The organism is Saccharothrix sp. ALI-22-I (genome assembly GCF_001984175.1).
Lineage (GTDB): Bacteria > Actinomycetota > Actinomycetes > Mycobacteriales > Pseudonocardiaceae > Actinosynnema.
In genome coordinates, this window is sequence record NZ_MTQP01000037.1 from 1 (window position 1) to 57,671 (window position 57,671).

The 57,671-nt window shown below is 69.2% G+C and carries 42 protein-coding genes (1 of these 42 running past the window's edge); 22 read left to right on the forward strand and 20 right to left on the reverse strand.

Going from position 1 to position 57,671, the window contains the following annotated elements; genetic code table 11:
- Positions 1-341: 341 nt before the first annotated feature.
- The 7 genes from ALI22I_RS04195 to ALI22I_RS04225 all read left to right on the forward strand — a co-directional run bounded on the left by ALI22I_RS04195 (position 342) and on the right by ALI22I_RS04225 (position 15,884).
- Complete coding sequence (locus tag ALI22I_RS04195; RefSeq protein ID WP_077004268.1) at positions 342-1,139, forward strand: DUF692 domain-containing protein; 798 nt, start codon at positions 342-344, stop codon at positions 1,137-1,139.
- Positions 1,136-1,480: a hypothetical protein gene (locus tag ALI22I_RS04200; protein ID WP_077004229.1), complete on the forward strand. Its 345-nt coding sequence runs from the start codon at positions 1,136-1,138 to the stop codon at positions 1,478-1,480. Before ALI22I_RS04195 ends, ALI22I_RS04200 begins: the two co-directional genes overlap by 4 nt.
- A 26-nt stretch (positions 1,481-1,506) precedes the next feature.
- Positions 1,507-1,998 (forward strand): hypothetical protein, encoded by a 492-nt coding sequence (locus tag ALI22I_RS04205; RefSeq protein ID WP_077004269.1) that lies wholly within the window; start codon positions 1,507-1,509, stop codon positions 1,996-1,998.
- Between the two features lie 193 nt (positions 1,999-2,191).
- The gene (locus ALI22I_RS04210) at positions 2,192-5,413 is read left to right on the forward strand and encodes a S8 family serine peptidase (RefSeq protein ID WP_238598075.1); all 3,222 of its coding nucleotides are present in this window, start codon (positions 2,192-2,194) and stop codon (positions 5,411-5,413) included.
- A gap of 311 nt (positions 5,414-5,724) precedes the next feature.
- Positions 5,725-8,895 carry a S8 family serine peptidase gene (locus ALI22I_RS04215; RefSeq protein WP_077004231.1) on the forward strand — a complete coding sequence of 1,057 codons (3,171 nt, stop codon included), beginning with the start codon at positions 5,725-5,727 and terminating at the stop codon, positions 8,893-8,895.
- A gap of 250 nt (positions 8,896-9,145) precedes the next feature.
- Entirely contained in the window at positions 9,146-12,379 is a 3,234-nt protein-coding gene (locus tag ALI22I_RS04220; protein ID WP_443216889.1) for a S8 family serine peptidase, read from the forward strand.
- 295 nt (positions 12,380-12,674) lie between these two features.
- The gene (locus ALI22I_RS04225) at positions 12,675-15,884 is read left to right on the forward strand and encodes a S8 family serine peptidase (RefSeq protein WP_238598077.1); all 3,210 of its coding nucleotides are present in this window, start codon (positions 12,675-12,677) and stop codon (positions 15,882-15,884) included.
- 77 nt (positions 15,885-15,961) lie between these two features.
- Here ALI22I_RS04225 and hemQ read toward each other — a convergent pair whose 3' ends face one another.
- The 3 genes from hemQ to hemE are packed head-to-tail and all read right to left on the reverse strand — an operon-like array spanning position 15,962 to position 19,163.
- Positions 15,962-16,654: a hydrogen peroxide-dependent heme synthase gene (gene hemQ, locus ALI22I_RS04230; protein WP_077004232.1), complete on the reverse strand. Its 693-nt coding sequence runs from the start codon at positions 16,652-16,654 to the stop codon at positions 15,962-15,964.
- Between the two features lie 35 nt (positions 16,655-16,689).
- Positions 16,690-18,114: a protoporphyrinogen oxidase gene (gene hemG, locus ALI22I_RS04235; RefSeq protein ID WP_083751408.1), complete on the reverse strand. Its 1,425-nt coding sequence runs from the start codon at positions 18,112-18,114 to the stop codon at positions 16,690-16,692.
- On the reverse strand, positions 18,111-19,163 hold the full coding sequence (hemE, locus tag ALI22I_RS04240) for a uroporphyrinogen decarboxylase (RefSeq protein WP_077004233.1): 1,053 nt from the start codon (positions 19,161-19,163) through the stop codon (positions 18,111-18,113). The genes hemG and hemE overlap by 4 nt, the downstream gene beginning before the upstream one ends.
- 84 nt (positions 19,164-19,247) lie before the next feature.
- Here hemE and ALI22I_RS04245 point away from each other — a divergent pair, with 84 nt between their 5' ends.
- Positions 19,248-19,784, forward strand: coding sequence for a DUF3000 domain-containing protein (locus ALI22I_RS04245; protein ID WP_077004234.1), 537 nt, complete (start codon positions 19,248-19,250; stop codon positions 19,782-19,784).
- 440 nt (positions 19,785-20,224) lie between these two features.
- Here the strand turns inward: ALI22I_RS04245 and ALI22I_RS04250 are convergent, their stop codons facing one another.
- Positions 20,225-21,388: a dipeptidase gene (locus ALI22I_RS04250; RefSeq protein ID WP_077004235.1), complete on the reverse strand. Its 1,164-nt coding sequence runs from the start codon at positions 21,386-21,388 to the stop codon at positions 20,225-20,227.
- 254 nt (positions 21,389-21,642) lie between these two features.
- On the opposite strand from ALI22I_RS04250, the gene ALI22I_RS04255 reads away from it, so the two are divergent.
- Both ALI22I_RS04255 and ALI22I_RS04260 read left to right on the forward strand, forming a co-directional pair.
- Positions 21,643-22,359, forward strand: a complete 717-nt coding sequence (locus tag ALI22I_RS04255) for a response regulator (RefSeq protein WP_015099292.1) — start codon at positions 21,643-21,645, stop codon at positions 22,357-22,359.
- Between the two features lie 67 nt (positions 22,360-22,426).
- On the forward strand, positions 22,427-23,671 hold the full coding sequence (locus ALI22I_RS04260) for a ribonuclease D (protein WP_077004236.1): 1,245 nt from the start codon (positions 22,427-22,429) through the stop codon (positions 23,669-23,671).
- Between the two features lie 190 nt (positions 23,672-23,861).
- On the opposite strand, the gene ALI22I_RS04265 is transcribed toward ALI22I_RS04260, so the two are convergent.
- The gene (locus tag ALI22I_RS04265; protein ID WP_077004237.1) at positions 23,862-24,527 is read right to left on the reverse strand and encodes a MerR family transcriptional regulator; all 666 of its coding nucleotides are present in this window, start codon (positions 24,525-24,527) and stop codon (positions 23,862-23,864) included.
- Between the two features lie 90 nt (positions 24,528-24,617).
- On the opposite strand from ALI22I_RS04265, the gene ALI22I_RS04270 reads away from it, so the two are divergent.
- The 5 genes from ALI22I_RS04270 (at position 24,618) to ALI22I_RS04290 (ending at position 29,985) form a co-directional block, all read left to right on the forward strand.
- Positions 24,618-25,511 (forward strand): hypothetical protein, encoded by an 894-nt coding sequence (locus tag ALI22I_RS04270; protein ID WP_077004238.1) that lies wholly within the window; start codon positions 24,618-24,620, stop codon positions 25,509-25,511.
- Complete coding sequence (locus ALI22I_RS04275) at positions 25,508-25,957, forward strand: ABA4-like family protein (RefSeq protein ID WP_077004239.1); 450 nt, start codon at positions 25,508-25,510, stop codon at positions 25,955-25,957. The genes ALI22I_RS04270 and ALI22I_RS04275 overlap by 4 nt, the downstream gene beginning before the upstream one ends.
- 83 nt (positions 25,958-26,040) lie before the next feature.
- Positions 26,041-27,276, forward strand: coding sequence for a thiolase family protein (locus ALI22I_RS04280; protein WP_077004240.1), 1,236 nt, complete (start codon positions 26,041-26,043; stop codon positions 27,274-27,276).
- Entirely contained in the window at positions 27,240-29,384 is a 2,145-nt protein-coding gene (locus ALI22I_RS04285; protein ID WP_077004241.1) for a 3-hydroxyacyl-CoA dehydrogenase NAD-binding domain-containing protein, read from the forward strand. The genes ALI22I_RS04280 and ALI22I_RS04285 overlap by 37 nt, the downstream gene beginning before the upstream one ends.
- A 148-nt stretch (positions 29,385-29,532) precedes the next feature.
- The gene (locus ALI22I_RS04290) at positions 29,533-29,985 is read left to right on the forward strand and encodes a hypothetical protein (protein WP_077004242.1); all 453 of its coding nucleotides are present in this window, start codon (positions 29,533-29,535) and stop codon (positions 29,983-29,985) included.
- Positions 29,986-30,071: 86 nt separating this feature from the next.
- On the opposite strand, the gene ALI22I_RS04295 is transcribed toward ALI22I_RS04290, so the two are convergent.
- The 6 genes from ALI22I_RS04295 to ALI22I_RS04320 are packed head-to-tail and all read right to left on the reverse strand — an operon-like array spanning position 30,072 to position 33,114.
- Entirely contained in the window at positions 30,072-30,302 is a 231-nt protein-coding gene (locus tag ALI22I_RS04295; RefSeq protein ID WP_077004243.1) for a hypothetical protein, read from the reverse strand.
- A 3-nt stretch (positions 30,303-30,305) separates the two neighbouring features.
- The gene (locus tag ALI22I_RS04300) at positions 30,306-31,583 is read right to left on the reverse strand and encodes a WXG100 family type VII secretion target (RefSeq protein ID WP_077004244.1); all 1,278 of its coding nucleotides are present in this window, start codon (positions 31,581-31,583) and stop codon (positions 30,306-30,308) included.
- Positions 31,580-31,885 (reverse strand): type VII secretion target, encoded by a 306-nt coding sequence (locus ALI22I_RS04305; protein WP_077004245.1) that lies wholly within the window; start codon positions 31,883-31,885, stop codon positions 31,580-31,582. Before ALI22I_RS04305 ends, ALI22I_RS04300 begins: the two co-directional genes overlap by 4 nt.
- Before the next feature lie 10 nt (positions 31,886-31,895).
- Positions 31,896-32,360 carry a YbaB/EbfC family nucleoid-associated protein gene (locus ALI22I_RS04310; protein WP_077004246.1) on the reverse strand — a complete coding sequence of 155 codons (465 nt, stop codon included), beginning with the start codon at positions 32,358-32,360 and terminating at the stop codon, positions 31,896-31,898.
- Positions 32,361-32,413: 53 nt separating this feature from the next.
- A complete protein-coding gene (locus tag ALI22I_RS04315) occupies positions 32,414-32,824 on the reverse strand; it encodes a type II toxin-antitoxin system VapC family toxin (protein ID WP_077004273.1) in 411 nt (136 codons plus the stop codon).
- Complete coding sequence (locus tag ALI22I_RS04320) at positions 32,821-33,114, reverse strand: type II toxin-antitoxin system Phd/YefM family antitoxin (protein WP_077004247.1); 294 nt, start codon at positions 33,112-33,114, stop codon at positions 32,821-32,823. Before ALI22I_RS04320 ends, ALI22I_RS04315 begins: the two co-directional genes overlap by 4 nt.
- Positions 33,115-33,168: 54 nt before the next feature.
- Here ALI22I_RS04320 and ALI22I_RS04325 point away from each other — a divergent pair, with 54 nt between their 5' ends.
- The 3 genes from ALI22I_RS04325 (at position 33,169) to ALI22I_RS04335 (ending at position 35,276) form a co-directional block, all read left to right on the forward strand.
- Positions 33,169-33,915: a DUF72 domain-containing protein gene (locus tag ALI22I_RS04325; RefSeq protein WP_077004248.1), complete on the forward strand. Its 747-nt coding sequence runs from the start codon at positions 33,169-33,171 to the stop codon at positions 33,913-33,915.
- Between the two features lie 54 nt (positions 33,916-33,969).
- On the forward strand, positions 33,970-34,824 hold the full coding sequence (locus tag ALI22I_RS04330) for a DUF72 domain-containing protein (protein ID WP_077004249.1): 855 nt from the start codon (positions 33,970-33,972) through the stop codon (positions 34,822-34,824).
- Between the two features lie 71 nt (positions 34,825-34,895).
- Positions 34,896-35,276, forward strand: coding sequence for a peptidase inhibitor family I36 protein (locus tag ALI22I_RS04335; RefSeq protein ID WP_077004250.1), 381 nt, complete (start codon positions 34,896-34,898; stop codon positions 35,274-35,276).
- Between the two features lie 186 nt (positions 35,277-35,462).
- Here ALI22I_RS04335 and ALI22I_RS04340 read toward each other — a convergent pair whose 3' ends face one another.
- Positions 35,463-36,638 (reverse strand): McrC family protein, encoded by a 1,176-nt coding sequence (locus tag ALI22I_RS04340; protein ID WP_077004251.1) that lies wholly within the window; start codon positions 36,636-36,638, stop codon positions 35,463-35,465.
- The gene (locus ALI22I_RS04345) at positions 36,635-38,395 is read right to left on the reverse strand and encodes an AAA family ATPase (protein WP_077004252.1); all 1,761 of its coding nucleotides are present in this window, start codon (positions 38,393-38,395) and stop codon (positions 36,635-36,637) included. The genes ALI22I_RS04340 and ALI22I_RS04345 overlap by 4 nt, the downstream gene beginning before the upstream one ends.
- Positions 38,396-38,566: 171 nt before the next feature.
- Between ALI22I_RS04345 and ALI22I_RS04350 the strand changes: the two genes are divergently transcribed.
- Both ALI22I_RS04350 and ALI22I_RS04355 read left to right on the forward strand, forming a co-directional pair.
- Positions 38,567-40,624 (forward strand): GmrSD restriction endonuclease domain-containing protein, encoded by a 2,058-nt coding sequence (locus tag ALI22I_RS04350; RefSeq protein WP_077004253.1) that lies wholly within the window; start codon positions 38,567-38,569, stop codon positions 40,622-40,624.
- Entirely contained in the window at positions 40,621-41,646 is a 1,026-nt protein-coding gene (locus ALI22I_RS04355; protein WP_077004254.1) for a hypothetical protein, read from the forward strand. Before ALI22I_RS04350 ends, ALI22I_RS04355 begins: the two co-directional genes overlap by 4 nt.
- Before the next feature lie 30 nt (positions 41,647-41,676).
- Here ALI22I_RS04355 and ALI22I_RS04360 read toward each other — a convergent pair whose 3' ends face one another.
- Together ALI22I_RS04360 and ALI22I_RS04365 are read right to left on the reverse strand one after the other, a co-directional pair.
- Positions 41,677-42,126 (reverse strand): hypothetical protein, encoded by a 450-nt coding sequence (locus tag ALI22I_RS04360; RefSeq protein WP_077004255.1) that lies wholly within the window; start codon positions 42,124-42,126, stop codon positions 41,677-41,679.
- A gap of 102 nt (positions 42,127-42,228) precedes the next feature.
- Complete coding sequence (locus ALI22I_RS04365; RefSeq protein WP_143531954.1) at positions 42,229-42,507, reverse strand: hypothetical protein; 279 nt, start codon at positions 42,505-42,507, stop codon at positions 42,229-42,231.
- Positions 42,508-42,660: 153 nt separating this feature from the next.
- Here ALI22I_RS04365 and ALI22I_RS04370 point away from each other — a divergent pair, with 153 nt between their 5' ends.
- Positions 42,661-43,509, forward strand: coding sequence for a helix-turn-helix domain-containing protein (locus tag ALI22I_RS04370; RefSeq protein ID WP_077004274.1), 849 nt, complete (start codon positions 42,661-42,663; stop codon positions 43,507-43,509).
- Positions 43,510-43,521: 12 nt separating this feature from the next.
- Positions 43,522-43,701, forward strand: coding sequence for a DUF397 domain-containing protein (locus ALI22I_RS04375; protein ID WP_077004257.1), 180 nt, complete (start codon positions 43,522-43,524; stop codon positions 43,699-43,701).
- A gap of 29 nt (positions 43,702-43,730) precedes the next feature.
- On the opposite strand, the gene ALI22I_RS04380 is transcribed toward ALI22I_RS04375, so the two are convergent.
- From ALI22I_RS04380 to ALI22I_RS04400, 5 genes are all read right to left on the reverse strand, one after another.
- Positions 43,731-47,783 (reverse strand): Eco57I restriction-modification methylase domain-containing protein, encoded by a 4,053-nt coding sequence (locus ALI22I_RS04380; protein WP_077004258.1) that lies wholly within the window; start codon positions 47,781-47,783, stop codon positions 43,731-43,733.
- Positions 47,780-50,641: a helicase-related protein gene (locus ALI22I_RS04385; protein ID WP_077004275.1), complete on the reverse strand. Its 2,862-nt coding sequence runs from the start codon at positions 50,639-50,641 to the stop codon at positions 47,780-47,782. The genes ALI22I_RS04380 and ALI22I_RS04385 overlap by 4 nt, the downstream gene beginning before the upstream one ends.
- Before the next feature lie 13 nt (positions 50,642-50,654).
- On the reverse strand, positions 50,655-55,862 hold the full coding sequence (locus ALI22I_RS04390; RefSeq protein WP_077004259.1) for a DEAD/DEAH box helicase: 5,208 nt from the start codon (positions 55,860-55,862) through the stop codon (positions 50,655-50,657).
- 507 nt (positions 55,863-56,369) lie between these two features.
- On the reverse strand, positions 56,370-57,578 hold the full coding sequence (locus ALI22I_RS04395; RefSeq protein ID WP_077004260.1) for a PP2C family protein-serine/threonine phosphatase: 1,209 nt from the start codon (positions 57,576-57,578) through the stop codon (positions 56,370-56,372).
- Positions 57,575-57,671, reverse strand: partial view of an alpha/beta fold hydrolase gene (locus ALI22I_RS04400; protein WP_077004261.1) — the end only. The gene runs 707 nt beyond the window's last position; 97 of the gene's 804 nt are visible here — the last part of the coding sequence; its start codon lies beyond the right edge, outside the window; it ends in the stop codon at positions 57,575-57,577. The genes ALI22I_RS04395 and ALI22I_RS04400 overlap by 4 nt, the downstream gene beginning before the upstream one ends.

A 57,671-nucleotide genomic window follows, 5' to 3' on the forward strand; every position in this document is an offset into this window, starting at 1 on the left:
GGGGGGGGGGGGGGGGGGGGGGGGGGGGGGGGGGGGGGGGGGGGGGGGGGGGGGGGGGGTGGGGGGGGGGGGGGGGTGGCGGGTGCGGGGGGCGGGGCGGGGGCAGCTGGGGGGGGGGCGGCGGGGGGTGGTTGGGGGGTGGTGGCTCGGGGGGGGTGGGGGTCGTGGTGGATCGGTGGGGTTGGCGGGGGCTCCTCTTCGTTTCAACCGACGTTTCGGCTAAAAAATAACGGCGTTTCTGTAGGTTGTCGGGTCATGATCACCCGATCGTGTTGCGAGGTGCTGTGATCGGTAGATCAACGTGAAGATCAACGATAGCAGCGGGGAAGGTGGGTGACTCGGTGGAGAAGTTGGGTGTTGGTATCGGCTGGCGGCCGGAGATTGATCTCACTGTCGAGCGGCTGACTGGTGTGGATTTCGTGGAGGTCGTCGCGGAGAACCTGCACGTCGCGCACTTGCCGGAGTCCATCCTGCTGCTGCGTGAACGCGGCGTTCCGGTGCTTCCGCACGCGGTCTCGCTTTCGTTGGGTGGGGCGGAGCGGGTGGACGCCGAGAAGGTTGCGCACCTTGGCGCGCTCGCTGAAGCGCTCGATGCCCCGCTGGTCAGCGATCACGTCTGCTTCGTGCACGCGGGCGGGCTCGATTCCGGGCATCTCATGCCGCTCCCCCGCACCCGCGACGCGCTGGACGTCCTCGTCGCCAACGTCAAGGCCGCACAACGGGATCTACCGGTCCCGCTCGCGCTGGAGAACGTGGCGGCACTGCTGGAGTGGCCGGACGGTGAGCTGACCGAAGGCCAGTTCCTCGCCGAACTGGTCGACCGCACCGACTGCCACCTCCTCATCGACGTCGCCAACCTCTACGCCAACGCCCGCAACCTCGGCACCGACGTGGCCCGCTTCCTCGACGAAATCCCGCTGGAACGCCTCGCCTACGTCCACGTCGCGGGCGGCGAAGAGCACCAAGGCGTCTACCACGACACGCACGCCCACGCCGTGATCCCCGAAGTGCTGGACGTCCTCGCACAGCTGCGCGCCCGCGTCGACCCGCCGGGCGTGCTGCTGGAGCGCGACGACGACTACCCGGCCGACGCCGAACTGGCCGGCGAGTTGGCCGCGATCCGGGCGGTGTTGGGATGACCCAGCCCCAGCGCGACCGGCTGGGTGCGGCTCAGGCGGAGCTGTTGCGGGCGCTGCTGGCCGATGGCGCGACACCCAAGGGGTTCGACGAGGACCGGGTGCGTATTGAGAAACGCGCCCTGCTCAACAAACGGCGCGGAATCGTGGAGATGTTGCGCCCCGATGTGGCCGCCGAGCTGGGCGAGCGGTTCCGGTCATTGTTCGACGCCTACGCGAGGACCCACCCCAAAGAGGTCGGCACGCGCTTCCGCGAGGACGCCGCCCGGTTCGCCGAGTGGGCCGTCGCCAACAACCACCTGACCCCGCCGAAGAAGAAGCGTTGGTGGCAGCGGGCAACCTGATCGGGCCCTCGTTCCGTCCCGGGAGCATGTGGAGACGAACGTGGCCGTTGGGCGTGCTGTTGCTGGCCACGGCGTGCGGCGCGATGAACGCGGGTGACGGCGTGCAGTGCACGACGATCGGCACCCCCGTCGGTGTGAGCGTGGACGTGGCACACCCCGATGTGACTTCCGGGACGATCGAGGTTTGCTGGGACACCACCTGTGCAACCCCCACGCTGAAGCTGTACCCGTCGAGCGAGGTCGCCGCGACCACCTGCACCGGCACCGCCCCGGACGACTCGTGCAGCGCGAGCGTCGAGCCGACCGAAGGGACCAACGGGTTCGCAAGCCTCCCGGAGCTGCCCGCCAAGCCCGTCACGGCGACTCTGCGACTACTGGACCAATCCGGATCTGTGCTGGTGGACCGCAAGATTCCACTGAGCCCCGAGATGGTCTACCCGAACGGTCCGAACTGCCCAGCGGGTGGGCCGCAGGCAGGTATCTCAGTTGGTGCCGACGGCGCAGTCACCGAACGGTAGGTAACCGTTTACTCGGCTGAATTGGTCAAGAACGGACCGACCAATCAGCGGCTGTCCGCCTCCCCCGGACCCTCTAGCGTCGGTGGAGTCCAGGGCAACGTCGCTCCCGGTACATCCGCCGCAACCGCGGGTAGCCACGCCCTTCCGGCCGCGTCCCGCCATGCGCGGCACCTCACCGGGAGGTTCGACAGAGTTGAAGCGCAAACGCATGACGTGGGGGGCCGTGCTGGTCGCGGCCGGTCTCACCGCGAGCAGTCCGGGGGTGTCGGGAGCGGAGGACGTCCCGGCGACGCCAGGCGGTGAGCAGCACCACGAGGTCACCCTGATCACCGGCGACAAGGTGGTGCTGCTCGGCGACGAGGTGAACACCCTGATCGCCGCGCCGGGACGAGAACGCACGGTGTTCCACAGCTACCGGCGTGACGGGCACCTGCACGTCGTGCCGCGCGACGCGGCGAAAGCCGTCTCCCAGGGCCGGCTCGACCCCAGGTTGTTCGACGTCACCGGCCTGATCGAAGCCGGCTACGACGACGCCCGCCGCGACACCCTGCCGCTGATCGTGACCGGTGACGGGGAACCGGCGACAGCCGGTCTGCGCGTCGGCCAACCGTTACCCGCGGTCGGTTCGTACGCCGCTCAAGTGGTCAAGTCCGAGGCGACGGACACCTGGCGCACGCTCGTGTCGAGGGCGAGCGTGCGCAAGGTGTGGCTGGACGGGTTGCGCCAGCCGAGCTTGGACAGGTCCACCGCCCAGATCGGCGCGCCGACCGCGTGGCAGGCCGGGCACACCGGCAAGGGTGTGAAGGTGGCCGTGCTGGACACCGGCATCGACCAGGCCCACCCGGATCTGGCGGGCCACGAGGTCGCGGAGAAGAACTTCACCGACGACCCGGACAACACCGACGGCGTCGGCCACGGCACGCACGTCGCCGCGACCATCGCCGGTTCCGGCGCCAAGTACAAGGGCGTCGCGCCGGACGCGGATCTGTTGGACGCCAAGGTGTGCGTGTCCGCGGGCTGCCAGGAGTCGGCGATCGTGGCGGGTATGCAGTGGGCCGCCGAGCAGGGCGCGGACGTCATCAACCTGAGCCTGGGCGGCGGTGACACGGCCGAGATCGACCCGCTGGAGGAGGCGGTCAACACGCTGTCCGCGCAGACCGGCGTGCTGTTCGTGATCGCCGCGGGCAACAACTCCCGGCCGGAGACGATCAGCTCCCCCGGCAGCGCCGACGCCGCGCTGACCGTGGGCGCGGTGGACCGGCAGGACGGCATCGCGCCGTTCTCCAGCCGCGGGCCACGCGTGGGCGACGGCGCGGTCAAGCCGGACATCACCGCGCCGGGCGTGGACATCGTGGCCGCGAAGTCGAGCAGCGGCACCGTCGGCACGCCGGTCGGCGACGGTCACGTGGCCATGTCCGGCACGTCGATGGCCACCCCGCACGTGGCGGGCGCGGCGGCCGTGATCGCGCAGCAGCACCCGGACTGGTCGGGCGCGCAGATCAAGGCGGCGCTGGTGGCGTCGGCGAAGAACAACCCGGCGCTGACCGCGTTCGACCAGGGCGCGGGTCGGGTGGACCTGGCCGAGGCGATCACCACCACGGTCACCGCGGAGCCGGCCAGCCTGGCGATGGGCCTGCAGAAGTGGCCGCACAACGACGACACCCCGATCGCGAAGACGGTCACCTACCGCAACGACGGCACCGCGCCGATCACGCTGACGCTGAGCACCGACGTGAAGGGTCCCGACGGCGGCGGCACGCCCACCGGCCTGATCGGCGTGTCCCCGGCGAAGGTGACCGTCCCGGCCGGCGGTGAGGCGGCGGCCACGGTCACCGCGGACACCCGGCTCGGCTCGGCGGACGGTCTGTACGTCGGATCGGTGGTCGCCACCGGCGGGCCGACGCCGTTGCGCACCGCGCTCAGCGTGAACCGGGAGGTGGAGAGCTACGACGTGAAGTTCGACTTCCTGGACGGCTCGGGCGCGCCCGCGGCCGACTACTACACGTCGATCATCGGGCTGAGCAACAGCACGTTCGTCTTCCCCTACGACGCCGACGGCTCGTTCACCCTGCGGCTGCCCAAGGGCGACTACTTCACCAGCTCCGACGTGCAGACCGACAACACGGCGCTGGCGCTGCTGCCCCGGCCCGGTCTGACTGTCAACGCGGACACCACGGTGACGCTCGACGCCCGCACGGCCAAGCCGTTGAAGATCACCGCGCCGGACCCCGCTGCCGAGGAGGCGTTGGGCGATGTCACGGTGGTGCGCAACCACGGTGACCGGCAGGCCAGCGTGAGCACCGCGTTCCTCGGCGGGTTCGGCCCGGACGTGTCCATCGCGCACGTCGGCCCCGAACTGGCCGCCGGTGACGTGACCGCGTTGCTCGGCGCTCAGTTCCGCGCCGCGCCGGACGGCGACAAGCCGGTCACCTACCGGTTCGCCTGGTCGCAGCAGGGCAAGCTGCCGACCGGGTTCGTGCGCGAGCCGGCCGCGGCCGATCTGGCCGAGGTGCGCACGAAGTTCGGCCCAGGACCGACGGGTCGGAAGTTCGGCCACGGCGGCAACCCGATCACCGCGAGCGGCGTCGGCGGCTGGGCGTGGCTGCCGGACGTGACGTCGCCGGGTGAGGCGATCAGCCGGGTCACCACGGATCTGGCCTGGTCGTGGGGTTTCCTCCAGTTCGGCGCGGACGGCGCCGTCGAGACGACGCTGACCTCACCGGAGCGCACCTACCAGCGGGGCGGGTCGCACGACGAGCGGTTCAACGACCCGGTGTTCTCGCCCGCGCTGCCCGAGTCGAGGTCGCCGTACCTGGCGCGCAACGGTGACGACATCAGCTTCGCGTTGCCGCTGTTCACCGACCGGGCGGGCAACGGCGGCAACTCGGCGGTCTCCTCGGCCCGGACCGCGTTGCTGCGCAACGGAACCGTGGTCGGCGAGACGATGTACGCGGGCAACGGGCTGTTCGAGGTGCCTGCGGGCGCGGCGGCCTATCGGGTGGAGACCGACGCGGTGCGGGCGGCGGGCGCGTCGGAGTTCGCCACGAAGGTGAGCGCCGCGTGGACGTTCCGCTCCGACACGGCGACCGGCGACGAGTACGTGCCGCTGCCGTTGTCGGTGGTCCGGTTCACGCCGGAGCTGGACGCGGCGGGTTCGGCGCCGAAGGGCCGGGTGCTGCGCGTGCCGCTGACCGTGCAGCAGCAGGAGGGCGCGTCCAACGGGCGGGTGGACCGGATCGACGTCGAGGTGTCGTTCGACGATGGCACCACGTGGACGCCGGTGCCCGTGGCCGCCGGCGTGGCCACGATCGCCAACCCCGACGCGGCCGGGTACGGCTCGGTGCGGGTGAAGGCGACGGACAGCAACGGCAACGCCTTGGAGCACACCGTGATCCGGGCGTACAAGATCACCTGACCTGATGCCTGGCCGAGAGGGGCACCCGCGCGAAGCGGGTGTCCCTCTCCCGTTTCGCAAGATCACTTGAAGTGTCGGCGAGCAACGTCGGTTGCGCTACCCGGCCGTGCATAAGCACCACGTTGGGCCGCTGAATCCGCGCCCGGAGGTGGATAGCGTCCAGGTGTCGGGGGGCCGTCACTTCATGCTCACGCCGCTACTCCACCGTGCCTCCCGGCAGCGCGTTCCGCAGCGCGCACAACCAGATTCGGGAGGTATCTGCGTTGAATGCCAGAGCACGGAGGCGTGGAGTCGCGTGGGGGGCCGCGTTATTGGCGGCCGGACTCGCCACCGGCACCGCCACTGCCACGGCTACTGCGTCACCCGCACCACCGAGCCGCTCGGACGGCGACCGCCACACCGTCACCCTGATCACCGGTGACAAGGTCGTCGTCAGGGGCGACTCGCTCGTCTCCGTCACGCCGGGCCGGGACCGCAAGAACGTCTCGTTCCACCGCTTCCTGCGCAACGGCCACCTGCACGTCATCCCGCGCGACGCGGCCGGGCCGCTCGCCGACGGCAAGCTGGACCTGCGCCTGTTCGACGTCACCGGGCTCGTGGACGCGGGCTACGACGACGCCGGGCGCGACAACGTTCCGCTGATCATCACCGGCCAACCACAGGGCGTCCGGATCACCCGCGCGCTACCCACCATCGGAGCCGTCGCGGCACAAGCCGCCAAGTCCGACACGGCCTACGAATCCCTGCTCAACGACCCGAACGTGGACAAGATCTGGCTGGACGGCATCCGCCGCCCGAGCCTGGACCGCAGCACCGCCCAGATCGGCGCACCCACCGCCTGGCAGGCCGGGTACACCGGCCAGGGCGTGAAGGTGGCCGTGCTGGACACCGGTGTGGACCAGGGCCACCCGGACCTGGCGGGCCGGGAGGTCGCGGAGAAGAACTTCACCGACGACCCGGACAACACCGACGGCGTCGGCCACGGCACGCACGTCGCCGCCACAGTCGCCAGCTCCGGCGCGCAGTACCGGGGTGTCGCGCCGGACGCGCAGATCCTCGACGGCAAGGTCTGCGTCACCTACGGCTGCGCGGAATCGTGGATTCTCGACGGTATGCAGTGGGCCGCCGACCAGGGCGCCGACGTGGTGAACATGAGTCTCGGCGGCGCGGACACCCCGGAGGTCGACCCGCTGGAACAGGCCGTCGAGACGCTGTCCGCGCAGACCGGCACGCTGTTCGTCATCGCGGCGGGCAACTCCGGCTCGCCCGAGACGTTGAGCTCGCCGGCCAGTGCGGACGCCGCGCTCGCCGTGGGCGCGGTCGAACGGGACGAGAGCATCGCGTCCTTCTCCAGCCGTGGCCCGCGCGTCGGCGACGGCGCGCCCAGGCCGGACGTCACCGCGCCGGGTGTGGACATCGTCGCGGCCAAGTCCAGCACCGGCCAGATCGGCACGCCCGTCGGCGAGAACCACGTGGCGATCTCCGGCACGTCCATGGCCACGCCCCACACCGCAGGTGCGGCGGCGCTCATCGTGCAGCAGCACCCGGAGTGGACCGGCGCGCAGATCAAGGCCGCGCTCATGGCGTCGGCGAAGAACAACCCCGCGCTGACCGCGTTCGACCAGGGCACCGGCCGCGTCGACCTGGCGCGGGCCATCACCACCACGGTCACCGCCGACCCGCCGAGCCTGGCGTTGGGCTTCCAGCAGTGGCCGCACGACGACGACACCCCGGTCAGCAAGGAGTTCGCCGTCCGCAACGCCGGCGCGCAGCCGGTCACGCTCAACCTCACCATCGACGCCAAGGGCCCCGGTGGCGCGCCGGTGCCGGCCGGCGTGTTCACCGTCAGCCCCACCACGGTCACCGTGCCGGCGGGTGGTGAAGCCAAGGCCACCGTCACCGCCGACACCGGGGCGGCGGCGGTCGACGGCGCGTACAGCGGCACGGTCGTCGCCTCCGGTGGTGGCGTCGAGCTGCGCGTGCCGGTGGGCGTCAACCGCGAGGTCGAGAGCTACGACGTCACGTTCGACTTCGTGGACGCGGCCGGTCGGCCGTCGACCACGAACTTCGGGCTCATCATCGGCCTGGACAACGACAAGGTCGTGTTCCCGCGCAGTGCGGACGGCAAAGCCGTCGCCCGGCTGCCCAAGGGCCGGTACTTCGTCCACTCCGAGATCTTGACCGACGACGCCACCGCGGTGCTGCCGTACCCGAACCTGCACGTCACCGGCGACGCCACGGTCACCGTCGACGCCCGGGCGGCCAAGCCTGTGTCGATCAAGTTCCCGGACCCGGAGGCGGAGCCGGTGGTCGGCGACATCCTCATCAGCCGCAGCCTCGGGGGCGAGCTCGTGACCGCTGTCGGCTCGGCGTACGTCGGTGGTCTGGCCACCGTGTCGACCGCGCACCTCGGTCCCGAACTGCCCGCGGCCGACATGTCCGCCATGCTGGGAGAGCAGGCGTTCGGCACGCCGGTCGGCACGACCCCGGTGACGTACCGGTTCACGTGGGTGGGACGCGGCAAGGTGCCCACCGGGCTGGTCCGCGCGCCCACCAAGCGCGAGTTGGCCGAGGTGCGGTCGGACTTCGGTGCGGGCCCGGCGGGCAAGCGGTACGGCTACGCCGGCTACCCGATCACGCCCGAGGGCATCGGCGGACTCGGCGTGGACACCCCCGTGACCGCGCCGGGCAAGTCGATCGACTACGCCACCGCCGGGCCGAACCTGCGGTGGTTGTGGTCGCCCTCGCAGTTCCAGGGCGACGTGCTCGAAACCGAGTTCGGCTCACCACAGCGCACGCTCCAGGCGGGCCGCACGTACCGGGAGCGGTTCAACTACCCGGTGTTCGGGCCGAGCCTGCCCGCCACCGAGTTCCCGTACCTGGCCAGGCGGGGTGACGTGGTCGACTTCCGGCTACCGCTGTTCGGCGACCGGGAAGGCAACCGGGGCGCGTCGGCGACCGTGTCAGCCCGGACCACGTTGCTGCGCAACGGGGTCGAGGTGGCCGCGGCCGGCCAACCGGGTCGCGTGCAGGCCACCGTGCCGCCCGGCCCGGCCGACTTCCGACTGGAAACGGAAGCCGTACGCGCGCCGGGAGTCTCGGAGTTCACCACCAGGATCAGCGGTGCGTGGACGTTCCGCTCCGACACCGTGCCGGGTGACCGGTTCGCGCCGCTGCCGTTGACCGTGGTCCGGTTCACGCCGACCCTCGACGCCAACGGCGCCGCACCCGCCGGACGGGTGCTGCGCGTACCGCTCGTGGTCGAGCAGCAGGAGGGCGCGGACAACGGCCGGGTCGACCGGGTCCAGGTGGAAGTGTCCTTCGACGACGGCAAGACGTGGTCGAAGACGCCGATGGTCGGCCGCACCGCGTTCGTCCGCAACCCCACCACCGCCGGGCACGCCTCGCTGCGCGTCACAGGCTCCGACCGCAAGGGCAACACCTTCGAGCAGACCGTGATCCACGCCTACAAGATCGCCTGACCGGATGGGGTGCCCGCGTGCCGACGCGGGCACCCCATCCGCACCAACAACGCACCGACAGTAGCCGTCGCTTAACCCGTTCAGGTGAAGGAACTGCGCTCAAAGAGACGCTGACCTCACCCTGATGGCTGGATAGCGTCGAAGTCGTTGGGGGGCTTCGTCACTTCTGGTTCATCGCCGCCGCCGTGGGTCAGCGGTGCCTTCCGACTGCGCGTTTTCCACCGCGCACAACCAGATTCGGGAGGTATCCGTGTTGACCGCGAGTTCGAGTAGAGCCGCTTTAGCCGCCGTAGTCACGTTGGCCGCCGCCGTACTGACCGCCGCCACCGCCACGGGGGTGGCCGGCGCGGCGCCGAACGCACCGAACGCGGCGGGATCGACCGTCACCCTGATCACCGGTGACCAGGTCGTGCTCAACGGCGCCAGGTTCGGCTCGATCAAGGCCGGCCCCGGACGCGCGGACATCGGCTTCCACACGTTCCACCGCGACGGTCGGCTGCACGTCATCCCGCGTGACGCCGTCAAGGCGGTCGCGAACGGCAAACTGGACCTGCGGCTGTTCGACGTGACCGGGCTGGTCGAGGCCGGCTACGACGACGCCAAGCGCGACACCCTGCCGCTCGTCGTCACGCAGCACGGTCACGCGTCACTCCGGTCATCCGGGACCCAGGTCACGCGCGCGTTACCCGCCGTGAACGCGGTAGCCGCGCGGACCGCGAAAACCGAAGCCGCCACGGCGTTCCAGACCCTGCTGAACGACCCCGGCGTGAAGAAGGTCTGGCTCGACGGCGTGCGCCGCCCCAGTCTCGACCGCTCCACCGCCCAGATCGGTGCCCCCACCGCCTGGCAGGCCGGTTACACCGGCCAGGGCGTGAAGGTGGCCGTGCTGGACACCGGTGTGGACGACAAGCACCCCGACCTGGTCGGCAAGGAAATCGCCCAGCAGAACTTCACCACCGACCCGGACAGCGCCGACGTGGTCGGTCATGGCACCCACGTCGCCGCGACCATCGCCGGCTCCGACGCCAAGTACAAGGGCGTCGCGCCGGACGCGCAGATCCTCGACGGCAAGGTGTGCATCGACCAGGGCTGCGCGGAGTCCTCGATTCTCGGCGGCATGCAGTGGGCCGTCGACCAGGGCGCCGACGTGGTCAACCTCAGCCTCGGTGGCACCGACTCACCGGAGATCGACCCGCTGGAAGAAGCCGTCAACACCCTGTCCGCCCAGAGCGGCACCCTGTTCGTCATCGCGGCGGGCAACTCCGGCGGACCCGGCACGGTCGGTTCACCGGGCAGCGCGGACGCCGCGCTCACCGTCGGCGCGGTGAACCGGGACGACAGCATCGCGTCCTTCTCCAGCCGCGGTCCGCGCGTCGGCGACGGCGCCGTCAAGCCGGACATCACCGCACCCGGCGTGGACATCGTCGCGGCCAAGTCGAGCACCGGCCAGGTCGGCACCCCGGTCGACGACAACCACGTGGCGCTGTCCGGCACCTCGATGGCCACGCCGCACGTCGCGGGTGCGGCGGCACTGATCGCACAGCAGCACCCCGACTGGACCGGCGCGCAGATCAAGGCCGCGCTCATGGCGTCGGCGAAGAACAACCCCGCGCTAACCGCGTTCGACCAGGGCACCGGCCGCGTCGACCTGGCGAAGGCCATCACCACCACGGTCACCACCGAGCCCGCCAGCCTGGTCCTGGGCTTCCAGCAGTGGCCGCACGACGACGACACCCCGGTCACCAAGGAACTCACCTACCACAACAGCGGCACCGAGCCGGTCACGCTTCCGGTGTCCCTCGACGCCAAGGGCCCGGACGGCAAGCCCGCACCCGCAGGCATGTTCACCGTCAGCCCAGCGACCGTCACCATCCCCGCCGGCGGCGAAGCCAAGGTGACCGTCACCGCGAACACCAAGGCCGGCACGGTCGACGGCCTGTTCGCCGGAGCCGTGGTCGCCGGTGACGTCGTGCGCACGCCCGTGAGCGTCGACCGCGAGGTCGAGAGCTACGACATCACCGCGACCTTCCTCGACGCCAACGGCCAGGCGCCCACTCGGTACAGCGGCATGGTGATGGGCGTGGACAACAACACGTTCACGTTCCTCGAAGACACCGACAACAGCGCCACCACCCGGCTGCCCAAGGGCGAGTACATGGTCTACGCCGACATCGTGACCGGCGACCCGCAGGAAGGCCGGAACGCCGTGCTGGTGCAGCCCAGCCTCACCGTGACCGGCACGGCCGCGCTCACCTTCGACGCCCGCACCGCCCAATCGTTCAAGATCACCGCACCGGGTCCCGGCGCGGTGCCGGTGATCGCCGAGTTCAGCATCGTCCGCACCTACCAGGGCGCGAGCACCATGTTCGGGATGCCGTTCTTCGGCGGGTTCCCCGAGGGCATGACGCTCGGCCACGTCGGCCCGACCCTGCCGGAAGACGAGCTCGCCGTCCTGATCGCGTCCCAAGCGCAGGGCACGCCGATCGGCACGACCCCCGTCAACTACCGGTTCGCGTGGCTGGAGCACGGCCGGGTGCCCACCGGTTTCACCCGCACGCCCACCACGCGCGACCTGGCCGAGGTGCGGACGAAGATCGGTCCCGCTCCGGCCGGCCACGAGTTCATGCTCGGCGCCGCCCCGATCACCCCCGACGAGCGCTTCACCTGGGGTGCGCTGCTCCCCGTGCCGGGCGGCGACGAGGCGGTCGACTACGTCACCGCCGACGACGTCCGGTGGCACTGGTTGATGTCGCAGAGCGAGGGCATGTCCGGCAAGGCCGACTACTCGATCGACGAACGGTCCTACCTCAAGGGCCGCACCTACGAGGAGCGGTTCAACTTCCCGGTGTTCGGCCCCGGCCTGCCGGCGTCCCGGTACGAGTACCTGGGCCGGCTCGGCGACGTGATCCAGGTGTTCGTGCCGCTGGTGAACGACGGCGCGAACAACCTCGGCGGGTCCGCCTACTCCTCCGCCCGCACCACGCTCTACCGGGACGGGCAGAAGATCGGCGAGACCACGAACCCCGGCGGGCGGTTCACCGTGCCCGCCGGCGCGGCCGGCTACCGGGCCGAACTGGACTTCGTCCGCGCGCCGGGCGTCTCCGAGTTCACCTCACGCGTCACCGGCGCGTGGACGTTCCGCTCGGACACCGTTCCCGGTGAGCAGAGCCGCAAGCTGCCGATCTCGGTGGTCCGGTTCACGCCCGAGCTCGACGCCAACGGCGGCACCCGCGCCGGCCGCGTGCTGCGCATCCCGCTCACCGTGGCACAGCAGCAGGGCGCCGACAACGGACGCGTCCGCAAGGTCGAGATCGACGTGTCCTTCGACGACGGCAAGACGTGGTCCAAGGTGCCCGTCGTCGGCGGCGCGGCGTTCGTGCGCAACACCGCGCAGCCCGGTTACGCCTCACTGCGCGCGAAGGGCTCGGACAGCAAGGGCAACACGTTCGAGCACTCGGTGATCCGCGCTTACAAGATCGTGTGACGAGATGGGGCATTCGCTCACACGGATGCCCCATCTCGCCGATCAACGACGGTCAGTAACCGACGGATCGGCTATTCGGGTGGTCAACTCCCCACAAAGGGACGCTGACCTCACCCTGGCGGGTGGATAGCGTCGAAGTCGTTGGGGGGCCTCCGTTATTCCGGTTCACCGCCGCGACCGTGAGTCCGCGGTGCCTTCCGACTGCGCGTTTCCACAGCGCGACAACCAGATTCGGGAGGTATCTGTGTTGACGGCAAGATCAAGAAAACGCGGGATCACCTGGGGAGCCGCCGCCGTGGCGGCAGTACTCGCCGCCGGCGCGGCATCGGGGGTTTCCACCGCCGCGCCGGACGCACCGCAGCGGCAGGACGGCACCGGTGTCGGACCGACCGTCACCCTGATCACCGGTGACCGGGTGGTGCTCACCGGCGCCACGTCCGGCTCGATCAAGGCCGGCCCCGGACGCGAAGGCGTCCGCTTCCACAAGTTCCACCGGGACGGCGACCTGTACGTCATCCCGAGCGACGCGGTGAGCGCCGTCGCCAAGGGCAAACTCGACCTGCGCCTGTTCGACGTCACCGGGCTGGTGGAATCCGGCTACGACGACGCCAAGCGCGACACCCTGCCGCTCATCGTGACCCAGCAGGGCAACGCGCAGGTGAGGGCCGCCGGCACGCACGTCACGCGCGAGTTGCCCGCCGTGAACGCGGTGGCCGCGCGGACCGCGAAAACCGAAGCCGCCACGGCGTTCCATGCCCTGGTGAACGACCCCGGCGTGAAGAAGGTCTGGCTCGACGGCCTGCGCCAGCCGAGCCTCGACCGCTCCACCGCGCAGATCGGCGCACCCACCGCCTGGCAGGCCGGCTACACCGGTCAGGGCGTCAAGGTCGCCGTGCTCGACGGCGGCGTGGACGGCGCGCACCCCGACCTCGCGGGCAAGGAGGTCGCCGAGCAGAACTTCACCGAGGACCCCGACGCCACCGACGTGGACGGCCACGGCACGCACGTCGCCTCCACCATCGCCAGCGCCGGGGCCAAGTACAAGGGCGTCGCGCCGGACGCGCAGATCCTCGACGGCAAGGTGTGCATCCTCTACGGCTGCGCGGAGTCCTGGATCCTCGGCGGCATGCAGTGGGCCGTCGAACAAGGCGCCGACGTGGTCAACCTCAGCCTCGGTGGCAGCGACTCCCCCGAGATCGACCCGCTGGAAGAAGCCGTCAACACCCTGTCCGCCCAGAGCGGCACCCTGTTCGTGATCGCGGCGGGCAACTCCGGCCGTCCCGGCACGGTCGGCTCGCCCGGTAGCGCGGACGCCGCGCTCACCGTCGGCGCGGTGAACCGGGACGACAGCATCGCGTTCTTCTCCAGCCGCGGCCCGAGGATCGGCGACGGCGCGGTCAAGCCCGACGTCACCGCACCCGGCGTGGACATCGTCGCGGCGAAGGCCGCCACCGGCAGCATCGGCACGCCCGTGGACGAGAACCACGTGGCGCTGTCCGGCACGTCCATGGCGACCCCGCACGTCGCGGGCGCGGCGGCGCTCATCGCGCAGCAGCACCCCGACTGGACCGGCACGCAGATCAAGGCCGCGCTCATGGCCTCCGCCAAGTCGAACCCGGCGCTGACCGCGTTCGACCAGGGCACCGGCCGCGTCGACCTGGGCAAGGCCATCACCACCACGGTCACCACCGAGCCCGCCAGCCTGGCGATGGGCCTCCAGAAGTGGCCGCACACCGACGACACCCCGGTCACCAAGGAGTTGACCTACCACAACAGCGGCACCGAGCCGGTCACGCTTCCGGTGTCCCTCGACGCCAAGGGCCCGGACGGCAAGCCCGCACCCGCGGGCATGTTCACCGTCAGCCCAGCGACCGTCACCATCCCCGCCGGCGGCGAAGCCAAGGTGGCCATCACCGCGGACACCAAGGCCGGCACGACGGACGGCGTGTTCTCCGGCGTCGTCGTCGCCGGCGACACCCTGCGCACGCCGGTGAGCGTCGACCGCGAGGTCGAGAGCTACGACATCACCGCGAACTTCCTCGACGCCAACGGCCAGGCGCCCTTCTTCTACAGCGGTGTCGTGATGGGCGTGGACAACAACACGTTCACGTTCCTCGAAGACACCGACAACAGCGCCACCACCCGGCTGCCCAAGGGCGAGTACATGGTCTACGCCGATGTCCTGACCGGCGACGAGACCGACTTCCAGATCACCGTGCTGGCGCAGCCGAAGCTGACCGTCACCCAGGACGCCACCCTGACGTTCGACGCCCGCACCGCCGCACCGGTCAAGATCACCGCACCTGACCCGGACGCGGTGGCGGTGATCGGCGACATCGGCCTCAACCGCACGTCCGGGGACCGGCCGATCGGCTTCGGCGTGGCGTTCCTCGACGGGTTCCCCGACAGCCTGACGGTCGGCCACCTCGGCCCGACGCTGCCCGCGGACCAGTTCAACGTCGTGATCGGGACCCAGCTCGAAGGCAAGCCGATCGGCGAGACCCCGGTGAACTACCGGTTCGCGTGGATCGAGTACGGCAAGGTGCCCACCGGCTTCACCCGTGCGCCCGCCAAGGGCGACCTGGCCGAGGTGCGGACGAAGTTCGGCCCCGGCCCGGCCGCGGACGAGTTCGTCCACGGCGGCAACCCCGTCGGACCGGACGGCTCCGGCGGCTGGGCCGTGCTGTTCCCGGTGCGGCCGGGCGGTGAGGCGGTCGACCGCGTGACCGTCGCCGACGGCGTCAAGTGGAGCTGGTCACTGCTCCAGATCCAGGGCGAGTTCGACATCGTCTCGAACCTGACGACGCCGGACCGGGCTTACCGGGCCGGTGGCCGGGCCGAGGAGCGGATCAACTTCCCGGTGTTCGGCCCCGGCCTGCCGCCGTCCCGGTTCGAGTACCTGAGCCGGACCGGTGACCTGATCCAGGTGAACGTGCCGTTGCTCACCGACGCCGCGAACAACCTCGGCGGGTCCGCCTACTCCTCCGCCCGCACCACGCTGTACCGGGACGGGCAGAAGATCGACGAGACCACGACGCCGTACGGGGAGTTCACCGTGCCTGGCGGCGCGGCCCGCTACCGGGCCGAGGTGGACTTCGTCCGGAAGCCGGGCATCTCCGACTTCTCGTCCCGGGTGAGCGGCACGTGGACGTTCCGCTCGGACACCGCGCCCGCGGACCAGAGCCGCAAGCTGCCGATCTCGGTGGTCCGGTTCACGCCCAAGCTCGACGCCAACGGCGGCACCCCCGCCGGCCGCGTGCTGCGCATCCCGCTCACCGTGGCACAGCAGCAGGGCGCCGACAACGGACGCGTCCGCAAGGTCGAGATCGACGTGTCCTTCGACGACGGCAAGACGTGGTCCAAGGTGCCCGTCGTCGGCGGCGCGGCGTTCGTGCGCAACACCGGCGAGCCGGGCGGCTACGCCTCACTGCGCGCGAAGGGCTCGGACAGCAAGGGCAACACGTTCGAGCACTCGGTGATCCGCGCTTACCAGCTCACGAAGTAGCGGACCGACGAGGAGGGGCGTCCACAGTGGACGGACGCCCCTCCTCCCGTGTCACCACGAGTCTTCGCGGAAGACCTTTACGGCAGGTTCGTGACCAGCTCGGCGGCCGCGACCCGGGTGCCGGTGTAGAACGGGGTCTCCTCGCGCACGTGCCGGCGCGCCTCGGTGCCGCGCAGGTGCCGCATCAGGTCCACGATGCGGTGCAGCTCGTCGGCCTCGAACGCCAGCATCCACTCGTAGTCGCCGAGCGCGAACGACGCGACCGTGTTCGCCCGCACGTCCGGGTAGTCCCGCGCCTCCTTGCCGTGATCGGCGAGCATGCGGCGGCGGTCCTCGTCGGGCAGCAGGTACCACTCGTAGGACCGCACGAACGGGTACACGCAGATGTACTTGCGCGGGTCCTCGCCGGCTAGGAACGCCGGGATGTGGCTGCGGTTGAACTCCGCGGGCCGGTGCAGCGCGACCTGGCTCCACACCGGGGTGGACGCGCGGCCGACGGCGGTGCGGCGGAAACCGGTGTAGGCCTGCTGGACCTGCTCGATCTCCTCGGAGTGCCACCAGATCATGAAGTCGGCGTCCGCGCGCAGACCCGCCACGTCGTACACACCGCGCACCACGACGCCCTTGGACTCCAGGCCGTCCAGGTACTCCTGCGCCTCGGACGCGGCCGGGCCGCGGTCGTCGGGCAGGCGACCGGGTTCGACCCGGAAGACCGACCACATGGTGTAGCGGATGGTGTCGTTCAGCTCGGTGTAGTTCAGGCGGGCCATGCCCCTAATCCTCTCACCCGTCTCGCTCGGCGCACTCAGTCGAGCCTGATTTGGCCGAGCACGTGAGCGGCGACACGGGCCGCCGCGGCGTCCGCCGTCGCGATGCACGCGGGGATGCCGACGCCGTGCAGCGTCGCGCCCGCCACGGCCAGGCCGGGCACCTCGGCGACCGCGTCCTCGATGGCCCGCACGACGTCCAGGTGGCCCACGCCGTACTGCGGCAGGCCGCCGCCCCAACGGGTGACCGCGGTGTCGATCGGCTCGGCCGTGAGCCCGGTCAGCTGCGCCAGGTCGTGCCGGACCGCCTCGATCAGCTCGTCGTCGTCGCGCTGCAGCAGGTGCGCCTCGCCGTGCCTGCCGACGCTGCCGCGCACCAGCACCGGCTCACCGGCCAGGTGCGCCCACTTGCGGCTGGAGAAGGTGAACGCCTTCGCGGTGAACGGCACGCCGTCCGGTGCGCGCTCGCCCTCGGCCAGCAGCACGCCGGAACGCTCGGGCAGCTCGGTGCCGGGCGGCAGCGCCAGCGCCACCACCGCCATCGACGCCACCTCGACCTCGGCGTAGCGGCGGGACGCGGCGGGCACGACGTCGGCGAGCAGCTTGCGCGCGGCGGGCGCGGGCACGGCGAGCACCACGCCGTCCACGTCCAGGTGTTCCGGCGCGGCGGCGGAGCCGATCTCCAGCCGCCAGCCGTGGTCGCGGCGGATCAGGGCGCGCACCGGCAGGCCGAGCCTGATCTCGGGCGCCGTCACCTCGGCCAGCCGTTCGACCAGCACCGAGAGGCCGTCGCGGAGCGTGCCGAAGACCGGCGGTCGGGTGACCCTCGATTGGGGTGGTGCGGGCATCGTGGTCGCGGCGGCGGCCAGCAGCGAGCCGACGCCCGAGTCCAGGGCGGTGGCCAGCTGCGGCATGGTCGCGCGCAGGCCGAGGACTTCGGTGCGGCCCGCGTAGACACCGCCCAGCAGCGGCCCGACCAGGCGGTCCCCCACCTCGGGGCCGAACCGTTCGGCCAGCAGGGCGCCCACGGCGACGTCCGCGCCGTCCAGTCGGATCGGCGGCAGGTCGGGTTCGGCGGCGACCCGGCGCAGGCCCTCGTGCGACAGGACCTGGCGGACCGCTTCCACCGACGCGGGGACACCCATCAGGGTGTGCGCGGGGATGGGCCGGGTGTCACCGGCGGCACGGATGCTCGCCGGTGCCTTCGTCGGGTGCACCAGCTTGTCGGCCAGGCCCAGTTCGGCGACCAGTTCGGCGGCCTCGGGGCGGCGGTGCAGGAACGCCTCCGCGCCCACGTCGTAGGCGCGCCCGCCGACCTCGACCGTGCGCAGCTTGCCGCCCAGCCGGCCGGCCTGCTCGACCACGGTGATCTCGGCCGACGGTCCGAGCAGGTGGCGCAGCCGGTGCGCGGCGGCCAGACCGGAGATCCCGCCGCCGACCACCGCGACCCGCAGCGCCCTCATCGCGTCTTGTGCACCATCTCGACGGCCCGGGTGATCATGTCCGGATCGGTGTCGGGCAGCACGCCGTGACCGAGGTTGAAGATGTGGCCGGCGGCGGCCTCGCCCTCGCGCTTGATCCGGTCGATCTCGCGTTCCAACGCGGGCAGGCCCGCGAACAGCAGCGCCGGGTCCAGGTTGCCCTGGACCACCGGCAGCGGCAGGTCGGGCGCGGCTTTGCGCAGTCGTTCGACGGCCACGTCCAGCGGCGTGCGCCAGTCGACGCCCACCACATCCGCGCCGGCCTCGCGCATCGCGGGCAGCAGCTCGCCGGTGCCGACGCCGAAGTGGATGCGCGGCACACCGTGGATGCTCTGGAGCACCCTGGTGGAGTGCGGCAGGACGAACTCGCGGTAGTCGCGCTCGGACAGCGCGCCCGCCCACGAGTCGAACAGCTGGACCGCCTTCACACCCGCGTTGACCTGCACCCGCAGGAACTCGGCGGTGATGGCGGCCAGCCGGTCGAGCAGCGCGTGCCACATCTCGGGGTTGCCGTGCATGAGCGCCTTGGTGCGCTCGTGGTTCTTGCTCGGGCCGCCCTCGACCAGGTAGGAGGCCAGGGTGAACGGCGCGCCGGCGAAGCCGATCAGCGGCACGTCGCCGAGTTCGGCGTTCAGCAGCCCGATCGCCTCGACCACCGGCCGCACCTGCTCCTCGTGCAGCTCGGGGATGGCGTTGACGTCGGACACCGTCGCGATCGGTTTGGCCACGACCGGGCCGGTGCCCGGCACGATGTCCAGGTCGATGCCCGCGGCCTTGAGCGGGACGACGATGTCGGAGAAGAGGATCGCGCCGTCCACGTCGTGGCGGCGGACCGGCTGCATGGTGATCTCACAGACCATCTCCGGGTCCATGCAGGCGTCCAGCATCGCGGTGCCTTCGCGCAGCTTGCGGTACTCCGGCAGGGAGCGGCCCGCCTGGCGCATGAACCAGACCGGGGTCCGCGAGGGCCGGCCGCCACGTGCGGCGACGAGCAACGGGGCTTCCGTGTTGTCGTTCATCTCGTCCGCCATCGTCCCACGTGTCGGGCGGACGGCATCTTCCGGTGCGGCGTGCCGCGCTCACTTTCCGAGGTTTTGGGGCCTACAGTCCGTGGTGTGACGGAGCCCGAACTGTTCCAGCGGGCGGTGGCGACGCTCCGGTCGGTGCGAACCCGACCCGAACTGGAGTTGACCGAGGTGCGCCCGCCGCAGCGGCTTGCGCCTTGGTCCTTCGCGTTGACCGCGGAGGTCACGGGGCCCGCCGACGAGCTGTCCACCGGACGGCTGGTGCTGCTGCACGACCCCGACGGGGTCGAGGCGTGGTCGGGCGTGTTCCGGCTGGTCGCGTACGTGCGGGTGGAGTTGGACGCCGAACTGGCCGCCGACCCCCTGCTCCCCGAGGTGGGTTGGTCGTGGCTGGTGGAGGCGCTGGAGGTGTCCGGCGCAGAGTTCCTGGCCCTGGGCGGCACCGTCACCCAGACCTCGTCGGCCCGCTTCGGCGACATAGCCGGCCCCGCCCGCACCGACGACCTCGAACTACGCGCCTCCTGGACCGCCCGGACCGCCGAACTGGCCACCCACGGCACCGCCTTCTTCGACGTCATGGCCACCGCCGTAGGCCTCCCCCCGGTAGGCGTCTCCACCCTCCACTGACCCACCAGGCCTCACCCCACGCCACCAGCCTCTGCCGCACGGCCAGGCCCTGCCCCACCGCCAAGCCCTGCCCCCCGCCAGGCTCCGCCGCACGGCCGCCGAACCGCGCTGCACACCCCGCACCGTGCCTGTCGCCGCAGTCCGCAGCGCAATGCCTCGCCACCACCGACCCTGCCGCCCTGCCGCCCTGCCGCCCTGCAGGCGAAGCGTCTCGCACCGCCGCACCTCGCCCCACCTGCCAGTTATCCATCCCCGGCAAGTTGTCCACAGGCAGCGCCGGATCGCGCGAATCTGTCGCCCCTCGCCGGCATGATCAAGACAGGGGTCCCCTGGCGGGGACCCCTGCGAAGCAAGCACTCAAGGCGACCGGTCCGGCGTCGTCAGCGGCCCCGCGTCGTCAGCGGGTCAGTCGTTGTCGGCGGTCCGGCGTTGTCGGCGGGTCAGTCGTTGTCGCGGAGGACGCGGAGGATGTTGCGGCCGGCGAGCTTGGCGCAGTCGTCCTCGCTCCACCCGCGGTCAAGCAGGGTGCCGATCAGGGTCGGGTAGCAGGAGACGTCCTCCATGCCTTCCGGCAGGCTGCGCGTCCCGTCGTAGTCGCCACCGAGCCCGATGTGGTCGATGCCGGCCACCTCACGGGCGTGCTCCAGGTGCAGGACCACGTCATCCATGGTCACGTGCGGTGTCGGGCCGCCGTCCGCCCACGAGTCGATGAACCGGTGCCGGGCGTCGAGGTCGTTGTGGCTCTCCCCCGCCGCGTCCATCGCGTCCTTGAGGCGGGCGTCCCACTCGGCGTACGGCTGGGACACGAAGTGCGGCACGAACGTCACCATGCACACCCCGCCGTTGTCCTTGAGCTGCGTCAACACGTCGTCCGGCACGTTGCGCGGGTGATCGGCGACGGCCCGGCACGACGAGTGGCTGAACACCACCGGCCGCGTTGTCACCTCAAGGGCGTCCCGCATGGTGGTGGCCGCCACGTGGGACAGGTCGACCAGCATCCCGATCCGGTTCATCTCCCGCACCACGTCCCGCCCGAACGGCGACAAGCCGCCGTGCACGGGTTCGTCGGTCGCCGAATCGGCCCACTCGGTGTTCTCGTTGTGCGTGAGCGTCATGTACCGCACGCCGAGCCGCCTCAGCGCGCGCAGCACGCCCAGCGAGCCGTTGATGCTGTGTCCGCCCTCCGCGCCGATCAGGGAAGCTATCCGCCCGTCCTGGAACGCCCGTTCGGCCTCGTCTGCGGTGGTCGCGATCCGCAGGTGGTCGGGGTAACGCTCGGCGAGTGCGTGGACCAACTCCACTTGCTCCAGGACGGCGGTGACCGCTGCGTCACCTGCCAGTCGGCAGGGGACCCAGACGGACCAGAACTGCATCCCCAACCGGCCGTCGCGTGCCCGCACCAGATCGGTCTGCAACGCGGGCTGGTGCGTCGTCAGGTCGACGACCGAGACCGCCGCGCCGGGATCACCGGGCGTTGACTTTTCACCGAATTGCCCCGCCGTGAGGAGATCACGCAACGCCCATGGCAGATCGTTGTGTCCGTCGACGAGTGGCGCCCGGGCCAGCAGTTCCTCGCCCCGGACTCGACCTGTGGTGCTCGCCACCCGCAACTCCTTGATGTCGTCGTGAGAACCGCTCGCGTTACGCGACCTATCCAGTTGTCATCCGATCGTGTGACAACGGGGGCCATCAGTGACAACTCATTCGGGATAGATACCCGATTGATCGTCCCGTAGACCCGCTTGGGCGGCTACGCTGCCCCAGACGACACCACTTTCGGTCCATCAGTGGCGCGGCTGATTGGCCGAAAGTCCCGGTGCCGGTCGGGGGGCACGACCGACTCCAGGGAGGTAGTGACGTGGCTGCCGTCGGCTTAGGTCAGGCCGTTCGTACCACGCCAGCCGGCTCGTTGCCGGCGAACATGGTCCCGCACCCGCGGGAGGAGCTTTTTTCAGTGCTGGTGGTCGACGACCACCCACTGCTGAGGGAGGCGATATCGGCTCGGCTCACCCAGATGGGAGCCGGGACAGTGCATGAGGCGGCTTCGGTCGCGGAGGCTCGGGCGCGGGCACTCGCTACCGGACCGTGCGACCTCGCGATCCTCGATCTGGGTCTGCCGGATGGCACCGGCATCGACCTGGTCACGGAACTCCGTGCCCAGGGCTGGCCCCGCATCGTGGTCCTCGCGTCCTCCGACGACCCCTACGCGGTCAGGTCGGCCTTCCAAGCGGGCGCTCAGGCGTACCTGCTGAAGTCCGCCTCTCCGATGGTGGTCACCGACGGGGTGCGCAGGGTCCTCGACGGCGGCGTCTACGCAGATCCGAGCGTTGCGCCCGTGCTCGCCGCGGGCACGAGGGTGCCGGGCACCGACAACACGCCGCGGGAGTTGTCCGCGCGTGAGGTCGAGGTCCTCCAGCTGGTCGCCGATGGCCAGAGCAACAAGGAAATCGGCGAAGCGCTCAGCCTTTCCGCGCTGACGGTGAAGTCCCACCTGTCGCGGATCGGGCGCAAGCTGGGCACCGGGGATCGGGCTCAGATGGTCGCGCTGGCCATGCGTGCCGGCGTGATCCGCTGACCAGGTCGGCACACTGAACCGGCCGAACACACCCGCGAGTGGTGCGTTCGTCGTAGGGTCTTCCGCCGTGGACGTACCCTCCGACGAGCCAACCGAACCAACCGGTGCTGATCCGGTGCCGCTGGTGGAACCCGCTGACGGTGTTCCGCCTGTCGTCGCCGACGCATCGTCGCTCCGGCGTGCCGCTGATGCGCTCGCCGGAGCGACGGGTCCGGTTGCGGTGGACACCGAGCGAGCCTCGGGATACCGCTACTCGCAACGCGCTTACCTGGTGCAACTGCGCCGGGAAGGCGCCGGGACCGTGCTGGTCGACCCGATCGCCCTGGGCGGTCGAATCGACCCGCTGGTCGAGGCGCTGGACGGGACCGAGTGGGTGTTGCACGCGGCGTCGCAAGACCTGCCGTGTCTCGCCGAACTCGGCCTGCGTCCGAGCGTGCTGTTCGACACCGAGCTGGCGGGCAGGCTGGCCGGATTCGAGCGGGTGGCGCTGGGCACACTCGTCGAGCGGTTGTTGGGCTACCGGTTGGAGAAGGGGCACGGTGCGGCCGACTGGTCGCGCCGCCCCCTTCCCGCCGACTGGCTCAACTACGCCGCCCTCGACGTCGAACTGCTGATCGAGCTGCGTGACGTGCTCGAACAGGAGCTCAAGCGGCAGGGGAAGTTGGAGTGGGCGCTCGAAGAGTTCGAGGCCGCCCGCACTGCCCCCCTGCCGCGTCCGCGTGCGGAGCCGTGGCGCCGCACGTCCGGAATCCACCGGATCCGCAGTCCCCGGCAGCTGGCCGCGGTGCGGGCGCTGTGGGAGGCGCGTGACGCGCTGGCCCGGGAACGCGATATCGCCCCCGGCCGAGTGCTGCCCGATTCCGCGCTGGTCGAGGCCGCCGTGCGCGGCCCCGCCGACGAGGCGGCCCTATCGGCGCTGCCGGTGTTCCGAGGACGGGCGCAACGCCGCATGGTCGGCGTGTGGCTGGGCGCGTTGCAACGGGCCGCGGCCCTACCCCGGACCGAGCTGCCCGAGCCGTCACAGCAACACGACGGCCCGCCCCCCGCCAACCGCTGGGCCGACAAGGACCCTGCGGCAGCAGCCCGCCTAGCAGCCGCCCGGACCGCGTTGACCGCAGTCGCCGAGGCCAACACCCTCCCAGTCGAGAACCTCCTCCTCCCCGACCTCGTCCGGCGCACCTGCTGGCAACCCCCAGCAGACATCTCCCCCGAAGGCATCGCCACAGCCCTACGCGAAGCCGGCGCCCGAAACTGGCAGATCAACCTGACCGCCGAGGTCCTCTCCACCGCCCTAACCCCCACCCCCTCCTAACCCCAACCCCACAAGAGTCGAACCCCCCAGACCCCGAGAGTCGAACGCTCAGGACCCGTGAGTTCAACGCTCAGGACGCGCACACCTCCGTCCTGAGCGTTGAGCTCGGGGTACCTGAGCGTTCGACTCTCGCGCGTGTCCAACGTTCAGAACGCGCGTGTCCTACGTTCAGGAGGCCTGAGTTGAACGCTCAGGGCTTCGGGGGGTCGGGGTCGGGAGCGTTCGACCCCAGGTCGGACAGCGCGGCGTCACGGCGTCCTGAGAGCTCACGGCGGGCCAGCACGCGCACCGCCGCCATGGCGGCGTCACCCAGCACGGTCCCCACGATGACGCCTTCCAGCGCCTCGTCCGTGCTCCCCGCGCTCAGCACGTAGTCCAGATCGGCCTCGGCCAACGGCCACGCGGCCCGCGCGAGCCCGTCCAGCAGGTCCGCGAACCGCTCGTGCCCGACCTCCCGCGCCGTGGCCAGCACGCCGACCAGCGCCTTGTACCCGTACGACTTCGGCCGGCACACCCACCCCTGCCGGTCCAGGAACGCCTCGACCTGCTGCTGCGCCACCTCGTCCGCAACGCCCAGGTCCGGCGGCGCCACCGCGGCCGAGATCGTGCCCATCGCCTTGTGCAGGGACTTCTCCGGATCGTCCAACGCCCCCAGCACGTCCCGCACGGCCGAGATCGACAGCCCGCCCAGCTCCACCATGGCCCGCACGAGCCGCAGCCGGTGCAGGTGGACTTCGGCGTACCGGGCCTGGTTGGGGCTGGTCAGCTCACCGGCCGGCAGCAGGCCTTCCCGCAGGTAGTACTTGATCGTCGGCACGGGCACGCCACTGCGACGACTCAATTCGGCGATGCGCACGGCGCGCGCCCCTTCCTAAGACAGCCCTCAGTATGGATACTGTAGCTAACCGATAGTAGAAAGTTCTGCTATCCATTCTAGGAGTAGTCGATGACCCGCTTCCTCCGGCCACACCCGCCGCTGATGTTGTTCTCCCTGCTCATGGGGATCACAGCCCTGGTATCACTGGGCGGTCTGATCTTCGACGACCGGATTCTGGTCGGGTCGCCGATCTGGTTCAAGCCGTTCAAGTTCGCCGTCTCCCTCGGTCTCTACGGCGTCACCCTCGCCTGGATGCTCACCCTGACCACCCGGTTCCGCCGCACCACCCGGTGGGCGGGCACCGTGGTCGCACTCACGGGGACCATCGAGATGGCGGTCATCGTGGGACAGGTCGTCCGGGGCACCCGGAGCCACTTCAACATCGCCACGCCGTTCGACAAGCTCCTGTGGGACATCATGACCTACAGCATCCTGACCCTCTGGATCATGCACGCCGCGATCGCGGTGGCGTTGCTGTTCACCAGGTTCAACGACCGCACGGCCGGTCTCGCGATCCGACTCGGCCTGTTCCTCGCGCTCATCGGCCTCGCCCTCGGCATCCTCATGACCGGGCAGCGCACCGACGACGACGTCGCCGCCGGCATCGTGGGCGCGCACAGCGTCGGCGTGCCGGACGGCGGCCCGCAGATGGCGTTGACGGGGTGGAGCACCACGGGCGGTGACCTGCGAATCCCGCACTTCGTCGGCATCCACGCCCTCCAGGTCGTCCCGCTGGCCGTGATGCTGTTCCGCCGACGTGCGACCACGAAGCTGGTCTGGGGCGTCACCATCGGCTACGCGGGCCTGATGGCCCTGGTCACGTGGCAGGCACTGCGCGGACAGCCGCTGCTGCGCCCGGACCTGCTCACCGCACTGGGCGCGCTGGCCGTGGCGACGTGGACCGCCGCGGTGGTGGCGCGGACCCTGAACAAGACCGAGACCACGGAGGCGGTGCCGGCATGACCGGGTTCCTGTTCCAGATCACGTTCTGGCTCACCGTGCCGTTCTGGGGTTTGATGATCTTCGCCCCGACGTCCCCGCTGACCACCCGGATCACATCGTCCCCGCTGATCGCGGTGCCCCCGCTGATCGTCTACACGATCCTCGTCGCCGCACACCTGCCGGAACTCTGGGCGACGATGAGCAGTCCGGACCTGGGCACACTGAGGGAGTTCCTGGGCACGCCCTGGGGCGCCTCCGCGATCTGGGCGCAGGTGATCGCGTGGGACCTGCTGATCGGGGCGTGGATGCACCGGGAAGGCCGCCGCCTGGGGCTGCACCCGCTGCTCATGGGCCCGCTCCTGGCGTTCACGATCATCCTGTCCCCGTTCGGGTTCGGGCTGTTCCTGGCCATCCGCGCGTTCTGTGACCGAGCCGACAGGGCGACCACGGTGGTTACCGGCCAGTAACAGGGGCTAGAGTTGTGTTACCGATCGGTAGGAGTCGCGCCCCGCCGCTCGGGCGAATCGTCACCACAAGCGGAGGAGACGCCGTGGCCGCACCAGTAGCGCCGGCACGCGTTCGAAACGTGGTCTTCGTGGACGGCGTGCGCACGCCGTTCGGCAAGGCCGGCCCCAAGGGAATCTTCGCGGAGACCCGTGCCGACGACCTGGTCGTCAAGGTGATCCGCGAGCTGCTGCGGCGCCACCCCGAACTGCCCCCGGAGCGGGTCGACGAGGTGGCCATCGCGGCGACCACGCAGATCGGCGACCAGGGCCTTACCATCGGCCGCACCGCTGCGCTGCTCGCCGGCCTGCCGAAATCGGTGCCCGGCTACGCCGTCGACCGCATGTGCGCGGGCGCGATGACGGCCGTGACGACGTCGGCCAGCGGTATCGCGTTCGGCGCGTACGACGTGGTCATCGCGGGCGGTGTCGAGCACATGGGCCGACACCCGATGGGCGAGGGCGTCGACCCCAACCCGCGGTTCCTGTCCGACAAGATCGTGGACCCGTCCGCGCTGGTCATGGGCTCGACGGCGGAGAACCTGCACGACCGGTTCCCGGCCATCACCAAGGACCGCACGGACGCGTTCGCAGCGGCTTCGCAGGCCAAGTACGCCGACGCGGTGAAGAACGGCAAGATCGGCCCGGAGTTCGTGCCGGTCGCGACCCGTTCCGCCGAGAACGGCTGGGGCCTGGCCACCGCCGACGAGCCGCCGCGCCCGGGCACCACGGTCGAGGACCTGGCCAAGCTGAAGACGCCGTTCCGCCCGCACGGTCGGGTCACCGCGGGCAACGCGGCAGGCCTGAACGACGGCGCGACCGGCTGCATCCTGGCCGAGGAGGAGACCGCGCGCGAGCTGGGTCTACCGGTCGGCATGCGCCTGGTCGGCTACTCGTTCATGGGTGTCGAGCCCGAGGTCATGGGCGTCGGCCCGGTGCCCGCGACGGAGAAGGCCCTCAAGCGCGCGGGTCTGTCCATCGAGGACATCGGCCTGTTCGAGATCAACGAGGCGTTCGCCGTGCAGGTGCTCGCCTTCCTCGACCACTTCGGCATCGCCGACGACGACCCGCGGGTCAACCAGTGGGGCGGCGCGATCGCCACCGGCCACCCACTCGCGTCCTCCGGCGTGCGCCTGATGACCCAGCTGTCGCGGCAGTTCGCCGAGCGCCCGGACGTGCGCTACGGCATCACCACCATGTGCATCGGCATCGGCATGGGCGGGACCGTTATCTGGGAGAACCCCCAATGGGATGCAACACAGTGGAACGGAGAGTCCAAGTGACCGCGTTGACCGCTGACGAGGCCAAGGCCTTCTTCCCCGACGAGGTCGTGACGGTCGCGAAGACCCGGCTGATCTCGGTGCCCGGCGTGACCGGCAAGGTCGCCCTGATCACCATCGACAACGGCCACGACCACACCCGGCCGTCCACGTTCGGCCCGCAGTCGCTGGTGAGCCTGAGCGCGGCGTTCGACGAGGCCGCGGCGGCGTCACCGGCGGCGATCGCGGTCACCGGCAAGCCGTTCGTGTTCGCCGTGGGCGCGGACCTGACGGCCGTCGGGGGTGCCACGGCACGCGAGCAGGCCGTGACCATCGGTCAGCTCGGCCACGACGTGTTCCGCAAGTTCACCGAGTCGAAGGTGCCGACCTTCGCGTTCGTCAACGGCGCGGTGATGGGCGGTGGCCTGGAGCTGGCGCTGTCGTGCCACTACCGGACGCTGGCGTCCAACGCGGCGGCCATCGCGCTGCCCGAGGTGTTCCTGGGCCTGTTCCCCGGTTGGGGCGGCACGCAGCTGCTGCCGAACCTGATCGGCCCGAACGACGCGGTCACCGTGATCTTCGAGAACGCGTTGAACCAGAACAAGATGCTCAACCCCAAGCAGGCGCATGCGTTGGGCATCGCGGATGTGCTGTTCGACTCGGCGGACTACTTGGAGCAGTCGCTGCTGTGGCTGGCTTCCGTGGTGCGCGGCGATGTCGTGCCCGCTCGTCGTGAGATCGACCGCGGTGCCGGCTGGGACGCGGCCGTGGCTCGTGCGCGGGCCATTGTGGACGGTAAGACCAAGGGCGCGGCGCCGGGTGCGTTGAAGGCGTTGGAGCTGCTGGAGCTGGCGCGTGCCAACGACTTGGACCGCGGCTACGCGGCCGAGACCGAGGCGCTGGCGGACATCGTGATGAGCGATGAGCTGCGGGCCGGGCTGTACTCGTTCGACCTGGTGCAGAAGCGGGCCAAGCGGCCGGCGGGCGCGCCGGACAAGTCGTTGGCGCGCAAGGTCACCAAGGTCGGCATCGTCGGCGCGGGCCTGATGGCCTCGCAGATGGCGCTGCTGTTCGCGCGGCGGCTGGAGGTGCCGGTGGTGCTCACCGACATCGACCAGGCGCGCGTGGACAAGGGCGTCGGGTACGTGCACGCCGAGATCGACAAGCTGCTCGGCAAGAAGCGCGTGTCGCCCGACAAGGCGAACCGGCTCAAGGCGCTCGTCAGCGGATCGTTGGACAAGGCGGCTTTCTCGGATGCCGACTTCGTCATCGAGGCCGTGTTCGAGGACCTGGGCGTGAAGCAGAAGGTGTTCGCCGAGGTCGAGGAGTTCGTCTCGGCCGAGGCGGTGCTGGCGACCAACACGTCGTCGCTGTCGATCACCGAGATGGCTTCCCGGCTCAAGCACCCCGAGCGGGTCGTGGGCTTCCACTTCTTCAACCCGGTGGCGATCATGCCGCTGCTGGAGATCGTGCGCGCCGGGCAGACCGACGACGCCACGCTGGCGACCGCGTTCGCGGTGGGCAAGCAGCTGAAGAAGTCGTCCGTGCTGGTGAAGGACGCGCCGGCGTTCGTGGTGAACCGGCTGCTGACCCGGTTCATGGGCGAGGTCGTGAAGTCCATCGACGAGGGCACGCCGTTCGAGGTGGCGGACAAGGCGACCGAGCCGCTGGGCCTGCCGATGTCGCCGCTCGTGCTGCTGCAACTCGTCGGCCCCGCCGTCGCGCTGCACGTGGCCGAGACAATGCACGGCGCGTTCCCGGACCGGTTCGGCGTGTCGGAGAACATGAAGGCGTTCGTGAAGGCTGGCAAGACCGCCGTCTGGCAGTGGGACTCGACCGGTAAGCAGACCGTCGACCCCGAGGTGCAGGCGCTGTGGTCGTTCGGCGAGAAGCCGTTGACCGGTGACGAGGTCTTCGCGCGGGCGCTGGAGGCACTGGCCGAGGAGATCCGGATCATGCTCGACGAGGGCGTGGTCGCGGAGGCGCAGGACATCGACCTGTGCATGCTCCTCGGCGCCGGCTGGCCGTTCTGGCTGGGCGGCATCACCCCGTACCTGGACCGTTCGGGCATCTCGGAGAAGGTGACGGGCAAGCGCTTCCTGGCCCCGGGAGTGGCCTCGGTCCCGGCCTGATCCTCCTCACCCACTGTGCCCGGCCGCTTCACGTGGTCGGGCACAGTGGTGTCTCTGCGCGTACGGCTTGTTACTGCGCGCGAGTGCATTCCTCTGGCAGGTGGGTGAGGGGCGCTCACAATGGTTTGGAACGCTCGATGTTGGTGGCATGAGCCCTCAACGACGAAGAGCGCGCGCCCGCCGTCCGCAGCCCGACCCCGTGCGTGTGGAGGAGTTGGTCGCCTTCCTCCGCGCCGACCGCGGCTGGCGGGACGAGGTGGCCAAGCGGCTCGTGGCGAAGCTGGACCAACGGCTGGTGCGGTCGGCGCGGGCGTGCGGGTGCAGGCCCATCGCGCACGTGGCGGAGGAGTTGGACAGCCAGGCGTGCGTCGATCTCGGGCCCGGTGCGCCGTACCAGCTGGCGAAGGCCGTCTACGGGCAGGTGCGGCTCAGGGGCGCGGCGCGGTTGCGGCAGACGGCGCGCAGCCTGCGGGTGCTCGGCGTGTACCTGTGCGGCAGCGACCTGGCGCGCTGCCCGTGCACGGAGGCGTTGGCCCGTGATCCGCAGCAGGCCCGCGTGGACCGGGTGGTGACCGGCGCGCTGGACGGCGCGGGGTTCTGAGCGTTCAACTCGCGCGTTCCGGACGTTGGACACGCGTGTTCCGGACGTTGGACACGCGGGGTTCTGGACGTTGGACACGCGGGGTTCTAGCTCTGGTGTACCAGGCGGTCGGGGGCCTGGTGGGTGCTCAGCCACGCCTTGGCCAGCTTGCCCGCCGCCGCGCGGAACACGCCGTCGCGGTTGCCGTCGTCGGGCTGGATGGTCTCGGACGTCTTGTCGAGCACCAGGAACCGCTCCGCGCCGCCGTCGGTGTGGAACCGGTAGCGCACGCTGGCCGCGGTCTCCTCTTCCTTGTGCAGGTACACGAGCATGGCCACGGCCTACCTCCAGGGCTTGCTGAAGTCCTCGTTGGACGCGGGCGGGATCTGGTTCTCCCACCGCGACACCTGGTTCGCCGCGGCGTGTGCGTCCTTGTACGAGGCGTTCGGGTTCTGCTGCCAGTATCGGGCCTCGGCCAGTTCGTGCTCCAACAGCGCCACGTCCTCCGGCCGGGCCCGACCGGACCGCAGCCGCAGCCAGGCCTCGGCCATGTCGGGGCTCGGGTCGAACCGCGCCATCACCGTGCCGCCGTTCTGCCCCTCCAACGGGTGCAGGTCCTCGAACACGTGGTTCTTGATCTGCTCGATCTCCGCGCGGCTGAACCCCGTGCCGCCACCCGCCCTCGGCACGTCGGCCACGTGCCCGGCGACGTCGTCGACGTCATCGGAGTTGCGGATCGACTGGTAGGCGTTCTCCGACCAGCGGTCGATCTTCTCGTAGGCGCGCACCGACCCGTCGTCCACGGGGCGGGCGCCGCCGGTCTGCCCCGGCCGCGGTGCCTCGTCGGCCTGCCGGGCGGGCGTTTTCAGGTCGTCGAGCACCTTGCGGACCTGGTCGAACACGTCACCGAGCTTGCGCAGCAGCGGGACCAGCTTGCCGATCGTGCGCACGAGCTTCTTGAGGATGTCGCCGATCTTCGCGCCCCACCGGGCGACCGCCGCGGAGGCCTGCGCGGCGACCACCGGCGCGGCCAGGCCGAGCGTGAACGCCAGCTCCAGCGCCCACGAGACGAGCCGGCCGACCAGGTCGGCGATCAGGTCGCGGACGACCTCGCGAACCACGGCGACCACGACGCCCGCCATCTCCACCGCCGAGCCGAACCCGTCGGCCGCGGTGGACGCGCCGCCCAGCACGTCGGCGGTCCGGCCGGCCGCCGCCCGGTACGCGTCACCGGCCTGGCCCTGCCAGCCCGCGGTGTCGGCCGCGACGTCACGCGTGTAGTCGTCGCGCACCTCGCCGACGGCCTTGGCCACGTTCTTCCACGTCTGCGCGTGCGAGGCGACCAGGTCGGCGTTGCCCGCGAGCCAGTCCAGCGCGTCCGACAGCGGCTTGACGTGCTCGATCAGCCACGACACCCCGGCCGAGATCAGCGACCCGAGCGGGTCGATGACGATGCTGAGCATCTCGAGGCCGGCGCCCGCGATGCCCAGCCCGATGTCGACCCAGCTGCCGCTCTCGATGCCGGACTTGATGTCGGCGGCGGACTCGGCGACACCGATCCCGGAGTACCAGCGGGTGCTGTCCTGGACGGGCGCGATGAGCGGGTTGCCGCCGGTCATCGCAGGCTGCCGAACGTGACCGCGGCGTCGTCCTCGCGCTGCTCGTACTCGTCGGCGGTGTAGCGGACGTTGGTCGCGATGTCCGCCACGCCCTTCGCGCCGGCCGTCAGCGCCGCGCCTGCTTGGTCCTCGATACCGCGCATCACGGCCGGCAGGAACTGGCAGAGCTGCCCGTACGCACCGTCGGCCATGCTGATCGTGCGGGCCGCGTGGACGGCCTCGCCGAGCCGTTCGGCCAACGCGTCGAGCTTGCTCGCGTGCGCGCGCAGCTCGGTGGGCAGGACGTCGTAGCCGCCGGTCATGGTCGCCCCCTCAGGCCAGGTACGAATCGTCGCCGAAATCGTCGTCGTCGCGCCTAGTCCGACGGGGCGGCGGCGGTGCCGGTTCCCCGAACCGGTCGCGGTAGTTGTCCACGACCATCCGCCGGGTGTCCGGCAGGTCGGCGCCCACCGTCGCCTCCGTCGCGGCCTGGACCTGCGCGGTGATGCGGGCGCGCGCCGCGCGCAGACACCCCATCACCAACGGCCCCAGGTCCTCCGGCCGCACCGTGGCCGCACGGTCGGTGAACCGGATGTCGACCGGTGAGCCGGCGGAGTCGACGGTCACCACCACGGCGCCGTTCGCGCTGGTCTCGGTGACCTGGATCCGCTCGACCTCGGCGCGCAACGCCTGCAACTTGTCCGCCCGCTGCCGCATCCCCTCGACCCAGTCGTCGATGCTGCGCTCGGCCTGACCCGGATCACCGCTGAGCAGCCCGTCCCACCGTGGCTCCGACATGCACACCGTTATAGCGCACGAGTACGGCGCGTGGTCGGTGTCCGGGTCGGTGGTCAGTGTTCGACCGGGTGGACGGCGATGACCTCGACCACCCGGTCCAGTCCGGTGAAGTCCTTGACGTTGCTGGTCAGCACCGGCATGCCATGTGCGGCGGCGGTGGCCGCGATCTGCAGGTCCATCCGGCGCGGGCGGGCGCTGCGGCCGGTGCGGCGGACCAGTGCGGCGAGCGTGCCGTAGATCTTGGCGGCGGCGAGGTCGAACGGCAGCACCTCGAACCGGTCCAGCGCGGCGTAGTACCGCTCGGTGCGGGCGAACCGCTCGACCGGGTCGTCCACGTCCAGCCCGTAGGCCAACTCGGCCGCGGTGACGGCGCTGATCGCGGGCTCGGCGCGGGCGAGGTCGCCGAAGTCGATGTCCTCCAGCCGGATCACCACGCCGGTGTCCAGCAGAATCCGCCTGGTCACCGGCGCCACGGGTCTTCGGTCGGGTCGTCGGCGCCGAAGATCTCGTCGTCGGCCACGCGGTCGGCGTGCCAACGCGCCGCGTCCACCCGGGGCAGCTTGCGGAACTCGGCCTGCGTCTCGGCGAGCGTGTGCCGGGGCCTGGACTCGGCGTGCGGCACCAGGTCGGCGATCGGCTTGCCGTTGCGGGTCACCACGAAGCGCTCCCCCGCCTCGACCCGCCGCATGATCTCGGCGTTGTCGTTGCGGAGTTCCCGTTGGCCGATCGTGTGACCGGTGGTTGCGACAGCCATGACACAATCATACGCGGAGTGCTACAGCTGTGCTACAGGTTTCGCCGGTTACTCATGGGCAACACGGTCACTGTGGGTAAGATCAGAATCGGCACGTCCGGCTGGCGCTATCCCGAGTGGCGCGGTGACTTCTACCCGCGTGGGTTGCAGCAGCGCCTCGAATTGCAGTTCCTGTCCCGCCGGTTCGACACGGTGGAGATCAACGGCTCGTTCTACGGCCTGCGCAAGCCGACGGACTTCCAGTCGTGGTCCGAGCGCACCCCCGACGACTTCGTGTTCGCCGTCAAAGGCCATCGGGAGATCACGCACATCAAGCGATTGCGGGACGTCGAGAAGGACGTGTCGGAGTTCTTCTCGTCCGGAGTCCTCGACCTGGGACCGAAGCTCGGCCCGATCCTCTGGCAGCTCCCGCCGACGCTGCCGTGGCGTCCCGAACGGCTGGCCGCGTTCCTGGAACTGTTGCCCGGCGCACCGGTCCGGCACGCGGTGGAGGTCCGGCACCCGAGCTGGGGCAAGCCCGAACTGGCGGAGTTGTTGGCACGGCACGGAGTCGCGCTCGTCGTCGCCGAGTCGGCAGGCCGTTTCCCGGAACTGTGCGAGCTGACCACCGACTTCGTCTACGCCCGCCTCCACGGCGACAAAGAGCTGTACGTCAGCACGTACTCCGACACCGCCCTCGACCGCTGGGCCGCCAGATTCCGCGAATGGTCGGCCACACGCGATGTCTACGCGTACCTGGACAACACGATGCGCGGCGCGGCACCGCACGACGCCCTCGCCTTGATCGACCGACTCAGGTGAGCCTGCCACCCCGGCGCGGGGGGTACGCGTGGATCAGATGGGTACCACTGGGACATGACGGGTGAAGTTCGCATCGGGACGTCGGGCTGGGTCTACCCGACGTGGCGTGGCGCGTTCTACCCGAAAGGCCTGGTGCAGCGGCGGGAGTTGGAGCACATCTCGGGCCTCATGACCTCGGTGGAGCTGAACGGCTCGTTCTACTCGCTGCAACGCCCGTCCAGCTACCAGGCGTGGGCGCGGCAGACGCCGGAGGACTTCGTCTTCGCGGTCAAAGGCGGCCGGTTCATCACGCACCTCAAGCAGTTGCGCGACGTGGAGACCCCGCTGGCCAACTTCTTCGCCTCGGGCGTGCTCGCGCTGGAGGCCAAGCTCGGACCGTTCCTGTGGCAGTTGCCGCCCAAGCTCCGCTACGACCCCGGACGCCTGGCCGCTTTCTTCGACCTCCTCCCCCGCACCACCTCGGCCGCGGCCAAGCTCGCCGAACGCCACGACGAGCGACTACCCGACGAACGGGCCTGGACGACGACCGACACCGACCGGCCGCTGCGCCACGCGTTGGAGGTCCGCCACCCGACGTTCCTGGTGCCGGAGTTCCACGACTTGTTGCGGGCGCACGACATCGCGCTCGTCGTCTCCCACACCGCCGGCAAGTTCCCGTACCTCGAAGACGTCACGGCGGACTTCGCCTACGTGCGGCTGCACGGCAACCAGGCCCTGTACGTCGGCAGCTACTCCGACAGCGAACTGGACGAGTGGGCCGCCAAGATCAAGACGTGGGCCGTGGACCACGACGTCTACGTGTACTTCGACAACGACACCGACGCGGTGGCACCTCACGACGCGGTCCGCCTCGCCACCCGCCTACCCGTTCCCCCGACACGCCCCCACACAATCGCTCCCACACAATGAGGTGAACGCCGGGCTTTCCACCCCCACACCGCCGCCGATCACAGCACTCTGGTGCGGTGGAGGTGACCCGAATGACGACCCGCGGCCTCTTGACCGCCCTGGCCCTCACCGCCGGCGCCCTGGCGTCCAGCGGCATGGCGTCCAGCGGCATGGCGGTGGCCCAGCAACCGGACCCGACCTGCGACCGCGGCGAGTTCTGCGCCTGGGCCGGTACCAACTACACCGGCAAGGTCCACCGCCTCGACCTGGAAACCGCCAACCCGAGCGAGTGCATCCCCCTGCCGGACAAATTCGTGGCGCGCTCGTTCGTGAACCGCCTGACCAGGGACGCCTCGGTATTCCAAGGCGCGACGTGCTCGACCGAGGCCGAGTTCACCACCTACCCCGGCAAGGGCACGTACGTCCCGGACGCCCCTTTTGTCGTGCGAGCGATCCAAGTTTGGGAGCCCTGATTTCACCGACCGCGACGGACCTCGCATTCGTAGCACCGCCACGAGTACGGCGGCCCTTTGCGGCGGTTCGCGGAACGCCACAGCCTGCCTCTTCGACACCTTGCGCCTACCGTCCTCCAGGACGCGGCGGAGGACGTCGTCGGCCAGTTGCTGGAGGACGTCAGCCAGTGTCGTAGCTCGAATACGTCAGGTTGCCGAGTCCTGACGGAGTTCCTCGGCCACGACCTCGATCTGCCGGAGAAGCGCCGATGGCGGGAGCGTCAGGTCCATGACGTGCTGCACGATGTCCACATTCGAGTTGCGCACCGAGTGGCTGCGTTGTCTCTGGCCGTCCGCGTACAGGAGATGGCCACGACGCACACCGAGCACCGTGCAGTACGCGAGCATCTGGTAGAGATCCGCGTTCAGTCCTGTCTGGCCGCCGTGCGTCTTGTACTTCGCGTCGAGGACGGCGGTCGGACGACTGCCGTGCGACCACACCAGATCCGGTCTGATCGGCACTTCGTTGTCGCGGTCGAGGTGACGGCGGTCCTGGAGCGACGTCCGTCCGCCGTGTCCGCGCAGCGACTCAGCGAGGGCGACGGTGGTGAAGTCTTCGAACACGCGCCACATGCGCAGCAGGAACCCCGAGATCCGCACGTCCGCTCCGCCGATCTCGACCGAATTTCCGCCGAGCACGATCTCCGCCAGGTGCAAGGCGTTGTGATACCGCCGGTTGAGTCGCGTCGGCCGCCACCGGGGAGGCTGAGTACCGCGCACGATCGGCGAGACGTCCGCCAGCCGCGCGGTCAGCGCCCGCAGGCGCTGTCGGACTGGCGCCGGCACATCCGGCAGGGTGAGCAGCCGCCGGGCCGCCGCCAGCAGTAGTTGGTTCTCCGGGATGTCCACGGTGTAGTCGTCGAAGCGCACTTCCAGCGGCAGCGCCAACCCGAACCTGCGTCCGGTCTGTCGGGAGACGTCGAGCCGCCCGCGGAGGACAGGCAGGCTGTCGTCGACCGTCCGATAGCCCTGGAGGAGGCCACGCCGCACCGCGTACTCCGCCTGTCGCTCGAAGGCGTGGGCCATGGCGGGCACAAGGTCGTCCTCGACCCCCATGTCGACATCGGCATCGAGCCAGTGGTGCGGGTTGCGGGCGTAGCCGAGCAGGAACAGCAGACGGGCGATCGGGATCTTCGGCTTGATGCTCAGTTGGACGCCGCCGACATTCGCCACGCCGACGATGTCCTTGGCCCGCAGTCGCCACACCCCCGCCGATCGGGGTTCGGCGGTGACGATGTCGGCGGCGGTCAGTGCCGACGCGACGGCGGCGGGCAACGCCACCTCGACGCCAGGACCGCCCTCACGCAGGACGACCGGGGTCACGGTTCACCGTTCGGGTTGACCGCCGACCACAGCGCGGGCAAGCCGTAGGTCTCCACGACGTCGACGTTCTCCCCGTAGTGGTGCTCGACGAGCAGCGGCAGGATCGACGTCCGCCACACCCGGTCCAGTCCGCCCGGCTGGTGGACCGCCGGACGCATCAGGTAAGTCGGGCCGATGCGGAAGTCACGGTCCTCGATGCGCGAGTTCAGCTCGTCGAGCAGCGCGGCCGGGGCGGTGTCGAGGTCGCGGCGTTCGAGCCACTGTCGGAGCATGCCTTCCACGGGCGGCTCGGTGGGGTGCAGTTCCAGGAACGCGAACCGCCTGCGCATGGCGGCGTCGACCAGCGCGATGGACCGGTCGGCCGTGTTCATCGTGCCAATGATGAACACGTTCTTCGGCATGGAGAAGTCGCTGGCCCCGTCCTCGGAGTAGGTGAGACTGACGGTGTGGTTGCGGTACTCCAGCAGGAAGTACAGCTCACCGAACACCTTGGCGAGGTTGGCCCGGTTGATCTCGTCGATGATCAGCACATAGGGGAGTTCCGGGTTCTGCTGCGCCGCGTCGACCAGGCGGCGCAGCGGGCCGGGCACCAGCCGGAAGGCCACGCCGCTTCCCTCGGTCGAGGCGGCGGGCCGGAAGCCCTCGAAGAAGTCCTCGTAGGAATAGGCGGGGTGGAACTGGACGAGTCGCACCTTGCTGCGGTCGGTGAGGTGCCACGCGAGTTGTTGCGCGAGGTGCGTCTTCCCGGTGCCGGGCGGACCGTAGAGGATGATCTGCCTGCGTTCGCGGAGCAGCTCGACGGCCTCTTGCAGGAAGTCGCGGGACAGCAGCAGTTCGTCGGCGAATTCGGCTGTGACGTCCCTGAGCGTCGCCTCGTGAGTCTTGGCCGGCTCCGGTTGACCTGACTCGACCGGTCCGACGCCGGAAGGCGCGGGCAGGAACGGCAGGAGGTCGTCGAGTTCCGCGGTGAGGTCGACGAGAGTGTTCTGATCCGACAGGCGGGCGGCCACCCGCTCGGGCAGGTCGGCGTAGTCGACCGGCTCGTCGAGCGTGCGCCACTCCACATCGCGCCGGAGGTTGGACAGGCCTTCGGGACTGTCCGTCTGGTCGGCGTCGCCGACGATCACACCGAGGTGGATGTCGCCTTCCAACGGGGTCAGGACCAGGTCGCCCGGCGCCATGAGACTGAGGAACGCGTGGAGTTCGAAGACCTGGACGCTTTTCGCGCTGTAGGACAGGAAGCCGTAATCGCGGTCGACCGCCTGCCGCACCTCGTCCTGCTCGACGCCGGGCTGCAACGGACCTAGCCGGGTCGCGGCGAGAGAGCAGAAGCCCTCCTCCAGCCAACCGGGCACAAGGTTGTGGCCTTTGACGGTCCCTCGCACGAGCCAGGCACGCGGCGGACGTTGAGGATCGACATCCTCGGCCGCGGTGGCGTACGCCGCGTTCAGAGCCTGCAACAAATCCTGAGCATTATTCGCTTTGCGTAGCTCCGCTCGACCGGATTCGGTGAGACTCCACGTGCCGCCCCGCTTGACCAGCCAGCCGGCCTTCTTCATGCCCGTCGTCGCGAATTGGAGTGCGGTGGTATACCGCTGGTGACCAGTCTTGTTGCGGCTGACCTCGACCCCGTTGAGCCCCACCCGCTCGGCGACCCGCGCCAGGGCGTCACCGGCGCGGATCGGTCCACGGGCGTCGTCCAGCACCTCCAGCAGCGCTTTGACCAGCAGCGGGCGTCGAAGCACGTTCTCGTCCATGGCCGTCCTCCTGCGCTCACGATGCCATGGAACGATCACTCGCGCGTGTCTAACCCGATCAGGTGAACCGATCCGTTAACAACGGCTACATCATCACCGATATCGCATCATGCGTGGACAAGATCACCCATCGGTGACAATATGCCGCGTCCCGATTGCCTGAGGAGTTCGGTGAAGGCCAGCGAGACCACTCTCCGCAGTCTGCTGCAAGGAGAGCGCCAGTACGTCGTCCCGCTCTACCAGCGCACCTACAGCTGGGAGCGGAAGGATCTCGACCAGCTCTGGCAGGACCTCATCGGGGTCGCGGACAGCGGGGGCACCGCGTCACACTTCCTCGGCTCGGTCGTGCTCGCCCCGAGTCCGGGCAACACACCGGCCGGTGTCCAGGTGTGGTTGGTGGTGGACGGTCAGCAACGGCTGACGACCCTGTCGATCCTGCTGTGCGCGATCCGCGACCACGTACGCGCCCAGGACGCCCGGCTCGCGGAGAAGATCGACGACCTCTACCTTTTCAACCGGTACGCCAACGGCCAAGAGCGCTACACGCTGCTGCCGACGCAGGCCGACCGGCCGTCGTGGATCAAACTGCTGGAACAGGCGCCCGACGCCGGGGGAACCGACCGGATCGGTGACGCCTACCGCTTCTTCCGCAAGGAGCTGGCGGCCGTCGACGACCCCGACGACCCACACGACATCGCCCGCATCGAGCAGGCGATCGCCGGGCAGCTCAGCATCGTGGAGATCGCGGCGCACCCGGACGACAACGTGCACCGCATCTTCGAGTCGCTCAACCACACCGGCCAGCCGCTCACCCAGGCCGACCTGCTGCGCAACTACCTGTTCATGCGCCTGCCCACCCGCGCCGACCACGTCTACGCCAACCAGTGGTTGCCGTTGCAAGAGGGCCTGACGAACAAGCAGCTCGAAGAGCTGGTGTGGCTGGACCTAGTGCTGCGCGGTGACGACCGCGCCACCCAGGACGCGATCTACCAGTCCCAACAACACCACCTGAGCAAGCTGTCAGGCGAGGCCGAGATCGAGGCGTGGATCGTCGACCTGCACCACAAGGCGCGGTTGTTCCGCCGGGTGCTCGCCCCGGAGAACGAGCCGAACCCGGTCCTCCAGCGGGCGTTGGACCGCCTCAAGCGCTGGGCGGCGCAGGTCGTGCACCCCATCGCCCTGCGGGTGATGGTGGCCCACCACGCCGGACGCCTCGACGCCTACGAGGCCGCTCGTGCACTGCGCGTCGTGGAGAGCTTCCTCGTGCGCAGGATGATCGTCGGCATCGCCACCACCGGCACCAACCGCATCCTCATGACGTTGGTCAAGGAGCTGGGTGACGCGGTGCCGACGGTCGAGGAGATCACCCGCATCCTGTCGGGCCCGCGCAAGAAGTTCCCGACCGACGAGCATGTGCGCGAGGCGGTGTTGGTGAACAACTTCTACTGGATCGGCCGCGGCCCGCAGCGCACGTTCGTGCTGCGGTGCCTGGAGGAGGACTACAGCCACGGCGAGCCGATCGACTTCGCCGGCTCGAAGCTGACCATCGAGCACGTGCTCCCCCAGTCTCCCACCCAGGAGTGGCGGGACATGCTGGCCGAGGAGCTGACCGGCGACGAGACGCCCGAAGAGCTGCACGCCAAGCTCGTGCACACGCTGGGAAACCTCAGCCTCACCGCTTACAACGCGAAGCTCGCCAACGACGGCTTCGCCGCCAAGAAGAAGATCCTCGGCGACAGCGGCCTGGCCATGAACCGCGAGATCGCGGCGGCGTCGCGGTGGGGCGCGAAGGAGATCAGGGAACGCGGCCGGGCGCTCGCCGAGCGGGCGTTGCGCATCTGGCCAGGCCCCACGGACGCGGCCGACACCACACCGGTGGAGCCCCGGTGGTGGCGGATGAACCAGGTCCTCGCCGGCATCCCCGCCGGACGCTGGACCAGCTACTCCGACGTCGCGGAGGTGATCGGCACCCACCAGGTCCCCGTTGGGTCGCGGCTCGCCAACGTGGTGACCCCGAACGCCCACCGCGTGCTCAAGCTCAGCGGCGAGATCTCACCGGACTTCCGCTGGCCGGACCCGGATCGCACCGACGACCCGAAGGTGGTCCTGAAGGCCGAGGGCGTCAGGTTCGACGCCAAGGGGCGCGCGTCCGCCGAGCAGCGGCTGACCGCCGTCGAACTGGCGACGCTCGCCGACCTGGACGTCGACGTGGCGGAGGCCGAGGAGTGACGCCGAACATCCTCGTCGCCCCCTCCTACGGCAAGGCCAGTGCCAGAAGGCACTTCCACGACACCATCGAGGGCTGGGTCCCCTTCGCCGACGCCGAGCGGGGCCCGCTGCTGACCGACGAGCAGCGGGACCGACTGCTCGCGCTGCACCCGTCGGGCGTCGCGCACTTCTGGGGCGCGACCGAGAACCATGCCGACATGATGGCGGAACTGAAGCGCGGTGACGTCGTCCTCTTCACCGGCGACAACAAGGTGAAGGCCTGTGGCGAGGTCGGATACGTGTTCCGCAACAAGGACTTCGCCGACAAGCTGTGGTGGAAAGAGGGCGACAAGGAGAGCTTCGTCCACGCGTACAGCGTCGTCAACGTGCGCATGGTCGAGCGCCCGAAGCGCGACCTCGTGACGCTGTGCGGGTACGAGCCGAACTACGCGATCCCCGGACAGCGGTTCCTGCGGGAGCGGGACGTGCCGAAGGTGTTGCGCGAGTTCGGCATCGCGACGAGCGTGCTGGAGACACAGCTCGAAGAGATGATCGCGAAGGACCTCGACGAGGTCCGCCGCTCGTGGGTCACTCCGGTCGAGAAGGCCCACAAGAAGAAGGTCAAGCGCACCACGTCGGCGTCCACCACGGTCACCGATCGGGTCGAGACCGGTCTTGTGGAGATCTACCAACGCTTCTGCGAGCCGGAGAAGCTGGTCGCGTTCCGCACCGACAGCGGCCTGCGGGCCGACCTCTACCGGGAGAACGGCGACGAGGTCGAGATCATCGAGGCGAAGAGCCTGCCCACGCACGGCAAGGTGCGTGAGGCCGTGGCCCAGTTGCTGGACTACGCGGTGCACAGCGTCCGGCCGGTCACCCGCCTGTCGGCGCTGTTCCCGAGCAGACCCGACCGTGACGGGCTGGCCTACCTGCACCGGTTGGGCATCGACTGCGTGTACCTCGTCGACGGCGGCTCGTTCAAGCGGGAGGAAGCCTCCGACGCGCGCCGCGAACACATGATCCCGGTGTGGCGGGGAATCTGACCCTATCGACGTCGGGCGGTCCACCCGTGATCAGCCGGTGGACCGCCCGACGCGGCTCGCGAGAGCTTGGCTCGACGCGGTGCCGTCGACACTGCCTCGGTCCGGCACGGCTGTGTCGGCCTGTGGCTCCGGCGCCAGGCACGCCCCGACCGCCACGTCCAACGCCTGCCGGGCCACCTGCCAGCACTGGAGCCCACCCACGGCGAGCAGGACCATGCCGACGAGCAACAGCGTGTGCGGGATGACCGGCTCCGCACGCGCGCCGATCGCCAGCAGCGCGCCGAACTGACCGAGCACGCCCGCGCTGAACAGCACGGGGAACATCCGCGTGCAGCGGACCCACCGCGCGAGGACCTGGTTCGTCATGCTCAGCGAGGCGAGCACCGCACGACGCTGCGCGGGTGAGACGAGGCAGGACAGACCGAGCAGGTTGGTGATCGTCCGATCGACGAGCACCTGCCGTTGCCTGTGGACGAGCACTTCTCACACCTCCCGGAAAGGGCGGGACGACGCGGGCGGGGAGAACACTCGGAGAAGCGCCGCCCGCGCCGCCCCTGGACGGCCGGCCGAAGGAGGCCCGGCTCAGCCGCCGGCAACGGGGACGGTGAGTATCGGCCGGAGTGCCTGACGCAGGTCGTCGCGCAGCACGCAACCCGTCGCCCGGCACGCCGTGCACCCGCCGGACTCGTCGAGCGGATGCGTGCCCAGGCACAGCGTGACCGCGTCGACGAGCCGGTGCGTTTCCGTGCGCGCCATCCTCAGCGAGTCCTCGTCATCGCCGTAGAGCACGCCGATCAACAGCGCTGCCAAGTGCTGCCGCAACGCGCCATCAACCCGCTTGACCCCAGATGGGCTTTCCATGACCACTCCCCTCGACCTGGTTGAGAATGGCAGCCCTCACAGGCAAGCGGCAACGTCTTGCAGTGCCACTTCTGGGTGACTTTTCGCTGCTCAGCGCCATTATAAGACGATCTTGTGATCTCATTCCTTGCAGGCTACGCAAGGGGAGAGAACGTGGTGAAGCAGAAGCCAGGCGTGACTACCAGGGAAATCGGGTTCGAACTGGAACGGCTGCGCCGCGCCGCGAAGCTGAATCTCGATCAAGTCGGCAAGGGGATCGGTGTCTCGGCCGCCACGATCAGCAGACTGGAGAACGGCAAGCGACAGCCCAGCATCGAGGAGGTCGCTTCGATCCTCACCGTGATCGGCGTGACCGGTGCCGAGCGCGACCGCTTGTTGGACCAAGCGCGAGGAGGCAGCGGCCTCGGCTTGGTCGAGGGCAGCAACCCCACAGTGCAGAGTCGTACCTACCTGAACTTCGAGACCCGCGCCACGACGGTCACGAACTTTGAGCTGATGCTGGTGCCCGGCCTGGCTCAGACGGCCGAGTACGCCTTCGCCGCGATCACAGCCCTCATGCTCGACACGGACGAGCCGGACGTCGAAGCGCGGGTGAGGCGAAGGCTCGCACGTCAGACGATCCTCGGGCGACGGACTCCCCCGCAAGTCAACCTGATCATCTCCGAGTACGCGCTGCGCCTCCCGCTCGGCGGGCCGAAGATCATGGCCCGACAACTGCGCCACCTGATCGCCCTCAGCGAGCAGCCACACATCTCCATACGGGTCTTGCCCAGCGACGTGGTGGCTCACCCCGGGCTGCTCGGCCAGTTCGTCCTACTGGAGTTCGCCGGTGACCCAGCGCTTGTCCACGTCGAAGACCGTGCGACAGGCTTGTTCCTGGATGATCCTCTCCGTGTCGCCAGCTATAGGCTCACAGTGGAGAAGCTGAGGGACGTGGCGCTGGACGAACAAGACTCCCTGTGGCTGATGACGTCCATCGCGCGCGACCACGACGGAGAGTGAGGTGGCGCATAGATGACTACGCCTACGCAGTTCCGCAAGAGCAGCCATAGCGGCGATTCCAACTGCGTTGAAGTGGCGAGGGACTCACGAGTTGTCCGACTGCGCGACTCAAAGCAGCCAGAAGGCATGTGCGTACAAATCAGCGCGAATAGCTTCCGTACATTCGTAAGCATGATCAAGGCGTACCGGTAAGTGGAAGGGGCGGCCCATCCGCCCCTTCTTCACTGTTCCGGATGACGCTCCCCTTGACCCGGCGGAGGATCAAGAATCGTCCGATAATCCCCGCCCGCGTCGATCGCCTTCTGCATCCGGTCGTAGACGTCAAGGATCAACCGCTTAGTGCGGTACTCGCCGAACGCCGCCTCATCCTTGCGCTTGACGATCGGGAACGTATCCATGATGTAGTCAACATCACCGCGACTTACACCGTAAACATGAAAGAAGGCGGCATCCAATTCTGCCTTCAAGAGCGCGCGTCGAGTGTCATCCCAAACAAAGGGCTCACCTTCATGCCCCATGTCAAGCGCAAAGGCCTTCAGATCGGAGGCAGTGAAGACGAGTTCAAACACTCGATCCTTAACCCATTCACCCAATACCTGCTTCGCCCACGCCGGCGCCCAGTGAAAGACATCAGGCGACGGAATCGGAAGCTGCTTGACGTAGTGCACATTTACCGTAGCACTCGCAATCTTCCTCCTGGCCACGTAATCGAGCACGAAGGAACTCCACACCGCAACCAGATGGATTGCGAATCTTGGGTCAGAGAGAGTTGCAACAGGCAGCTTATCACTGGTGACTACTTCAGGAATAATCGCCGAGATCAGCGTACGCTCATTGGTACTATTAGAAACGTTCCGCCACACCAGGCGCCAAGGTTTCTGCCATCGACCTGCCAGCTTCGGAGCCACATACTGTTTCGCCACGAGATAGCGACCACGAGCAACCGACATCGGGTCAGATCTGTCGACCGCTACCAGCTCATTACCCATATATGACGCCCAGCGGTGATCATACATGTGCATTTGCTTAGCTTCATAGAAATCGAGCACACCCGATCGTGAAGTCACGTCTACCGGAGAAATGAAAGCCTTAGAGTCATGCGCCGAGTGGAACATCTCCAAGAATTGAAATCCCCACCGATTTCCGTCAACCCTCCTCTCATTCACCAACACCGGAAGACGGCGATGAATCTCAAGCAAAATCTCTACATCACGGCGATTGCGCACCATCGGACAGGTGCCGGTGTTCGGGTTGATCAATAGAATTTCAGATGGCGGCATAGAGAAGGCATTCGAGTCGAGATCGCGCATGTAGCGGATGAAGAACGCGAACCGTGCTTCGTCAACTCGTACACGCCGACCGCCTGCGGTCAGGAGGCTGAAGTGGACGCGGTGGTCCACCGCACGACTCAGCAGGAAAGCTTCGTTTTCGAAGTCGTAGAACGACACCAGCGACGACGTGTCGACCATGGCACGGAAGAAATACTGGGTGGTCGCATCGGTGGCGATACCGGTCGGCAGCACCATGCCGAAACGGCCGTACTCACCGACGACGATTCGGGCGCTCTCCGCGAACACGGCGTAGGTGTTGACGTCACCGCGCCCGGTCAGCGGGAACCGGCCGGAGTCGCGTAGCAGGTGACTGACGCCTTCCGCTTCGCGCTTGGCGGCTTCGAAGTCCGCCGACATGGCGCGCTCCGACTCGCTCTCGCTCGTCTTCAGTGCGGCGATGAGCTTGCGGCGTGCAGCCGCGTTCGGAGCCTTGGCGATCTTCTCACTACGGGCGGCGAAGAACTCCTGTTCCTGAAGTTTCACGCGCTCCCATGGCGGGTTTCCCAGCACGCAGGAGAAGCCACCGGACCAGCCGGTCTTCTCGTCGGCGTCACGGGCGTCGTCGCCGACGTGGAACACCTCGGGGAACTCCAGGTGCCAGTGGAAGAAGCGGTAGTCCTCGGTCAGCTTCCGCACCAGCTCGCGCGTGCCCGGATCGACGCGGTCCGGTTCGGCCTCCAGGTTCATGATGGTCTGGTAGGTCAGCGGCCAAGGGCCGGCGATGGCGGCCCGGTCGGCTTTCGCCGCCGCCAGCTCAGCGCCGGGGGCGATGTTCTTCGGCGCGACGAACGCCGCGCACCAGGCGTCCGCGACTTCCTTGCGGTGCTGGAAGTCGGGCGACTGCGAGTAGCCTCGATACCGCATGGCCTGCACGTGGACGTCGGCCAGCGCGCGCGGCACCTGTGCGGTGATCTCGGTGACTTGCTTCGCCAACTTCCGGTTGCTGGTGTCGATCGCAGAGCTGCCGAACAGGTCCATTGTGTTGCCGCGATACTCGCTCGCGTTGAGCTTCTTCAACCCTGCGACAGCCGCCTTGTCGTCACCCTCCAGCGCCTTGAAGGCGCTGTCCGGCAGGCCGTCGGCGAGCAGCTTCGGCGTGACGCCGAGCAGGGAGTTGCCGACCTTGATGTGGGCGTCGAGGAAGCTCAGCGGCTTGCCGGGCTCCAGCGATTCCATCCACAGACTGACCTTCGCCAGCTCCACGGCCCAGTCGTTGAGGTCCACGCCGTAGATGCACTTGGCGATGACGTCATGCACCGCGTGCCGCACGTCGTCGGCGGACGGCTCGATCTCCTCCGTCCGCACGGCCGCGAGGCGCTTGGCGATGCGGCGGGCGGCGGCGACGAGGAAGTGCCCCGACCCACAAGCCGGGTCGCACACCGTCACCGCCAGCAGCGCGGCTTCCTGCTCCTCCCGAGTCGCCTTGCCCTTCACAGCGTCGTCGAGAACGGGCTCCAACGCGGAGTCCAGCAGGCATTCGACGAGCGAGGACGGCGTGTAGTACGAGCCGGTCGTCTTGCGCTCGTTGCCTCCCAACACCTCCAGCCGGAACGTGCGCTCGTCCGGGTCGTGGCGCGGCAGGTACGCCAGCAGAGTCTCGTAGACGCTGCCCAGTTCCTCGGCGTCGAGGTTGCGGTAGTCCACGGTCCGCCGGGGCCCGGTGCCACCCTTGAGCACGCAGAGGCTGCGCACCGCCGCCAGCAGGTCCTGGTTGGCCAAGGTCGCGTCCCGCAGGGGCCGGTCCAGCGGCCCGCGTTGGAAGATGCCGCCCAGGCCGGGCAACGCTAGACCGGGGAGGCCGTTCGCGGACGCCTCGCCGACGAACTCGCCCTTCTCATCGACCTCGGGTCCGCCGAGTGCGTGCAGGACCAGTTGCAGCGCCTTCCACCGGTCGCCGTGCCGCGTCCCCAGTCGCCGCACGGCCGCCGTCCGGAGCCGCGCCGACGAGAAGTAGTCGTTGTAGCGGTCCTTGGCGTCCTCGGAGGCGTCCGGGTCGAGGAGGGCTCCGCGATCCTCGGCGACGAACAGGAACAACAGCCGGTAGACCACGCGCAGCAACGAGCGTTGGTAGTCCTCGGCGCGCAGTGCGCCCGAACGCAACTGCTCACGCAGATCAGTGTTGTCCGGGTGGCGGATGAAGCCGGTGCCCAGGATGTTGATGGCCTCGACCACCCCGTCCTTGAGCTGGTCCAGCGCCCGCTGGCCACGCTCGATGGACTGGGTGCGCCACCGCTCCAGCCAGCAGTCGGCCGGGCCGCCGTCCTCGGACAGCACCTCGAACCGCGACTGGTGCAGCAGCGCGAACAGCAGGACGAACTCGTTGTAGAGATCGCCGCCGAACATCGCTTCGAGGTCGAACTCGACATACGACGCCCGCACCAGTGACGTGGAGTCGCGGAGCAGACGCACGACCCGACCATTGCTGACGACCGCCCACAGGTACTCGTTGGAGCGGTTGACCAACTCCTGCGCCATGGACGCCGGCGCGGCGGTGGCCGCGCCCTTGGTGCCGGGACTGCGCTTGTCGACGGGCGTGTTCCAGCCGACCAGGTGGATCGGCACGGTGTGCCAACGGTGGCTGATGGGGAACGACTTGCCGTCGCCGACCAGGCCGCCGCTGGGCGCGGCGTCCAGCTTCCCGTAGCCGAGTTGGGCGAACAGCAGCTCGGTCCACAGCTTGCGCGTCACGGCCGCGGACACGTCGTCGGGGCGGCGGCCCAGCTCGTCCTGGAACCGGGCCCACTGGCCGGTCAGGTAGCTCCACGAGCGGTTGGCGGCGTCACGGATGCGTTCGCCGCCCAGGTGGTAGGCGTCGGTGGTGAAGCCGTCGAGGTCCTTCACGGCCTCGGCGCGTCCACCCAGGCCCAGCGACACCCGGTTGAGCAGGTCGGCGGGCAGCAGGCCGCCGATGGAACGGATGGAGGTGAAGGTCTCGGTGCTCACGCGGAAGCGCCCCCATCGGCAATCGGCAGGTACACGTACACGCCCAGCACATCGGCGGGCTTCTGAACGGTGACCTTGAGGTTGCGCACACGGGCGCCCGCGGCCCGGCGGACGGCGTGGTGGCTGGCGCGCAGCTCCTCGGCCAGTTCCTCGCCCCTCCGGTCGAGTTCGGGGATCACGTCGTCGAGGCGTTTGACCGCACGCTCGGCGAACGTGCGGGCCTGGTCCACAGGAATGTTCGCGTCGGGGGTCGCGGCGAGCAGTTCGTCCACTTCGGACTTCGACAGCCACTCCGACGAACTCGGGCTTCCCCGGTAGGCCAACAGCTGTGCGTCCTCGGCGACCAAGGGCCGGTCGCCCGAGCGCGACGGCAACACCAGGTGGAACCGGTACCGCACCAGCAACAGCGTCGTGCGAACGGCTACAACCTTCGTGCGAGCCACGCCGCAGCGGCGTGCGGGACGCAACCGCGCCTCGCCGTTGGTCGTGTCCAACGCCATGTCGAGCACGAACCGGGCCACCGCCTGCACGGTCGGATCGGTGCGGGTGAGCACGGCGTGCTTGGGCGAGGGCAACGGCAGGTCGGGGTGGAACGGCAAGGGCTCGGCTCGCCTAATGGGCAGCGCTTCCCGCAGAGCGGGCGGCAGCCCGGCCGTCGTGGCCGTGAAGGCGGCGGGCGCCACCTCCACCTCGCTCGTGATGACCGTGGAGCCGAGCGCGCGCAGCGCTTCCCGAGTGAACTCGATGATCTCCGCGCGGGTGCCCAGGGCGTCACGCACGGCGCGGACCTGCTCGCCGACCACCTGCGGGTCGATCGTGTTCTGCGCGAACCGGCTGCGGGACCGCTTCTCGCGCTCGGCGGCGCTCTCCCAGTCGCGGTGCAGGGTCTCGCGTTCCGGCAGCAACCCCAAGTCGAGCATCGGCTGGTCGGCCTGGCTGTCGCCGCGCAGCTCCAAACCCTCCATCAACGCGTGCAGGAGGTTGTCGGTCTCCGCGGGCACCGGAACGGACACACCGGTGGCCTTGCGGATCTTCTCGTGCTTGCGCAGCAGCACGTCCAGCACGATGCCGTCGATGCCGTTGTCCGCGCCGTAGACGGTCATGGCGCGCACGATGCTGCCCGGCTTCTGCCCGAACCGGTCCACCCGGCCTTCCCGCTGTTCATGCCGGGTCGGGTTCCACGCGAGATCGTAGTGCACGACCGCGTTGAAGTACTCCTGGAGGTTGACGCCCTCCGACAGGCAGTCCGTGGCGATGAGGACGTGCTGTCCCGGCTTGTCGGTCAGCTCCCTGATCCGGCCGATGCGCTCGGTGGGCGGCAGGGTGCCGGTGACCGACTCAACGGACTTTCCGCGGCCGAGCTTGCCGGTGAGCTGTTCGGCCAGGTACTCGGCGGTGTCGATGAACCGGCAGAACACGATCGGCGAGTAGCCGTCGGCCAGCAGGCCCTTGAGGGTCTTCGTGAGCAAGGCCAGCTTGGTGTCGTCCTTGCCTTCCAACTTCGTCGCGCGGGCGGCGAAGTCACGCAGCCGCCTGCGGGTCGCGGTGTCGTCGTCCTCGACCTCGGCGTCCGCGCCCGGCGTCACGTCCGCGGCCTCGATCGCCTCGTCGTCGGCCTGGTCGAGCACCGTGGCGCGGCCCAGTTCGTCGGCTTCCTCGGCACTGTCGGCGGCACCGGCAGCGGCACGGGTGCGCAGGGTCTTGGCCGCCGCGCGCGGCGAGGACGCCAGGGCGCGCAGCAGCGCCAGCGCCGACCACCACCGCACCCGCTGGCGCACCACTCCACCGGCCTCATCCCGCACCTGCTCGCGCACGAACTCCAGCACGCTGGTGAACAGCGACCGGTAGGCCGGGCTCAACCGGTAGGCGACTTCCTTGCTCTCCCGGTCCTTCGGGAACGGGGTCTCCTCGTCCAGGTAGTCGCGGATGTCGGCACGGCGGCGCTGCACAAAGTGCTCGGCCAGCCGACGCCGTCCCCGCTCGTCGTCGAAATGCACGTTTGCCAACTCGGGATCGAGCAGGCCGAGGAGGTTGCGGAACGCCTCCTCCTTGCCGCTGTGCGGGGTGGCGGTCACCAGCACCAGGTGACGCTCCCGGTCGTCGGCGAGCTTGCGCAGCAACTCGTACCGGAGCATGCGGGCGGTGCCCGTGCGGTCGTCCGTCCCGATGCAGGTGTGCGCCTCGTCGACGATCACCAGGTCCGGGCAGGACCGGATGAACTCGTCACGGCGGCGAGTGGACTTGATGAAGTCGGTGGACACCACCGTGTACGGGTAACGCTCGAACACCGTCTCGTTGCCGATGAGCGTGCGCTCCAGACGCGTCGCGGTGCTGGGCAGCACGAGTTCGGCCCGCAGCCCGAACTTGTCGCTCAGTTCCTCACGCCACTGCTCGGCCAGCGCCGGGCTGCACAGCACGGTCAGCCCTCGGGCCTCGCCTTGCGCCAACAGCTCGGTCGCGATCAGCCCGGCCTCGACGGTCTTGCCGATACCGACGTCGTCGGCGATCAGCAGCCGCACGACCTCCTGCCGCATCGCCATCAGCAGCGGCACGTACTGGTAGGGACGGGGATCGACCGAGAGACCGGCCAGCGAGCGGAAGGGGCCCGCACTGGCGTTGAAGCCGATGCGCAGTGCCGACCGCAGCAGCGACGCGCGGCTGAAGTCGCCCAGGTCCTCGGGGTCCGGTTTGGGAAAGCTCGCCGAGCGCACGTCCTCCAGCTCGGGCAGCACGGCGGCGATGTCGTCCTCCGTCCCGCCGAGAGGGCGCAGCACCAGGAAGTCCGCCGAGCTGTCGGGCAGGACCACCCACTCCCGGCCACGGGCCTGCACCAGTGAGCCGACGGCGAAACTTGTCACACGTTCTCCCTGTTCATCGTGCACCGCTGCCGGCACCGAACACCGAGGCGTGGCGGGCTACGACGCTCGACCAGTCGTCGTCGTAGCGAACCCGCACCACCGCCCAGCCATAGTCCATCAGACGCTCCTCGGCGTCCTCGTCACGCTCGGCCACCGACGAGTCGTCATGTTTGGGGCCGTCGACGAACACCGCGACGGCCCCACCCTTGAGGTGGTAGACGAAGTCCGGCCGTGCCCGTGCCGCCTCCACGACGACCTGGGCTTCGTCCGGCAACCGGTACTGGTGCTCCCGCAGCCACGCTACGAAGTCCCGCTCCAAACCGGAATCGGAGGCATAGGTCAACAGCTCGGCCTGCTTGTCGCGGCTCACGCCGGACCCGGCGGGCACAGTGGAGCCCGACGCGAACTCCACCAACAGCTCGCGCACCTTGTGCCGGTTGATCAGCCGGTGGTCGCTCTGGTTGCCGTAGGACAGCAGACAGTCGTAACAGGCCAACTCACAGCGCTCGTCGGGCGTCGACTGCTGCGTGTCCTGACCCGTCTTCGGGTTGAAATGCATGATCTCCAGCGCCGCCTGCGCCACCCGGGCGAGATCGCCGCGCTCCGTCTGGAGCCTGCGCAGCACGCCCGCGCCGCCCTCAGCGGACTCGATGAACAGGGTGCGACCGTGATCCTGGTCGTCGGGCAGGGCTTCGCTGACCAGCTCGACGTCCTCCAGTTGGAAGGTCGCCTCGATACCGCGTTCGAGGGCATAACGCAGGGTGGTCGCAGTCTCATGGTCAAGGCCGCGGGCCGCCCGGAACACCAGGATGTTGCGGCGGTCCTCGACGAACGGGATCACCTTCATCTTCCGCTCGACCTCACCGGCCTCGACCAGCTCGTCGTCGCCGGGCACCGCATCCGGTGCGTCCTTCGCGGCGAGCCACCGGCCGGTGACGGTGTCGAGCCAGAAGCCGATGTCCTCGCGGTTCTTGCGCCGACGGTGCCCCAGGTTCGTCACCCGGATGGTGGCGGTGTCGCCGTACGCGAGATGCGCCAGTGGCTTCCCCTCGGCGTCGACGAACTCGGCGTCCAGGTGGCCGGGCCGATCGCCGTGGTCGGTGAACCGGTACGAAGTCTCCTTCTCGAATCCCGCCCGCCTGCGCTCCTCCTCGTCGGAGGAGATGCGTTCACGGCGGCGGGTGAAGACCGTCTGGAGTTGGAGCAGGTTCGAGCGGATCGGCGCCAACAGGCTGTCGCAGCTGTCGCACCGGTCGGTGCCCGGCTGCGCCTTGTGGTGGTATCCGCACGACGGACAACGCCGTGCCTCGTCGGTGTCCAGCGACGTCTCACCCGACGACGTGACCGGCAGTTGGACCTGGGTGACCTGGTAGCGGGCGCCCTCGTGGTAGATCAGCGCGCCGGGACCGAACTCGTTGATCGCCAGGAAGCGGGGCCGCTGGATGTAGTTGCCCTCCGATCGCCACTTGCGGTGGCCGGGGATGTAGGCCGCCAGCGGCAGGCGCGGGAAGGAGTAGCCGGGCAGGAAGCCTTCGGACGCGAAGTAGCGGTAGGCGTAGAAGTCGGACTGGAAGGTGTCCGAGTCCTCGTTGCACAACAGCTTGATCTGGTTCTCCGCGACCCTGCGTCGCGTGGCCGCACGGTCGCGCGCCTGCGGTGTCGCCGAATGGTCACCGACCAGCCGGTGCTGCTTGTCCCGCTCGGCCTGGGCATTGCGGTACATGGAGCGCCATCGGGCGAGCGCCCGGTCGAACTGGTGCGGGGCGGCGGCAACCACGTCCTCGATCCACCCCTCGTACCACCAGGAGACGCCGGCGAGCCTCGGCATGTCGCCGACCACGGCGCGTGCCCGCTGAACGGCCCGACGCTGCGCCCCTTGGTCGGAGATGACAGCCTGGACTTCGGGCAGCACGGGAAGCTCCCGGTCCTCCACCGTCAGCAGCTTGTTGATCGCGCCGCCCAGCGACTGGCCCGTCTCCGCGAGCCAGATGGCCTGCACGTGGGAGCGCACCAGGTCCTCGTTGGCCAGGTCCAGGCGTGGCGGCTCGACGGCTCCGGCGACCATGCGTTCCTGGCGGGCGAAGTAGTACTGGTCGTGGCTGTTGCCCGTGGCGCAGTAGGTCACCACGAGGGCCGGCTGGCCGGAACGTCCAGCACGACCGCTGCGCTGGGCGTAGTTCGCCGGAGTCGGCGGCACGTTGCGCATGCCGACCGCGTTGAGGCTCGCGATGTCCACGCCGAGCTCCATCGTCGGCGAGCAGTACATCAGCGGCAGATCGCCCTTGCGGAACGCCGCTTCCCGTTCCTGACGCTGCTCCGGGTCGACCTGCGCGGTGTGTTCCTTGGCTTCGAGCCCTGCCAGCGCACCGGCCAGTTCGCGATAGAGGTGCACGAAGAACGCGTTCGTTCGCGGCGCGGTGTCCGCGTCGTACGAACGCCGCACGGGGTCGAGCGCCCCAGCGGTGCCGTCACCGGGACGGAGAATGATCGCTGACGTCATCAGCTGGTAGCCGGGAGCCCCCGCCTTGTCCGCCGGGATCGCGACGGTCACTATCCCTTGCCGCTCGAACACGGCGAGCAGGTCACGGATGACCTTCTCCGCGTCTTCCCGGCCGAGCTTGTGCCCCCCGTTGACCGCCTTCAGCTCGGGATGGTTGATCAGATAGCGACCGAACGCGGAGCGCCCCGTGAGGTTCAGCTCGCGGCGCGGCCCACCGGGACGCCCGGACCGGACGAACGCGTAGCCGACCTTCGGCTCGCTCTCCCGCTCTCCCAGCGCCCAGGGTCCTTCCAGGAGCTGCCCGCTGCGATTGCGCAGCCGTTCGAATCCGTCCTGGCTGAACGACTCGACCGCCAGGGCGAGCACCCGGCGGAACTCGTTCAGCAGCGCCCGGCCGATCTCCTCTCGCAAACCGTCGGGCGCGTCCCTCAGCACCGGGTATTTGTCCTGCCAGAACGGCTGATACCCGGCGGACTCGTGCAAGTCCTGGTAGTCGACCCTGATCAGGCCGGTCTGTTCCAGGTTCGGCATGGTGATCCGCCAGCCGCTTTCCAGGTCCTGGTAGACGCGGTGGGCGACGACCTCGCGCAACGCCCGCCAAGCCGTGTCCTGCCGGCTGAACAAGGCGTCCTTGGCCTGGGCAAAGTCGGTGAACTCCAGCTTCAGAGCGTCCACGACCTCGCGGCCCAACTCGTCGAAGGTCAGCCCGCCGGCACCCGCGTCCAGAGCAGCTCGGTACAGCGCTCCGCGCAGCTGCGCCACCTGCACGAAGTCGTTGAAGTGACCCGCTTGGAGGCTCGCGTCCTGTCGGTTGTCGACGAAGGTGAGCAGCTTGCGCGCGTCGGTCGGCAGCTCGGCCTCCGGAAACTCACGCAGGCTGCGGACGATGCTGGCTCCGACCACGCTCACGGCGGAGCTGCGGCCCTCCACGTCCAGCGTGGCCAGTTTCGCGAAGTCGCGACCACGCACCTGTTCGTACGAGACCCGACAGCGCAGGCAGAACAGGAACGGGCTGGGCACATAGGCGGCGCGCAAGCCCTCGCCGGGGTCCTTCTCGTGCCCGTCGATGCCGACCCATACGTCTCTCGGCACGTACTTGCGTCTGCTTGGCACCACTTCGGGATGGCCGTCCGAGGTCTCGGTCATCCACGAGTTCGGCAGCCGGTTGTCGAACTCCAAGTCCAGCCGCCACGGCAGGTCGCTACTGACGTACAGGTAACCGTTGTTGTCGTCACCGCCGCTGGCATCGTGATCCTGGCGGGGTTCGTACCGGGTGACACCGTGACGCGCGGTGCGCGCGACGACCAGGTAGTCCTGACCGCATTCGCGGCAGAACGCCAACGGCAGCAGCACCTTTTCCGGCTCGTTCGGCGCCACCAACTGGTACTTGCCGACTATGCGACGCTCGGATTCCGGTTCCAGGCTGACGTGGACGCTGTCCCCCTTGGACAGGAACTGATGGAGGCGGAACGCGAACAGCGGCCGCCCCGTTTCGGGATCGCGGACGTTGCTGCCCGCTTGCAGCACCCTTCGGATGGCATCGGCGCACGTCGCCGCGTTTAGTTCGGTGAGCGTTGACAAATCCTCAGCCGCCACTTCGACCTTGACGGGTGCCTGCCTGACGAGGGCTCCAGTGCTATGGTCGGTGGTCAATCCGAAGGTGGACTCCACCCACACTGCCAGTGGGTCGACACGCAGTTCCTCGAAGGACATGCCGAAGTGGTCGTGGTCGACGGCAGCCGTCAGCGCCCCGGTCCCGGGCGAGGTGTCCGCAGTGGCCCGAACCAACGTTTCACCGATCACGTGGTCCGGCTTTACAGGCGCCCCGAACAGGCGACCGGCTACCTCGGCCACAACAGCACGCCGTTCGGTGATCGTGCCCTCGGTGGACATGGTCGCCGAGGTGCCGACGCACTGGAGGCCCGGCGCCTCGCAGGCGTCGCGAACACGCCTGACCAGCATAGCCACGTCGGCCCCTTGACGGCCGCGATAAGTGTGCAACTCATCGAGCACCAGAAAACTCAACCCTTGAGCGGCACGGATGAGCTTGGCCCGTTCCCGGGGCCTGGTCAGGACCAGGTCGAGCATGACGTAGTTGGTGAGCAGGATGTCGGGCGGATTGCTGAGGATCCGCTCCTTCTCCCGCTCGGACTCCTGACCCGTGTAACGCTCGAAGGTCACCGGAGGCGTATCGGCGGGATAGCCGAAGGCGAGGAACTTCTCCAGTTCATGCCGCTGACTGTTGGCCAACGCGTTCATCGGATAGACGACGATCGCTTTGATGCCTTTTCGACGATCACCACGCAGCACATGGTCAACGATCGGCACGATGTAGGACAGACTTTTCCCTGAGCCGGTACCCGTGGTGAGAACGTAGTTGTGACCTTGCCGGGCGACCTCTACCGCCTCCCGCTGGTGCCTGTGCAGGGTCAGGGGACGGCGACCAGGATCTTCGGAGTGCCCTTTGACCCGGAAGATTCGTTCGCATTCCGGGTGCAGTACGCCATCGTGGACCAAGGCGTCGATCGAGCCGCCAGAGGCGAAACTGGGATTCAGCGAGACCCAGGGATCGGGCCATTGCCGCCCCCTGGCGAGTTCCACGTCGACATAGTCTCGAACCCTGGTATCGCGGATTCCGACGAAGGCCGACGTGAAGCCACGGTAGTCGTCGACCAATCGCGCTCGCACGTCGAAGATGTCACGCACCGGCTGATCCTTCATTACTCACCACCCCCGGCCCTACCGTACCGATCCACTCCGCTGGACGCAGGAGTTCGCGACTTGCGCGCGTATACGCGCTCATCTCTCGTTCCGCTCTCGTTGAGCACCGCAGCGAAGGTCATGTGCATCGCAGTGTTGTCGGCATCTTCCGGGTACAGGAGGTCGATCCATGACAGTCCGGATTCGCCTGAACACACATACGTCCCGGTCCACGAGCCACATCCCGTTCCGCCAGGTCGACCCTCGTGGAGGAACCTACACACCAGGTCGGTGGCGCCGTTCCCCTGCTGGACCACCACCGATTCTTGCTGCATCACCACCGTCTAGCGGCCTGCGCACACGTGTATCCCGTGCGACGGACGTCGACCGATTGCTCGACCGGTGCATCGTCCACCGACCGATAAACGTCACATGCCGTAGTCGTTGTCACCCGATTGAAGTAACACCCGTGTCGACCGAGGCGCCACATGCCACTCAGGCTATGGGCATGGTCCGACGCCCAGAGCGTCAAGTTCGAACCTGATCGGATCGGGGAACGCCCAGCGCCAGCACGGCGGTGTCGTCTTCGACGCCCTTGCCGAGCCCGGCCAGCAGGTCCACCAGGGCGTCGACGATGCCCGTCGCGCTGGTCGGCGCGAGGGTGGCCGCGAACTCCAGCAGCGCCTCTTCGCTGTAACGGGTGGTGTCGCCGGTTCGGGCTTCGGTGAGGCCGTCGGAGTACAACACGAACGTGTCACCGGCGGCCAAGTGGATGGTGGTGGTGACCACGCGTGCGTCGGGCAGGATGCCGATGAGCTGGCCGCCGGGCGTCTCCACGTACTCGACGGTGCCGTCCGCGCGCAGCAGCAGGCCGGGCGGGTGGCCGCCGGCGGCGACGGTGAGCGTGCAGCCGTCCGGTTCGACGGTGAGCACGCCGAACGTCACCGTGCAGAAACGCGCGCGCCCGTCCTCGTGCTCCTGGTTGAGCACGGTGTTGAGGTTGGTGAGCACCGCGACCGGGTCCGGGTCGTACACGGCCGCCGAACGCAGGGTGTAGCGGGTCAGCGACGTCACCGCCGCCGCGCCGGCTCCCTTGCCGCACACATCGCCGAGGAACAACGCCCACCTGCCGTCCGCCAACGGGAACACGTCGTAGAAGTCGCCGCCGACCTCGAACGGTGACGCGTGGTGGTAGTGCGTGGCGATCTCCACACCCGGCACGGTCGGCAGCACCGGCGGCAACAGGGTGCGCTGGAGGGTGGTGGCGAGCCGCCGGATCTCGTCGCGTTCCCGCTCGGCCTCCTGCCGGGCGCGCAGCAGTTCGCGTTCGTAGGTGCGGCGGTCACGCGCGTCGAACACCGTGGTGCGGATCAGCAGCGGCTCGCCGTCACTTCCCGTCTTGACCGTGGAGTTCACCATCACCGGCAGCCGCGTGCCGTCGGCCGCGATCACCTCCATCGCCACGCCGCGGACCTCGCCCTGCATCCGCAGCAACGGGGCGAAATGGGTCTCGTGGTAGAGCTTGCCGCCGACGGTGAGCAGATCGGCGAACCGCCGCCGTCCCACCAGTTCCTCGCGCCGGTAACCCAGCCACCGCAGCAGGGTGCCGTTCACCTTCGCGATGTGCCCGTCCAGCGAGGTGGACAGGTAGCCGCACGGCGCGTTCTCGTAGAGGTCCTCCGCGCTGTCCTCCAACAGTGCGGAGAAAGCGTCGTGGTCCGGATCGTTCTCTGTCACCGCGGGCTCGTCACGAAGCGCAGTATGGCGTCCGCGGTGGCTTCCGGGGCGCTGAGCTGGGGGCAGTGGCCGGTGGCGTCGAGCGTGACGAGC

Coding starts and splice junctions, on each gene's coding strand:
- ALI22I_RS04365 (WP_143531954.1), bottom strand. CDS start 42,507: ATGGAAAGCCCATCTGGGGTCAAGCGGGTTGATGGCGCGTTGCGGCAG.
- hemG (WP_083751408.1), bottom strand. CDS start 18,114: ATGAGGGCGCTGCGGGTCGCGGTGGTCGGCGGCGGGATCTCCGGTCTG.
- ALI22I_RS04320 (WP_077004247.1), bottom strand. CDS start 33,114: ATGGCTGTCGCAACCACCGGTCACACGATCGGCCAACGGGAACTCCGC.
- ALI22I_RS04325 (WP_077004248.1), top strand. CDS start 33,169: ATGGGCAACACGGTCACTGTGGGTAAGATCAGAATCGGCACGTCCGGC.
- ALI22I_RS04310 (WP_077004246.1), bottom strand. CDS start 32,360: ATGTCGGAGCCACGGTGGGACGGGCTGCTCAGCGGTGATCCGGGTCAG.
- ALI22I_RS04270 (WP_077004238.1), top strand. CDS start 24,618: ATGACCCGCTTCCTCCGGCCACACCCGCCGCTGATGTTGTTCTCCCTG.
- ALI22I_RS04345 (WP_077004252.1), bottom strand. CDS start 38,395: ATGGACGAGAACGTGCTTCGACGCCCGCTGCTGGTCAAAGCGCTGCTG.
- ALI22I_RS04335 (WP_077004250.1), top strand. CDS start 34,896: ATGACGACCCGCGGCCTCTTGACCGCCCTGGCCCTCACCGCCGGCGCC.
- ALI22I_RS04330 (WP_077004249.1), top strand. CDS start 33,970: ATGACGGGTGAAGTTCGCATCGGGACGTCGGGCTGGGTCTACCCGACG.
- hemE (WP_077004233.1), bottom strand. CDS start 19,163: ATGGCGGACGAGATGAACGACAACACGGAAGCCCCGTTGCTCGTCGCC.
- ALI22I_RS04300 (WP_077004244.1), bottom strand. CDS start 31,583: ATGACCGGCGGCAACCCGCTCATCGCGCCCGTCCAGGACAGCACCCGC.
- ALI22I_RS04290 (WP_077004242.1), top strand. CDS start 29,533: ATGAGCCCTCAACGACGAAGAGCGCGCGCCCGCCGTCCGCAGCCCGAC.
- ALI22I_RS04275 (WP_077004239.1), top strand. CDS start 25,508: ATGACCGGGTTCCTGTTCCAGATCACGTTCTGGCTCACCGTGCCGTTC.
- ALI22I_RS04285 (WP_077004241.1), top strand. CDS start 27,240: ATGGGATGCAACACAGTGGAACGGAGAGTCCAAGTGACCGCGTTGACC.
- ALI22I_RS04305 (WP_077004245.1), bottom strand. CDS start 31,885: ATGACCGGCGGCTACGACGTCCTGCCCACCGAGCTGCGCGCGCACGCG.
- hemQ (WP_077004232.1), bottom strand. CDS start 16,654: ATGGCCCGCCTGAACTACACCGAGCTGAACGACACCATCCGCTACACC.
- ALI22I_RS04390 (WP_077004259.1), bottom strand. CDS start 55,862: ATGAAGGATCAGCCGGTGCGTGACATCTTCGACGTGCGAGCGCGATTG.
- ALI22I_RS04200 (WP_077004229.1), top strand. CDS start 1,136: ATGACCCAGCCCCAGCGCGACCGGCTGGGTGCGGCTCAGGCGGAGCTG.
- ALI22I_RS04375 (WP_077004257.1), top strand. CDS start 43,522: ATGACTACGCCTACGCAGTTCCGCAAGAGCAGCCATAGCGGCGATTCC.
- ALI22I_RS04205 (WP_077004269.1), top strand. CDS start 1,507: ATGTGGAGACGAACGTGGCCGTTGGGCGTGCTGTTGCTGGCCACGGCG.